General features: G+C 32.9%; 56 protein-coding genes and 1 pseudogene (1 of these 57 running past the window's edge). 52 read left to right on the top strand and 5 right to left on the bottom strand.

Translation table 11 applies throughout. The annotated features are described in order from the left end of the window. Positions 1-154 precede the first annotated feature (154 nt). From ETI37_RS04470 to ETI37_RS04430, 9 genes are all read left to right on the top strand, one after another. On the top strand, positions 155-628 hold the full coding sequence (locus ETI37_RS04470; protein WP_006586661.1) for an acyltransferase: 474 nt from the start codon (positions 155-157) through the stop codon (positions 626-628). 16 nt (positions 629-644) lie between these two features. After that, positions 645-1,796, top strand: coding sequence for a glycosyltransferase family 4 protein (locus ETI37_RS04465; protein WP_006586660.1), 1,152 nt, complete (start codon positions 645-647; stop codon positions 1,794-1,796). Positions 1,797-1,824: 28 nt separating this feature from the next. Next, entirely contained in the window at positions 1,825-2,823 is a 999-nt protein-coding gene (locus ETI37_RS04460; protein WP_006586659.1) for a Stealth CR1 domain-containing protein, read from the top strand. Positions 2,824-2,864: 41 nt separating this feature from the next. Next, a complete protein-coding gene (locus tag ETI37_RS04455; RefSeq protein WP_034535757.1) occupies positions 2,865-3,824 on the top strand; it encodes a glycosyltransferase in 960 nt (319 codons plus the stop codon). A 33-nt stretch (positions 3,825-3,857) separates the two neighbouring features. Continuing rightward, positions 3,858-4,970, top strand: a complete 1,113-nt coding sequence (gene glf / locus ETI37_RS04450) for a UDP-galactopyranose mutase (RefSeq protein ID WP_006586657.1) — start codon at positions 3,858-3,860, stop codon at positions 4,968-4,970. A gap of 7 nt (positions 4,971-4,977) precedes the next feature. Next, positions 4,978-6,132, top strand: coding sequence for a glycosyltransferase family 4 protein (locus ETI37_RS04445; RefSeq protein ID WP_034535756.1), 1,155 nt, complete (start codon positions 4,978-4,980; stop codon positions 6,130-6,132). A 6-nt stretch (positions 6,133-6,138) separates the two neighbouring features. Beyond that, positions 6,139-7,560 (top strand): flippase, encoded by a 1,422-nt coding sequence (locus tag ETI37_RS04440; RefSeq protein WP_143458393.1) that lies wholly within the window; start codon positions 6,139-6,141, stop codon positions 7,558-7,560. Between the two features lie 192 nt (positions 7,561-7,752). After that, on the top strand, positions 7,753-8,565 hold the full coding sequence (locus ETI37_RS04435; protein ID WP_143458394.1) for an Rpn family recombination-promoting nuclease/putative transposase: 813 nt from the start codon (positions 7,753-7,755) through the stop codon (positions 8,563-8,565). A gap of 20 nt (positions 8,566-8,585) precedes the next feature. After that, positions 8,586-8,801 carry a hypothetical protein gene (locus ETI37_RS04430; RefSeq protein WP_006586664.1) on the top strand — a complete coding sequence of 72 codons (216 nt, stop codon included), beginning with the start codon at positions 8,586-8,588 and terminating at the stop codon, positions 8,799-8,801. 139 nt (positions 8,802-8,940) lie between these two features. Here ETI37_RS04430 and ETI37_RS04425 read toward each other — a convergent pair whose 3' ends face one another. Next, positions 8,941-9,384, bottom strand: coding sequence for a MerR family transcriptional regulator (locus tag ETI37_RS04425; RefSeq protein WP_006586665.1), 444 nt, complete (start codon positions 9,382-9,384; stop codon positions 8,941-8,943). 103 nt (positions 9,385-9,487) lie between these two features. On the opposite strand from ETI37_RS04425, the gene ETI37_RS04420 reads away from it, so the two are divergent. From ETI37_RS04420 to ETI37_RS07895, 11 genes are all read left to right on the top strand, one after another. Further along, complete coding sequence (locus tag ETI37_RS04420; protein WP_006586666.1) at positions 9,488-10,522, top strand: zinc-binding dehydrogenase; 1,035 nt, start codon at positions 9,488-9,490, stop codon at positions 10,520-10,522. 224 nt (positions 10,523-10,746) lie between these two features. Next, positions 10,747-10,890, top strand: a complete 144-nt coding sequence (locus ETI37_RS07805; protein WP_155103754.1) for a hypothetical protein — start codon at positions 10,747-10,749, stop codon at positions 10,888-10,890. Positions 10,891-11,508: 618 nt separating this feature from the next. After that, positions 11,509-12,684, top strand: coding sequence for a pyridoxal phosphate-dependent aminotransferase (locus ETI37_RS04415; protein ID WP_034535758.1), 1,176 nt, complete (start codon positions 11,509-11,511; stop codon positions 12,682-12,684). Positions 12,685-12,892: 208 nt separating this feature from the next. Then, the gene (locus ETI37_RS07865; protein WP_006586669.1) at positions 12,893-14,491 is read left to right on the top strand and encodes a bacterial Ig-like domain-containing protein; all 1,599 of its coding nucleotides are present in this window, start codon (positions 12,893-12,895) and stop codon (positions 14,489-14,491) included. A 405-nt stretch (positions 14,492-14,896) separates the two neighbouring features. Continuing rightward, the gene (locus ETI37_RS04395) at positions 14,897-15,775 is read left to right on the top strand and encodes a LysR family transcriptional regulator (RefSeq protein ID WP_006586670.1); all 879 of its coding nucleotides are present in this window, start codon (positions 14,897-14,899) and stop codon (positions 15,773-15,775) included. A gap of 101 nt (positions 15,776-15,876) precedes the next feature. Beyond that, positions 15,877-16,056, top strand: a complete 180-nt coding sequence (locus ETI37_RS04390) for a CsbD family protein (protein ID WP_006586671.1) — start codon at positions 15,877-15,879, stop codon at positions 16,054-16,056. Positions 16,057-16,505: 449 nt separating this feature from the next. After that, positions 16,506-17,960, top strand: coding sequence for a DASS family sodium-coupled anion symporter (locus ETI37_RS04385; RefSeq protein WP_006586672.1), 1,455 nt, complete (start codon positions 16,506-16,508; stop codon positions 17,958-17,960). 195 nt (positions 17,961-18,155) lie between these two features. Next, positions 18,156-19,229 carry an AEC family transporter gene (locus ETI37_RS04380; RefSeq protein WP_143458395.1) on the top strand — a complete coding sequence of 358 codons (1,074 nt, stop codon included), beginning with the start codon at positions 18,156-18,158 and terminating at the stop codon, positions 19,227-19,229. A 19-nt stretch (positions 19,230-19,248) separates the two neighbouring features. Beyond that, positions 19,249-20,244, top strand: coding sequence for an NAD(P)-dependent oxidoreductase (locus ETI37_RS04375; protein WP_143458396.1), 996 nt, complete (start codon positions 19,249-19,251; stop codon positions 20,242-20,244). A 12-nt stretch (positions 20,245-20,256) separates the two neighbouring features. Beyond that, entirely contained in the window at positions 20,257-20,445 is a 189-nt protein-coding gene (locus ETI37_RS07900; RefSeq protein WP_224783256.1) for a GntR family transcriptional regulator, read from the top strand. A 68-nt stretch (positions 20,446-20,513) separates the two neighbouring features. Continuing rightward, on the top strand, positions 20,514-20,882 hold the full coding sequence (locus tag ETI37_RS07895; RefSeq protein ID WP_244285213.1) for a GntR family transcriptional regulator: 369 nt from the start codon (positions 20,514-20,516) through the stop codon (positions 20,880-20,882). 427 nt (positions 20,883-21,309) lie between these two features. Here the strand turns inward: ETI37_RS07895 and ETI37_RS04365 are convergent, their stop codons facing one another. Beyond that, a complete protein-coding gene (locus ETI37_RS04365; RefSeq protein ID WP_143458397.1) occupies positions 21,310-22,263 on the bottom strand; it encodes a 1-phosphofructokinase family hexose kinase in 954 nt (317 codons plus the stop codon). Between the two features lie 21 nt (positions 22,264-22,284). Beyond that, on the bottom strand, positions 22,285-23,046 hold the full coding sequence (locus tag ETI37_RS04360; protein WP_167494284.1) for a DeoR/GlpR family DNA-binding transcription regulator: 762 nt from the start codon (positions 23,044-23,046) through the stop codon (positions 22,285-22,287). Positions 23,047-23,219: 173 nt separating this feature from the next. Between ETI37_RS04360 and ETI37_RS04355 the strand changes: the two genes are divergently transcribed. Genes ETI37_RS04355 through ETI37_RS04335 form a run of 5 tightly spaced genes read left to right on the top strand, consistent with a single transcriptional unit; the run spans position 23,220 to position 26,482 of the window. Beyond that, on the top strand, positions 23,220-23,675 hold the full coding sequence (locus ETI37_RS04355; RefSeq protein ID WP_143458399.1) for a PTS sugar transporter subunit IIA: 456 nt from the start codon (positions 23,220-23,222) through the stop codon (positions 23,673-23,675). A gap of 26 nt (positions 23,676-23,701) precedes the next feature. Then, a complete protein-coding gene (locus ETI37_RS04350) occupies positions 23,702-24,022 on the top strand; it encodes a PTS sugar transporter subunit IIB (protein WP_143458400.1) in 321 nt (106 codons plus the stop codon). Between the two features lie 29 nt (positions 24,023-24,051). Next, positions 24,052-25,416: a PTS galactitol transporter subunit IIC gene (locus tag ETI37_RS04345; protein WP_143458401.1), complete on the top strand. Its 1,365-nt coding sequence runs from the start codon at positions 24,052-24,054 to the stop codon at positions 25,414-25,416. A gap of 6 nt (positions 25,417-25,422) precedes the next feature. Next, complete coding sequence (locus tag ETI37_RS04340) at positions 25,423-25,689, top strand: hypothetical protein (protein WP_143458402.1); 267 nt, start codon at positions 25,423-25,425, stop codon at positions 25,687-25,689. 19 nt (positions 25,690-25,708) lie between these two features. Beyond that, on the top strand, positions 25,709-26,482 hold the full coding sequence (locus tag ETI37_RS04335; protein ID WP_143458403.1) for a class II aldolase/adducin family protein: 774 nt from the start codon (positions 25,709-25,711) through the stop codon (positions 26,480-26,482). 80 nt (positions 26,483-26,562) lie between these two features. Here ETI37_RS04335 and ETI37_RS07955 read toward each other — a convergent pair whose 3' ends face one another. After that, entirely contained in the window at positions 26,563-26,754 is a 192-nt protein-coding gene (locus ETI37_RS07955; protein WP_162501148.1) for an IS3 family transposase, read from the bottom strand. Between the two features lie 279 nt (positions 26,755-27,033). On the opposite strand from ETI37_RS07955, the gene yhfZ reads away from it, so the two are divergent. The 27 genes and pseudogenes from yhfZ to ETI37_RS04195 all read left to right on the top strand — a co-directional run bounded on the left by yhfZ (position 27,034) and on the right by ETI37_RS04195 (position 53,097). Beyond that, positions 27,034-27,951 carry a GntR family transcriptional regulator YhfZ gene (gene yhfZ, locus ETI37_RS04325; protein WP_143458404.1) on the top strand — a complete coding sequence of 306 codons (918 nt, stop codon included), beginning with the start codon at positions 27,034-27,036 and terminating at the stop codon, positions 27,949-27,951. A gap of 10 nt (positions 27,952-27,961) precedes the next feature. Then, positions 27,962-28,324 (top strand): PRD domain-containing protein, encoded by a 363-nt coding sequence (locus tag ETI37_RS04320; RefSeq protein WP_143458405.1) that lies wholly within the window; start codon positions 27,962-27,964, stop codon positions 28,322-28,324. Position 28,325: 1 nt separating this feature from the next. Further along, a complete protein-coding gene (locus tag ETI37_RS04315) occupies positions 28,326-28,688 on the top strand; it encodes a DUF2620 domain-containing protein (protein ID WP_143458406.1) in 363 nt (120 codons plus the stop codon). Positions 28,689-28,740: 52 nt separating this feature from the next. Next, positions 28,741-30,030: a YhfT family protein gene (locus tag ETI37_RS04310; protein WP_370511144.1), complete on the top strand. Its 1,290-nt coding sequence runs from the start codon at positions 28,741-28,743 to the stop codon at positions 30,028-30,030. Positions 30,031-30,041: 11 nt separating this feature from the next. Beyond that, positions 30,042-30,938 (top strand): phosphotriesterase family protein, encoded by an 897-nt coding sequence (locus ETI37_RS04305; RefSeq protein ID WP_143458408.1) that lies wholly within the window; start codon positions 30,042-30,044, stop codon positions 30,936-30,938. After that, positions 30,934-32,028 (top strand): aminotransferase class V-fold PLP-dependent enzyme, encoded by a 1,095-nt coding sequence (locus ETI37_RS04300; RefSeq protein ID WP_143458461.1) that lies wholly within the window; start codon positions 30,934-30,936, stop codon positions 32,026-32,028. The genes ETI37_RS04305 and ETI37_RS04300 overlap by 5 nt, the downstream gene beginning before the upstream one ends. Next, entirely contained in the window at positions 32,029-33,195 is a 1,167-nt protein-coding gene (locus ETI37_RS04295) for an alanine racemase (RefSeq protein ID WP_143458409.1), read from the top strand. It begins immediately after the preceding gene. After that, positions 33,195-34,421, top strand: coding sequence for a phosphopentomutase (locus ETI37_RS04290; protein WP_143458410.1), 1,227 nt, complete (start codon positions 33,195-33,197; stop codon positions 34,419-34,421). Before ETI37_RS04295 ends, ETI37_RS04290 begins: the two co-directional genes overlap by 1 nt. A gap of 118 nt (positions 34,422-34,539) precedes the next feature. Further along, the gene (locus ETI37_RS04285; protein ID WP_143458411.1) at positions 34,540-34,941 is read left to right on the top strand and encodes a helix-turn-helix domain-containing protein; all 402 of its coding nucleotides are present in this window, start codon (positions 34,540-34,542) and stop codon (positions 34,939-34,941) included. Further along, a pseudogene (locus ETI37_RS04280) lies at positions 34,934-35,131 on the top strand (YjbQ family protein); the annotation flags it as partial. The gene ETI37_RS04285 and the pseudogene ETI37_RS04280, both read left to right, overlap by 8 nt. A gap of 718 nt (positions 35,132-35,849) precedes the next feature. Further along, complete coding sequence (locus ETI37_RS04275) at positions 35,850-36,656, top strand: MurR/RpiR family transcriptional regulator (RefSeq protein ID WP_143458412.1); 807 nt, start codon at positions 35,850-35,852, stop codon at positions 36,654-36,656. 1 nt (position 36,657) lies between these two features. After that, positions 36,658-37,365, top strand: a complete 708-nt coding sequence (locus ETI37_RS04270) for an N-acetylmannosamine-6-phosphate 2-epimerase (protein ID WP_143458413.1) — start codon at positions 36,658-36,660, stop codon at positions 37,363-37,365. A 13-nt stretch (positions 37,366-37,378) separates the two neighbouring features. Beyond that, the gene (locus ETI37_RS04265; protein WP_143458414.1) at positions 37,379-38,296 is read left to right on the top strand and encodes a dihydrodipicolinate synthase family protein; all 918 of its coding nucleotides are present in this window, start codon (positions 37,379-37,381) and stop codon (positions 38,294-38,296) included. Between the two features lie 27 nt (positions 38,297-38,323). Continuing rightward, positions 38,324-39,862: a sodium:solute symporter family protein gene (locus tag ETI37_RS04260; protein ID WP_143458415.1), complete on the top strand. Its 1,539-nt coding sequence runs from the start codon at positions 38,324-38,326 to the stop codon at positions 39,860-39,862. 23 nt (positions 39,863-39,885) lie between these two features. After that, a complete protein-coding gene (locus ETI37_RS04255; protein ID WP_143458416.1) occupies positions 39,886-40,338 on the top strand; it encodes a NanQ anomerase/TabA/YiaL family protein in 453 nt (150 codons plus the stop codon). Between the two features lie 14 nt (positions 40,339-40,352). Continuing rightward, a complete protein-coding gene (locus tag ETI37_RS04250) occupies positions 40,353-42,455 on the top strand; it encodes a sialidase family protein (RefSeq protein ID WP_224783249.1) in 2,103 nt (700 codons plus the stop codon). Between the two features lie 20 nt (positions 42,456-42,475). Beyond that, positions 42,476-43,585, top strand: a complete 1,110-nt coding sequence (locus ETI37_RS04245) for a Gfo/Idh/MocA family protein (protein ID WP_143458418.1) — start codon at positions 42,476-42,478, stop codon at positions 43,583-43,585. Positions 43,586-43,651: 66 nt separating this feature from the next. Beyond that, positions 43,652-44,539, top strand: coding sequence for an ROK family protein (locus ETI37_RS04240; RefSeq protein ID WP_143458419.1), 888 nt, complete (start codon positions 43,652-43,654; stop codon positions 44,537-44,539). Between the two features lie 11 nt (positions 44,540-44,550). After that, complete coding sequence (locus ETI37_RS04235) at positions 44,551-44,874, top strand: hypothetical protein (RefSeq protein WP_143458420.1); 324 nt, start codon at positions 44,551-44,553, stop codon at positions 44,872-44,874. Then, positions 44,864-46,858: a V-type ATP synthase subunit I gene (locus ETI37_RS04230; protein ID WP_143458421.1), complete on the top strand. Its 1,995-nt coding sequence runs from the start codon at positions 44,864-44,866 to the stop codon at positions 46,856-46,858. Before ETI37_RS04235 ends, ETI37_RS04230 begins: the two co-directional genes overlap by 11 nt. Continuing rightward, entirely contained in the window at positions 46,859-47,335 is a 477-nt protein-coding gene (locus ETI37_RS04225) for a V-type ATP synthase subunit K (protein ID WP_143458422.1), read from the top strand. A gap of 24 nt (positions 47,336-47,359) precedes the next feature. Next, positions 47,360-47,938 carry a hypothetical protein gene (locus ETI37_RS04220; protein ID WP_143458423.1) on the top strand — a complete coding sequence of 193 codons (579 nt, stop codon included), beginning with the start codon at positions 47,360-47,362 and terminating at the stop codon, positions 47,936-47,938. 24 nt (positions 47,939-47,962) lie between these two features. Next, positions 47,963-48,967 carry a V-type ATPase subunit gene (locus ETI37_RS04215; protein ID WP_143458424.1) on the top strand — a complete coding sequence of 335 codons (1,005 nt, stop codon included), beginning with the start codon at positions 47,963-47,965 and terminating at the stop codon, positions 48,965-48,967. Next, the gene (locus tag ETI37_RS04210; protein WP_143458425.1) at positions 48,957-49,277 is read left to right on the top strand and encodes a V-type ATP synthase subunit F; all 321 of its coding nucleotides are present in this window, start codon (positions 48,957-48,959) and stop codon (positions 49,275-49,277) included. Before ETI37_RS04215 ends, ETI37_RS04210 begins: the two co-directional genes overlap by 11 nt. Positions 49,278-49,279: 2 nt before the next feature. Then, a complete protein-coding gene (locus tag ETI37_RS04205; RefSeq protein WP_143458426.1) occupies positions 49,280-51,073 on the top strand; it encodes a V-type ATP synthase subunit A in 1,794 nt (597 codons plus the stop codon). After that, on the top strand, positions 51,073-52,467 hold the full coding sequence (locus ETI37_RS04200) for a V-type ATP synthase subunit B (RefSeq protein ID WP_143458427.1): 1,395 nt from the start codon (positions 51,073-51,075) through the stop codon (positions 52,465-52,467). Before ETI37_RS04205 ends, ETI37_RS04200 begins: the two co-directional genes overlap by 1 nt. Before the next feature lie 12 nt (positions 52,468-52,479). Beyond that, entirely contained in the window at positions 52,480-53,097 is a 618-nt protein-coding gene (locus ETI37_RS04195; protein ID WP_143458428.1) for a V-type ATP synthase subunit D, read from the top strand. A gap of 74 nt (positions 53,098-53,171) precedes the next feature. Here the strand turns inward: ETI37_RS04195 and ETI37_RS04190 are convergent, their stop codons facing one another. After that, positions 53,172-53,284 carry the 3' end of a MurR/RpiR family transcriptional regulator gene (locus ETI37_RS04190; RefSeq protein WP_143458429.1) on the bottom strand. Its footprint extends 643 nt past the window's final position, so 113 of the gene's 756 nt are visible here — the last part of the coding sequence; its start codon lies off the right edge, out of view; it ends in the stop codon at positions 53,172-53,174.

Raw genomic sequence — 53,284 nt, 5'->3', positions numbered from 1 at the left:
TCCTACTTTGATTAAATAAAAGATTAAAAAATCAATCTACGAGAAAAATCTATTTACACAAAAAATTTGACAGTTTCGAAAATCGCATGGTTTATTATTTATAGGTAAAAAAGTAAGCATAACTCATAAAAAAAACATATTTTGCGGAAAAAATGTGAAATTCGAAGATTATTCTGAAATACAGGCCCTTTCTACAAATGGAATACATTTGGGAGATAATGTAACAATTGGCCGTTTTACAAGCATTAGACCATCAAGTTATTACGGAGTTGGTAAGATTGGTTATGGCTTAGAAATGGGAGATAATTCTTCAATTGGTCCACTAGGTTATGTAGGCTGTGCGGGAAAAATTAAAATCGGCAAGAATGTGATGATTGGACCAAGAGTATCTTTTTTTGCTGAAAATCATAACTTTAATGAGAAAGGAATTTCCATTAAAGAACAAGGTGTGAACAATAAAGGAATAACTGTTGAAGATAATTGTTGGATTGGTAGTGGAGTCATTATACTTGATGGGGTTACGATTGGTTCAGGTTCAGTAATTGGGGCTGGAACTTTAGTGACCAAAGATATTGCTAAAAATTCTGTTGTTTATGATAAAAGAGATAAAGTTATAAAGAAGAGATAAGGTTGGTAAAGAATAAATGAAAAACATCCTTTATTTACATGCTGGTGCTGAAATGTACGGCGCAGATAAGATTTTACTAGAATTAGTTTCTGGTCTTGATAAAGAACGTTTTCGTCCAATCGTTGTTTTACCAACTGATGGTCCACTTGTTTCAAAATTAAAAAGTGCTGGAATTTCAACTTTTGTTATTAAATACCCTATTTTGAGAAGAAAATATTTTAATCCTCGAGGTATTTATAACTATGTGTCATCTTATCAAAAAGCGTGCAAACAAATAATTGAACTACTTGATGAACAAAGAATTGCAATTGATTTAATCCATGTAAATACATTAGCTGTTCTAGAGGGAATTATGCTAAAGAAAAAACTAAATGCAAGGTTAATTTGGCATGTTCATGAAATTTTAGAACGTCCAACTCCAATAGCCAAATTACTTGCATGTTTAGTTAATAAATATGCTGATAAAGTTGTAGCAGTTTCTCAGGCTGTAAAAAAACACTTAGTAAGTTTTGGAAAAGTAGATTCTAGTAAAATAGCGGTTGTATATAATGGGGTTGATACAAATCAATTTTCGCCCACGATAAATACTGATTCATTAAGGAAAGAATGGAATATACCTTCAGATTCAATTAATGTGGGTGTAATAGGTCGTATTAATGCCTGGAAAGGCCAGAATGATTTCCTTGAAGCTTTAACGCCTCTTCTAAACGAATATTCCAATTTGTATTTATTTGTGGTTGGAAGTGCTTTCTCAGGTCAGGAATGGCGAGTAAAAGAATTAAAAGAAAAAATAAAAAATTATAATTCTAAAAGAATTATATATTCTGAATTTAGAACAGATAATAATGCTGTTCAAAGTTTGATGGATATATTGGTTTTGCCGAGTACTAATCCAGATCCATTACCAACAGTTGTATTAGAAGCGATGGCTTCAGGTAATCCAGTAGTTTCTTATAAACATGGTGGTGCGGTGGAAATGATTAAAGATGGAGAGACAGGATTGTTAGCAAAAGTTTGTGATACCTCTGATTTGCAAAGTAAAGTTAAGATATTACTTGAAAATCAGCATTACATTAACTTTGGCAAAGCCGCACGACTTAGAGTTGAAAAAGAATTTTCTTTAGATGCCTTTTGGAGTAATTTTGAAAACATATATACTCAAATATAATTAATTAAGTATAGAAGGGACCTTTTTGATGAGCAATATTGATTTTGTAGTTACATGGGTTGATGGTGGAGATCCCAAATGGTTGGCAAAGAAAAAGCTATTTGATAAAAGTATACAAATTGATGAATCAATGAATGCTAGTAAAAATTATCGACCAGGAAATAATTTTAAATACTGGTTTAGAGCCGTTGAAAAAAATGCTCCTTGGGTTCATAAAATTTACCTGGTAACCGATGATCAAGTTCCAGAGTGGCTAAATTTAGCTCATCCAAAAATAGAAGTTATTGATCATAAGCAAATATTTCCACAGGATGCTTTGCCCACATTTAACAGTAATGCAATTGATATTAACTTATATAAAATTCCAGGTTTATCAGAACAATTCGTATATTTTAATGATGATATCTATATTACAAATTCTACAACATCAGAGGATTTTTTTAAAAATAATCTTCCGTGTGATATAGCGCAACTAAATCCGATTGTTGCTGTACGAGGTGGAACAGGCAATTTTCAAGTTAATGATATGATGGTAATTAATGAGCACTTTACCAAAAAAGAGTTGTTGAAAAATGGAAAAATGCTTTCACTCAAAAATGGTTTAAAAGCAGTTATTAGAACAGGATTACAACTGCCTTCAAAATTCACTTGTGGTTTTTTCGATCCGCATTTACCTTTAAGTTTTTTAAAATCAACTTTTGAAGAAATTCAAAATATTTCTCAGGATGAATTAAAGGCAACTACATATTCGAGATTCCGAGATGCTCGAAATGTTTCTGTTTGGCTTATGAGATATTGGCAATTAGCTACGGGGAAATTCTTCATTAGAAATAATGAAAAATTAGGAAAATTTTATTCATTAGCGGATGATAAGCAGGCGGAGGTATGGGCAACTTTTGAAAGTAAATTACCCAAAGTAATGTGTATCAATGATAGTGCAAACATTAGTAATCCAGACGCAACTGATAAAAAATTAAGTGAATATTTAGATAATATTTTTCCTGAAAAATCATCGTATGAAAAATAATGTTTTCATACGCTAATCAAATAATTATGGGAGTGAACAGAATGGAAAATGTGAAAGTAGATGTTATTTTAGTAACGTATAATCGTCTGGAATGCTTAAAAAAGGCTTTAGATGCACTACAAAAACAAAATTATCCAATTCATAAAATTTTTGTTTATAACAATGCAAGTATTGATGGTACTGATAAGTATTTAGAAAATTCAGGCTTTACAACTGTAAAAAGTGAAATGGAGCTAAAAGATGTTTATCCTAACCAAAAATTGATAACGTTTTTATCATCTGAAAATTTAGGAGGAGCTGGCGGCTTTTCAGCTTCATTTAAATACTTAAGTCAATTCGATAGTGATTATATTTGGATTATGGATGATGATGTTGCTCCGACAAGTAATTGCTTAGAAGAACTTCTTAAATATTTAAAAAAGGAAAAAGTCAAAGCTGTCATTCCGAGACGAGTTGGTCCAGGTTATACTGACTCTATTTGTACTAATATAGATATGAAGAATTGGAGAAAGTTTTGGACGTGGTGGCGTAAAGATACTATATCTAATCCTACAGAAAAAGAAACATATTCTGTAGTAGATATGGCATTTGAAGGACCTTTGTTCGATACTAACTTAGTAAGACAAGTTGGGACACCAGATGCTGAATTCTTCATATTATATGATGATACTGATTACTCACAAAGAATTTTAAAGTATACTAAGATTTTATATGTGACAAATGCCATTTTAAATAGACAATTACCTCCTAAAGCAGGAGATTTAGGTAATAAGCCATATAATTGGAGAATGTATTATCGTTTAAGAAATAATATTGTTTTTGATAGAAAATATGGTGAAAATTGGTGTGTTAAGCATATAAGCCCAAGGTTATTATGTTTGCAAACGATGCTTCTTGCTGTACGTGATCATCATGTAAAGAGTAATGTGCCACTTATTTGGAAGGCATATAGGGATGGAATGAAACATCGGATGGGAAAAAGAGTTGACCCTAATTATTGATTAGAATATCTTAGGTTTTAATAAAGGAATAAAATGAAAAATTATCTTATAGTAGGCGCTGGCCTTTTTGGTGCAGTTTTCGCACGTGAAGCTGCTAATCGTGGAAATAAAGTTACAATTATTGAAAGACGCAATCATATTGCAGGTAATATCTACACTAAAAAAGTAGATGAAATTCAGGTTCACCAATATGGTGCTCACATTTTCCATACTTCAAATAAAAAAGTTTGGAACTATGTTCATCAATTTGCTGAATTTAACCGTTATACTAATTGCCCTGTGGCTAATTACAAGGGACATATGTATAACTTACCATTCAATATGAATACTTTTAGTGAAATGTGGGGAGTAAGAACTCCACAAGAAGCTATGGACAAGATTAATGAACAACGTCAAGAAATGGCTGGAAAAGAACCTAAGAATCTTGAAGAGCAAGCTATTTCATTAATTGGTAGAGATATTTATGAAAAGCTAATCAAAGGTTACACTGAAAAGCAATGGGGCAGAAAAGCAACAGAACTTCCGGCTTTCATTATTAAACGTCTTCCAGTGCGTTTAACTTATGATAACAACTATTTCAATGATGATTATCAAGGTATTCCAATTGGTGGATACACCAAGATGGTTGAAAAGATGATTGATCATCCAAATATTACTGTTGAATTAAATACTGACTTCTTTGACAAAAAGGAAGAATACTTAAATAACTTTGACAAAGTTGTATATACTGGCATGATTGATAAGTTCTTTGATTATAAGTTGGGTGAACTTGAATATCGTTCACTTCGATTTGAAACTGAAGAAAAGAATGTCGGTAACTATCAAGGTAATGCCGTAATTAACTATACTGAAGCCGAAATTCCTTATACTAGAATTATTGAACATAAGCACTTTGAATTCGGTAAAGGGGATGAAAATAAGACTATCATTACCCGTGAATATCCTGCTGATTGGAAGCGCGGGGATGAACCTTATTACCCAGTAAACAATGACCGTAACAACGATTTATACAAGCAATATGCTGAACTTGCTGGTAAGCAAGACAAGGTTATCTTTGGTGGTCGTTTAGGTCAATACAAGTACTACAACATGGATCAAGTAATTGCAGCTGCACTTGAAGCAGTGAAGAATGAGTTTGAGGAATAATTTAAGTATGAAGAAAATTAAGGTTGGCTATATTTCTCCAGTAAATCCTAAAAAAGATAGAATGGCATGGTCAGGAACTTATTATAATACCTTCCATGCGATTAGAGATGCTGGTGCAGAGGTTGAGTGGGTTTCTTATAATACTCAAAGTATTATTTATAAACTAGCTACAAAATGTGCTAGTTTTTTATACAAAATTGCTAAGGGAAAAGGGTCATCTACTCATTCAAGAGTTATGTCAAAGGTGCATAGCTTTTTTGTCAATAATCAAAACTTAGATAAATATGACTTATTGTTTATTCCCGGACAAATTGATATCGTTGCAGGGTTAAAGGCAAGAGTGCCAGCAATTTATTATACTGATGGAACTTTTAATATCATGGTAGATTATTATTGGTTCGGTTACAGTAAAAAGGCAATTGATGAAGGCAATAAGCTTGAGAGAAAAGCGGTGAAGAAATCTAAATTTAATTTTAGATCTTCTCACTGGGCTGCCGAATCAACTGTTAATGATTATGGTGCCAATTCTAAACAAACGTATATTTTCCCTTTTGGTGCTGATGTACCTCAAGACTGTTTACTTGCTCAGATACCAGATTATAAAAGTAGAACTTTAAAATTACTGTTTTCTGGTAAAGAATGGGATCGTAAAGGTGGAAGAATAGCTGTTGCTGCTGCTGAATATTTAAATAAAGCAGGCATTAATACAGAATTGTATATTGTTGGTCCAACTGTAAAACCTGAGTATATCGAAGGTAAAGATTTTGTTAAGTTCATTGGCTATTTAGATAAAAATTCAGCTAGTGAGTATGAAAAATATTTGAGTTTATATCATGAATGTAGTGCTTTCATTCTTCCAACGAGAGCAGAATGCGCAGGTTTAGTATTTTCTGAAGCTAACGCGTTTGGAATGCCCATCTTTTCTAGTGAAACTGGGGGGGTAGGCGACTATGTTATTAACGGCGTTAATGGATATCGACTACCTTTATCAGCAACTGGAGAAGATTTTGGAAAAAAGATTGAAGAAGTATATAAAGAAAAAGCTTTTGACCAGTTATCTAATGGAGCACAAGAAACTTACAAAAATTCAACTAGCTGGAATGCTTGGTCAAAGCATTTTAAGGAATTTATTGAAGAAAATTTTGAGCAAAATGGTGAGTAGTATTCTATGAAAGTGGTTAAAAATTATCTCTATAATGTTGGCTACCAAGTTTTAGCAATTATCGTGCCTTTGATTACATCTGCTTATGTAAGTAGAGTGCTTCGCCCTGAAGGTGTTGGTGCTAATGCTTTTACTAATTCGATTATTCAATATTTTGTTCTTCTTGCAAGTATGGGGATAGGATATTATGGGAATCGCCAAATTGCTTATGTAAGAGAGAATAAATATAAAAAATCGCAAACATTTTGGGAAATTCAAATAGTTAAAACTATTATGACCTTAATTGCCTGGATTGCTTTTTGTGTGTTTATGCTATTTTACACTCGACAACCACAATATATGTGGGCGCAATCTCTTAATCTGATTGCCGTTGCATTTGACATATCGTGGTTTTATGAAGGTATTGAAAATTTTAAAGTAACGGTATTAAAAAATTCTTTCGTAAAAATTCTCTCTATGATAGCAATTTTTCTTTTGATTAAAGGTCCAAATGATGTAACTTTATATATAATTGTTTTAGCAGTTTCTACATTAGTAGGAAACTTAACTTTGTGGCCTAATTTGAAAGAAAATATAATAAAAGTAAATTTAAGAGAAATGAATCCATGGCCACATTTCTTGCCAATGATTGAATTATTTATACCACAAATAGCTACTCAAATTTATGTGCAATTGAATAAAACTATGCTTGGTGCAATGGTTGCAGAGAAAGCTTCTGGATACTATCAATATTCTGATAATTTAGTAAAACTGATTTTAGCTTTAGTAACAGCAACTGGAACAGTAATGCTACCTCACGTGGCAAATGCTGTTTCAAAAGGAGATATGCATATAGTAAATAAGATGTTGTATAAATCCTTTAATTTTGTATCCGCAATTTCATATCCAATGTTTTTTGGCTTAGCTGCAGTTTCTACTACTTTAGCTACGAAATATTATGGTCCTGGATATGAACCTGTTGGTCCAGCAATGATGATTGAATCTATTGTAATTTTAATGATAGCTTGGAGTAATGTTTTAGGAGTTCAATATCTAATTCCTTTAAAGAAGGTCCATCAATTTACTGCTTCAGTAACTTGTGGAGCGATTGTTAATATTATTTTGAATGTACCATTAATTCATTTTTGGGGACTAAATGGAGCAATGTGGTCAACAGTTATTTCTGAAATAGCTGTTACAGTATATCAATTATGGGTTGTTAAAGATTTCCTTAATCTGAATAAATTATTTCATGGGTCTGGAAAGTATTTAATTTCCTCTTTTGTAATGTTTGTGGCTGTCTATGGTATGAATAGAAATTTAAAAGATTCTTGGTTAATGTTAGGAATTGAAATTTTTGTTGGTATTGTTATTTATGCCATATGTATTGTGCTTTTAAAAGCAGAAATTCTGTTAGATATTAAAGAATTTATAAATAAAAAAAGATAGAGTTTTTTATTGGGGAATTGAAAGAATTTAAATAATCAGCTCTTTGTTGATGAGGAGATTTAAAGTAACAAGCAATGTATAAGTTGCTTGTTTTTTATTAAACTTATTTTTAAATAACTGTTCAAATTACCACAGAGAAATAGTAATTTTTACTGTATTTATATTTGTAAATAAAATTCTCTGGAGGTAATTATGTCATATCATGATGACAAGTTTTATGGTTTCACAAACGATGAAATCTTTGGTAGTATTATGCAAAACAAGAGATTTTGCAAAGCTATTATTCAGGCAGTGCTACCTGATGTGAATGTGGTTTCGGTAAAAAATATTGATGCCCAAAAAGAATTGGGGACTAAGAGTGACAAGCAAAGTAAGTCAGTTCGTTTAGACATTGCAGTTAAGGATCAAGCGGGTAACTTATATGATCTTGAAATGCAAGTTAATAACAATCATGACATTGGGCCACGAATGCGGTATTATCAATCCTCGATGGATCGGGACACTTTAGATCGCGGAGAACCGTATACTTCGCTGTCTAGAACCTATCTAATTTTTCTTTGTGCTTTTGATCCCTTTGGTAAAGGAAAGTTGCGGTATAGTTTTCACTTGTACGATGATGAAGACAAGAACATTCAGCTGAAGAACAATACAGAGAACATTATCATTAATTCAAAAGGGAAAGGCACTAACGATGTTGATTTGTTAAATCTCCAAAAGCTGATGAACGATGATAAAATAGAGGTAGCAGGAGTTTTTAAAGAAATCCAGAATAAAATCCAAGAATATAATGATGATCCAAAAAGGAGAAACCTTATGAGAACAGCAGAATTACGAATGAAGGAAGAAACGGCAGTAGCAAGAAGAGAAGAGCAAAAGAACACGGTGAGGGTATTCAAAGCCTTAAAACCGGATGCAACAGTATCAGAGGGACTAACTTGGATAAGAGCTAATACCAATGTCTCACTTTCTGATGAAGAAATAAAATCTCTTTTGAAAGAAAAGTAAACTGCTAAAGGAGAAACCTTATGAGAACAGCAGAATTACGTATGAAGGAAGAAACAGCAGTAGCAAGAAGAGAAGAGCAAAAGAACACGGTGAAGGCTCTAACAGCTACAATCAAAGAAATGAGACCAGAGGTTAATGAGTCAGATTTGTTTAGACAAATCAAGAAGTCTGTTGGTTCAAAGTTTAGCTTAAGCGATGCGGAAATTATGGATATAATCCGTCAAAATTTGAAATAAGCTTGTTAATGAGAAACCATATAAGAATAGCAGAAGTGATAGTGATTAATTTTGCTACAATAGTTATTGATGACATTAACGATTTGTTTGGAAAAACAAAAATATAAACAAAAATTCCTGAGATTTTCTCAGGAATTTTTTAATGACTTAATTCATAAGCTTTCTTGACTGGTGTTGGCATATCTTTTTGAGCAATTTTAGTTTGCAATTCAGCTTCGTCTTTGACTTTTTGATCAATGAGTTGGTCGTAATACCAGCATTTAAAATCAAGCATGGCTTTAGTTGCTTGAAGTTTTTTTATTTCATCTTCAATTTCACTGCGTTGCTTGAGGAATAATTCTTGTCTTAATTTATATGTTGAACTTCCTTCACGGCACCAGTCAAAATATTGCTTGATATCCTTAATTTCTAAGCCGGATTTTTTCATGCAAGCAATTACCCGTAAACATTCTAATTCAGCTTCAGTGAAAATACGTTGATTGCCCTTTCTTTGCATGTCTGGAAAAAGGCCTTCTTTATCATAATAACGCAAGGTAGAAATTGGCAAATCAAACATTTTTGCTACTTGACCGATAGAGTACATTAAAAACCTCCAAAAAATAAATACTTTTACTTGACCTAAAGTTAGGTTTAGGTACTAAAATAATAACAACAAATCAGAAAAAAAGCAAATAGGAGGCTTACTTATGAAAGCAGCAATTTTTAAAGAAAAAGGCAAGATGGAAGTTGTCGAAAAAGCAATGCCAGAATTAAGTTTTGAAGATAGTGCAATTATTAGAACAGTTAGAGCGAGTGTTTGTGGCAGTGACTTATGGTTCTTTAGAGGAATTGATCAAGTAGAAGCTGGTAATGTTACAGGTCACGAAGCAATTGGAATTGTTGAAAAAGTAGGCCCTGCTGTCAAGAATATTAAACCAGGTGACTTTGTAATTGCACCATTTGTTCATGGATGTGGACATTGTGCAGCATGTTTAGCTGGATTTGAAGGAGAATGTCAAAATAATCCAGCACCATTTAACAATCATTTTCAAGCTGAATATTTTGAATACAATAATGCAAATTGGGGATTGGTTAAAATTCCAGGCAAGCCGGAAGATTATTCTGATGAAGAACTTGCTAGCTTCCAAACTTTGGCCGATGTAATGCCAACTGGTTTTCATGCTGCGAAAATGGCAAGGGTCAAGAAAGGCGACACCGTAGTTGTTCTTGGTGATGGTGCAGTTGGCTTGTGTGCAATTTTAAGTGCTAAGTTTTTAGGTGCTAAGAAAATTATTTCAACTAGCCGACATGCAGATAGAGAGGCATTAGCTCGTGAATTTGGTGCAACAGATAATGTTGCCGTTCGAGGCGATGAAGGCGTTAAGCAAATTCGTAAATTAACTAATGGTGCAGGAGCTGATGCTGTTTTAGAATGTGTTGGTAGTGAATTATCAATGGATACTGCTGTTAAAGTTGCTCGAGCTGGGGCAATGATTGGTCGAGTTGGAGTGCCACATGATGAAAAATTAGATTCTAATCAATTATTCTTTGGCAATTTAGGAATTCAAGGCGGCCCTGCTTCAGTTACCACTTGGGATAGAAAATACTTGCTTGATGCAGTTTTAAAGCATGAAATTAATCCAGGTCGTGTCTTTACTGCACAATTTAAACTTGATGATATCCAAAAAGCTTATGAAGTTATGGATCAAAGAAAAGCAATTAAATCTCTTTTAGTATTTTAGTGAATTAACAAACAACGACGCTTGGTATTCCTGATGAGTGTCGTTATTTTTTTGTATCAAAAACACTTGTTCGCAATCTCTATATCCTGTAAAATCATATATTGGAGCTTAGTTAAGGCGTCTTCTTCTGACTGTTTTATTTTTGACAGGTGGTAGAAAGTAGATGATGCAAATGATTCCAATCGTTGCATTAACGAAATCTATTGAGAGGAGGAAGTGTTTTTTTGATAGAATGGCTAATGCTGCTGGTTGCAGCGAGTCAGTTTGCCTTGAATTGGTACATCTTTTATGACCAAAAGAGGACACAAAAAAACAACCGTCTTAGCTCTGGCAAGCTGATGGTTGTTTTGATTGTAATTAAAAAATAAAACAGCCGGAAGTGACGCTTAAGCTCTAGAGGTATCATCGCAAGTGATACCTCTTTTTTTCACTTTCGATAATTCAATTGTAAAGTGTAGAAAATTATAAGTCAATGATTTTTATCGAAAACACTTGTTCGCAGCGTCTATATCCTGTAAAATCATACATTGGAGCTTAGTTAAGGCGTCTTCTTCTGACTGTTTTATTTTTGACAGGTCGTAGAAAGTAGGTGATGCAAATGATTCCAATCGTTGCATTAACGAAATCTATTGAGAGGAGGAAGTGTTTTTTGATAGAATGGCTAACGCTACTAGTTGCGGTGAGTCAGTTTGCCTTGAATTGGTACATCTTTTATGACCAAAAGAGGACACAAAAAAACAACCGTCTTAGCTCGGCAAAGCTGATGGTTGTTTTTATTGTAATAAATACTAAAAAATAAAACAGCCGGAAGTGACGCATAAGCTCCAGAGGCATCATGGCAAGTGGTGCCTCTTTTTTCACTTTCGATACCTTAATTTTAAAATGGCAGAAATGATTAGTCAATTAAAACCTAATTTTTTCTCCCAGAAATAAAGCTATGATATAATTTAGCAAATAAAGTTAATTAGATTAGTGTGGGAATAAAAATGAAATTATCAAAAAGAATTCAAACAGTTACTCCATCAGCTACGATGGCTTTATCAAGTCGTGCTAAAGAATTGGCAATGCAAGGTAAAGATGTAATTAATCTTTCAATTGGTGAGCCTGATTTTAATACTCCGAGTTTTATCGGCCAAGCGGCTATTAAGGCAATTAGCGAGAACCTGACAGATTCATATACGCCAGCAGGTGGATTACCAGAACTTAAACAAAAAATTGCTGAAAGAATTAATTCTGAACACAAGACTAAGTTTTCAAGTCAAAATATTGCAGTAACTACTGGAGCCAAGTATGCATTATATGCCTTGGCCCAAGTTTTACTTAATCCAGGGGATGAAGTTTTGATTCCTTTGCCATACTGGGTTTCATATGGTGAACAAGTAAAGTTAGCGGGAGCTAAGCCAATTTTTGTTAAGCCAGAAAAAGGTTTAAAAGTAACTCCAGCTGACTTACAAAAATATACGCACAATGCTACCAAGATGTTGATTATTAACTCACCTAATAATCCTTCAGGACAGGTTTATACCAAAGCTGAATTGATTGCAATTGGGAAATGGGCTGCTGAGCGACAAATAACAATTATCGCTGATGATATTTATGGCAAACTCATTTATAATCAGACCCAATTTACTTCACTTCTTGATTTAGATGATGATATTAGACAGAATGTTATTTTAGTAGATGGATTAAGCAAAACGTACGCAATGACTGGTTGGCGAGTCGGTTATATTGCTGGTGATAGTAATTTAATCACTGCTCTTAATTCCTTTCTTAGTCATTCAACCAGCAACTTGTCGGCGGTTAGTCAGTATGCAGCCCTTGCAGCTTTAACAGGTGAGCAAGCTTGCGTAGAAAATATGCGTCAAGAATATGAAAAACGGTTAAATATTTTAGCTCCATTACTAGATGGGGTAGAAGGTTTTAAGCTAATTGAAAAACCACAAGGAGCTTTTTACTTTTTCCCAGATATTAGTGAAGCTTTGAAGTTAACTGGTTACAAAACTGCAAATGATTTTGCCTTAGCTTTACTTGAAAAAGAAGGAGTAGCTACAGTTCCAGGGGAAGCCTTTGGTTATCCAGAACATCTCCGAATTAGTTATGCAGCTGACTTAGATAGAATTAAAGAAGCAATTAATCGCATGAAGAAGTTTGTTAATAAATAAGCAAAAAGCCAACCTTTTAGGTTGGCTTTTATAATTAATAAATCTTTTATTATAAGTAAATCAAATCATTATCTACTATTTTCTTGGATATCCTAGTTGTATATATCATTTATAGGGGAGAGAAGTAGATTATGAAAAATAACTTGTTTAGACGAAATACTGCAATGGTGTTAACTAGCTTAGTTTTATCAGCGGGAGTTGTTACAGCATGCCTAAGCAAGCTTTAGCAGAAAGTAATGAAAGTGCAACAAGTACAGAAAAACAAGGAGCAAGCCTGGTTAATAATACAGGGGTAGGTGTATATTCTGAAGAGCATGCAGGCTTAAAACATGGTACAGCAATTCAGACCAATCAAAATCCCGAGCTGCAATCAACTAGTTCATCAATCCTTGATTTAGATAAATCACAAGGGAAATTTTATGCACTAGCTAATGTCGAGAATACTACAGATCAAGAACAGCATTTTGTGCAAGCTATTGTCTTACCAAGGTTTTACAAGGGAAGTAATTCAGATATTAATAAAGTCGATGTTGTTTTAGATGCTAATCAAGTGTCAGAGAACGGCTTAAGTTTTGGACTAAAAAATGAAAAAGTGCAATATGCTATTAAACCTGGCAAATATAGAAATTTAGATAGATTAGCAAGAGAAAATCCCGGTTTTACCTGGGATCAAATAATTGGAATAAAAATTGATGCATATTTAGCTCCAAAGCAGAATTTTTCAGGTAAAATTCCGCTTACTGTAGCTAACTATAATCAGATGCAAGATCAATTGTCAGCTTTAGCAAATAATAGTGCTGAAAATAGTATTATTTCTAATATTAATCTTCGTCAATTTTCTGTTGGTCAATCGTTTTATTACTATACAAATGGGGAAATTCAGACAACTTATGATGGTCATTTAACTGCTAGAGTTGGTAAAGAAGTGACCAAATTAGAAAAGATAATTTCACAAGCAAATCTAAAAAAATATCAAGCTAAAACTTTAGATTTTTCTGCTGATGGAACTAGAATTTACAGCTCTGTTCCTGCCAATATTCAAAGCTTACTACCTCCAATTACAGCTGAAGATTTCATTTATTATAATTTTGGTTCCAGTTATCCAGCAAGTGTAGCTTTGTATACTGATGGCATTTATGCTATAAAGATTAGGCCAATTTTTGATGCAATTAAAAACGCAGGCTATAGTGTAAATATTAAGCCTAATGGACATGAAATTTGGGAACAATACAAATATTCTGTTGCAAGTGATAGTAATTGGATTATTGATTATAGTGGTAGTGATGTTACGCCTGAAGAAAATCCTTTTTATGTTCAAGTCCAACAAATTTTTGATACCAAGGATATTACTATTCATGTTGGTGAAAATTGGACTAATAAAGATAATTTGCTAAAAGCAGAAGTCGTTACTTATGATCCAGCTACAATGGCTTTAACGTCAAAGCATGTTTTGACAGAAGCGGAATATGCGGTTGAAGATAATGTTAACACGAATAAGGCAGGTGTATATTCTGTAAAGTATAGCTATAAAATCAATGATAATGATATAGTAACTAAAACTGCAAAAGTTACTGTACTTGATAAAGAAACGAAAGCAGAAGATTCAAGTTCATCATCAAGTAGCAGCTCAGAAAGTGTAAACTCATCGTCAGGAAGCAGTTCATCTAGTTATATAACAGATAAAACAGTATCACAAAAATCTGCTAAGCGATTGCCGGAAACAGGTACTACAACGGCATTAGCAATAGTAACTGGTACGATTGCAATAATTTGTTCAATTCTTCTCATTAAGAAAAATAAAAAGTAAAAAAATAGAGGATAGCTCGTGGGAGCTATCCTCTTTATATTTAGGGCCGTATCGTGGGAGTGATACGGGTTGGAGTGTAATCAATTATTGTAAGAAACTTGAATATGTGTATTAGGGTTCATTCGAGTAGGAAAATTTTATACCTGAAGGGATATAAACTATAAATGAATAAAAATACTTTCTAAATTGATTACACTATTATCATAAATGCTAAAAGGTGACTTCTTTATAAAAACAATGTATATATGCCAATTTTTTACTTATGAAAAAATGCACAAGCATATTAGTATGTATATAATACAAAATTCGATATAATTATAAATAATTAGGGGATACAATAAGAAAATAAATATTTCAAGAGCAGAGTTTTTAAGATAATTGATGTAAAGAAGGGAGAAAACCAGTGTGGGTTTGACATCATTGTTTGATTATCGCTTAAAAACGCTCGTTGTCTTAGTAAGAACTAAGTCTTTTACTTTAACGGCTAAGGAATTATTTATTTCTCAGCCGGCAGTTTCACAGCAAATTCATAGTTTAGAGAAAGATTTAGGTTTTAGATTATTTTATCGTTCAGGAAAAAGTATTGAATTAACAGCAAAGGCAAGAGAACTTGTTGCATATGTTCAGCGAATTAATTCTGATAGTTCTCGTGTTTTAGCTGAAATTCAGAAAGATGACAAAAAAAGATTATCGATTGGGGCTTCTTTATCATTAAGTAGCTTTTTATTACCCAATCTTCTTGCCAAAACAATTAATGACGAGAAAACACCTAAGGTGGATATTGCAAACACGAAACAGCTATTGGAAAAAATAAAGTTAGGAGAATTGGATTTTGCATTAATTGAAGGCAATTTTGATAAATCGGAGTTTGATTTTTTTAAACTTAGTGATTATCCGATGACTTTAGTAACTAATCCACGCACCTATCCTGTTGCACAATGGTCAGATATTTTAAAGCAGCCTTTATTTATCGGGATGGAGGGATGTGGTACTCGTGATATTTTTGAAAAGCTCTTGGCAGCACATAACTTTGCCTTATCAGATTTCAAAAACGTGATTGAAGTTGATAATCCAGTCACAGTTATTGAGATGTTAAAGCAAGGCGAAGGAGTTTCATTTTTGTATCGACAGTTAATTTGTGATGAATTGAAACGGAATGAGTTGTTAGAAATTACTGCAATTCCAGAATTTAACGTCGAGCATTCAATTAATTTAGTTTTTGCAAAGGGGAGTAGTTACAAAGAACGCTATCAGCAAATTGCAACTTTAGTGAAGCATCTATAAGAAACAATTATAGTTGAATAATTAACTTAAAAGATTAATCTTAACTTGGGGATGCATGATAGCACTATAAGTACTTATAAATAGGTTTAGGAGGTGGACATATGTCAGATAAGTTAACAGGCAAGGCTAAGGAAGTTGAAGGTAAGTTAACTGGTGATAAAGCAAGAGAAGCTCAAGGAAAAGCTGAAGGCTTGCTTGGTAAAGCCAAAGAAAAAATTAACGATGTAAAAGAAGATGTAAAGGATAAGGCTAAAGAAATCAAGGAAAAACTTGATGATTAAAGTTTAGCTAGTGCTCTGTTTAAAAATATTGACTCAATAACATCAATATAGCGGATTTTATTGGGTTATCTTTTCTTAATAAAAATCCACTTATTAAACAAAGGCTTTCTTTAAAAGAAAGTCTTTTATTTTTGCCTAAAAGATAGAATAATATAAGCAAAAGGCAAATATGTATAAATATATCTTATTAATAAATTAGCAAAGTAATGATAGAGTATTGTTAAGGTTAATATTTTAGAGACTCTCAGACTGAAATATAACCTTATTGTATTTCCAAAAGTCCACGTTGCATAATAATACCCCTACGTGGCATAAAATTGGCTCCTATCTATATTAGATAGGGGCTTTTTTATTATTTGCTAGCATTTTTATTAAGAGCGTTTTCATTTTAGGCCTTTTTTTGTTAAATTATAGATATATCTTTATTAGTATAAGTGGAGGATTTATGTATGGAAACATTTGAAAAAGTCAAATGGAAGCAATTTATTTTGCCAGTTGTAATTGGTTTGCTAATCTGGTTTATTGCGCCAGTTCGACCAGCTGGCATTAGTATTGATGCTTGGCATATGTTGGCAATTTTTATTGCAACAATTGTAGCTTGCATTACTCAACCAATGGCAATTGCGGGTGTAACTTTGATTGGTTTTACGATGACTGTTTGCTTGGGACTAGCGCCAATTGCTGATGTAATGAAAGATGGTAAAGTGATTCAAAAAGGGGCTTTAAGTGCTTTTTCCAATTCTTCAGCTTGGCTGATTGTCATGGCCTTTATGATCTCACGTGGAATTATTAAAACAGGTCTGGGCAGACGAATAGCCTTGTATTTTATCAAATGGTTTGGCAAAAAATCATTGGGCTTAGGTTATGCAATTGGAGCAATTGATTTGATTACATCGCCTGCGACTCCATCTAATGGAGCACGGGCAGGTGGAATTGTGTATCCGTTAATTAACTCTTTAGCTAATACTTTTGATTCACACCCTAATAATGATTCACGTAAAAAAATGGGTGCTTATTTGGTTTTTACTGAGTTTCAAACTAATGTAATAACTTCTTCAATGTTTATGACAGCTTGCGCCCCTAACTTAATTGCAGTTTCCTTAGCAAGTAAGGCTGGAATTAATTTAAACTGGATGGGCTGGCTTGCAGCTAGTGTTGTTCCAGCTGTGATTTGTTTATTAATTGTTCCATATTTAGTCTATAAGCTTTTTCCTCCACGAGTAAAAGAGACTCCAAATGCTAAAGAGTGGGCTAATGAACATTTGCAAGAGATGGGGAAGATGACTGCTCCAGAAAAAGTGATGGCCCTTATTTTTGCTGTTACATTGATTTTATGGATGCTATCAAGTTCAATTAAGCTTGATGCAACGGTAGTGGCCTTTATTTCCCTAACTTTGCTACTTTTATTTGGAATATTGAGTCCCAAAGATATCCTTAAAGAAACTGGAGCTTGGAATCTTTTAATTTGGTTATCAATTTTAGTCTTTATGGCAGGGAAATTAACCCAATTCGGCTTTATTGCCTGGTTATCAAAAGAGATTGAAGTAAGCGTTAAAGGGATGAATTGGCTTTTAGTCTTAGTGATTTTAGCTTTGATTTTATTTTACACGCACTACTTGTTTGCAAGTGCAACTGCTCATAATACGGCCATGTACTTGCCGCTTCTGATAGTTGCCGTTTCAGCAGGGGCGCCTAAAGTGTTAGCAGCACAATTCTTAGCAATGTTTTCTGCAATAATGGGTTCAACAACTCACTATTCAAGTCCTGCTTCATCGGTATTATCTGCTTCTGGTTATGTAACTCAAAAAGAGTGGTGGAACCTAAGCTTCATCTTCGGACTACTCTATATTTTAGTTTATGGCATAATTGGCTTACTTTGGATGAAGTTGATTGGTATGTGGTAGAAGTGGAATGTTTTAAATTGCTGATATGTTTCGTTTATTGGAACGGGATGTATTGGCTTTTTTGTTGCTGAGTTGACAGAAATTATAATCGTAAGATTGTGAATGTGATAATAATCACTATTAATTTTTGATAAAAAAAGACTAGAATACAAGTTGTATACAAGCAAAATATGCTAAAAAGAAGGTTTATATATTATGGATATTTTTTCAGCAATTGAGAAGACTTTCACTAACATGCCAATTGTTAGTGCTATAACTTCTACCATTTTTATTGTTTTACTAGGATATTATTTGCGTAGAAAGGGCGTTTTTGGTGAAAATTTCAATAAAGTTTTAACTAAAGTTGTTTTATCAGTGTCTGTTCCAGCCCTAGCTTTTAACTCTTTTATGCAACCCATCGATCAGAAATCAATGCATCAAGGGATGGGTGTCTTGGTTTGGGGGATTTTAATTTATATTATCTTTATCTTCTTAACTCCTTTACTCTACATAAATGAAAAGAAAGATCGGCGTGATACTATGGCAATTTTAACCACTTTCGGTTCAACTACTTTCTTTGGAATTCCGATTGTTGGTGCTATTTTAGGCCCTGAAGGGGTTATTTATAGTTCATTATTTAATATTGGCTATCGAATATTTTTATATTCATATGCTTATATTAAAATGAGTGGCTTGAAGATGACTGTTAAAAATATCGAAAAGATGTTCAAAAATACAATTGTTATTGCTACTTTCTTAGGTTTATTTATGTGGCTTTTCCAAAGCTATGTACCACAAGTCACAGTGCCAGCAATGAAGAATGGATTTGCGATTGGTGGAATGGCTCATGTAGCTTTTTATCGGATTGATCAAACCGCTGTCTGGTTATGGAAGCCACTTAATTACTTGGCTGGACTTGCTTCACCACTTGCGTGGCTGGCAATAGGGTGTACTTTGGGATCAATTCCATTTAAGGAAGTTGCTTCTAATAAGTTAAGTTGGTATTACTCATTTAATAAAGTTTTGCTTGTACCATTATTTAACTTGATTGTGCTACTTTTACTTGAAAGTGTTCATATCTTGAGTCTTAACTACGTTGCAATTGCTACAATTGTTATTATGATGGCAACACCAACCGCTGCTGTCGCATCAGCTTATGCGATTAACTACAACCGTAATGCGGTGCTTTCATCTAACGCTTCATTTTTATCGACTATTGTGGCAGTTGTTATGATGCCAGTCTGGATTGCTATTTTGTCAATTCTTAACCAAGTTGGTTTGTTTCATTAAATAGAAAGTGTACTATATTATGAAAATTGTTTGTTACGGTGTTCGTCCAATTGAAAAGCCTTATTTTGAAAAGTTAAACAAATATAACTATGACTTGAAATTAGTAGAAGAGTTTTTAACGCATGATAATGCTGATGAAGCTGAAGGCTGCGATGCGGTTTTGACTAGAGGAAACTGTGTTTGTGATCGAAAAAACCTTGAACAGTTCAAGAGTTATGGTATTAACTGGGTCTTCACGCGTTCAGTTGGCTATAATCACTATGATTTAGCTGCTGCGAAAGACTTAGGTATTACTATTGCGCGCGTGCCAAACTATTCACCATATGCAGTTGCTAACTTAGCTTTTGATTTAGGTGCAAGTATGGTACGGCATACCGTTGAAGCAATTCAAAGTGTTCATGGTGGCGATTTTACTATGCATCCAAGATTCTTTAGTAATGAATATCAAAAGTTAACAGTTGGTATTTATGGTGCTGGCAAGATTGGTGCAATTGAAGGTAAGCTTTGGAAGGCTATGGGAGCTAAGGTGTTGGCTTATGACCCATATCCAAGTGATTTTGCTAAGCAATATGTTGAATTCGTAAGCTCAGATGAACTTTTGAAAAAGTCAGACGTTGTTTCAATTCACGTACCATATTTCCCATGTAAGAATGAGAACTTAGTCAATGCAGATTTTTTGAAGAAGATGAAAAAGACAGCCTTCTTAGTAAATACTGCTCGTGGTGAATTAGGTGACACTAAGGCAATTAAAGCAGCAGTTGAAAGCGAAGAAATCGCTGGCTATGCCGCAGACGTTGTAATTGATGAAACAGAAATTATGGCGCACAAGTTTGCTAGCTTGGATGAGATTCCTAATGAAGATGTAAAAGAGCTCATGAAGCTATATCCAAGAGTGTTGCTTACACCTCATATGGGATCATTTACTGAACCAGCACTTGAAGATATGATTTCAATTAGTTTTGATAATTTCCACGAAATGAGTGAAAATGGGACTTGTAAAAACTTGGTGAAATAATGAGATGATTCGATGAGCTTGAAAGAACAGGCTTACTCATATATTAAAGAAAAAATCTTAAAAAATGATTTTGCTGCAGGCACTAGCTTATCAGAAAATAGCTTAACTAGTGAAATTGGTGTTAGTCGGACGCCGATTCGCGAAGCACTGGTCAGCTTGATGGGTGAAGGTTTAGTTAAGCAAGTTGGGGGGTATATTTAGTGACGCCATTAACTCATGAAAATGTGCAAGAAATCTATGAACTGCGGACGATGCTGGAGACATATTCTTTGCAAAAAACTATCAATTCAATTCCTACCGAAGAGTTGAATCAGTTGCTGGATGACTTTGACAAAGCTTTTGCTGATGGCGACTGGGATGAATATTTGCAGGTTGATATCCACTTGCACCGCTTAATTACTCATGTGGCTAATCGGCCAGTGTTAGCGCAGTTTCAACATATTATTCGTAGTCAGGTTGATCGCACTCGCTATATTAACGCTAATAGTCAGACACGGATGGCTCGTTCAATTGTTGAACACAAAGAAATTATCAAATGGATAAAAGAACGCAATTATCCAGAAGCAAAAAAGGCGCTAGAGTATCACTTGCAGCAAGTCTATCAAGAAGTAAAACTCAATTTGAATAACTTAAGATAAAGAAAAAAGTCGATTCATCTGATATAGCGCTATGAAAAAGCACTTATCAGAAAATAGATTCCATAAAAGATATAAATGCGCTATAATAAAAGCAACTAAGTTGAACATGCAAAAAGGGTACCTGCTACAACAGGTACCCTTTTTGCACTTTGAATAGTTTTTCATCTTTTCCTTTAGATATTGCCAGTTGGGATTATATTGTACTTGTCTTGGCTAGTTCTTTAGCTAGCTGAAATTCATATGTTTTGCATAATTTAAATTGAAAATTACATCTATATTTTTGCTTTTTATACTTTTTGAACTTGACGTGAAAACCTTGTCAATCAATGCAATAGTTATCTTCTTCATTATAAAAGCAATTAACCAATTTGGTTTTATCGTTTTTATATTTTTTGCTTATCATTTATTTTTTCCAGAAGCATCTAGTTTACTTCAATTTAGAAATATTAATTTCATTTTTGACTTTATTAAAAGTTTCCACATTAATGTAACCTGTCTTTATGTTTAGTGCGTTAGCTGTACCAGCAGCACAAGCATTCTTGATAACTCTTTCAATATCAAACTTTTTATCAATACCTGATAAGATGCCTCCTACCATTGAATCACCTGATCCCTCTGTATTAATTGGAGTTATCGGCTTATTGGAGGCAAAATAATATTCCTTATTATGCTTAATTAATGCGCCTTTTGAACCTAAAGAGATAAAAATTAATGGTATTTTTTCTAGCTTTTTATCATTGCACAAATGACTCAATAATATATCAATATTCGTTGTTACTGGAATATTCAAATATTCAGCAATTTCATGTTCATTTGGCTTTATTATGTCAGGTATGCAATTTTGTGACAATAATGAATTGATTATATTACCAGAACTATCAACTAAAACTTTGCAATTAGAATTAGCAGTACGTATGGCATTGATTAATTCAATGTAAAAATTATAATCTAGCCCCTCTGGTAAGCTGCCATTTATTGATATTGCAGAAATATCGCATTCCTTTATAGTCTTTATTATTTTGTCTTTAAGTTTCTGATAATAAGTAGGAGAAAGGGGTAGCCCATTTTCATTTATTTCAGTTTTTTTATCGCACTCATCTACAATTGTTAAGCAATTTCTAGTTTCTTTATTTGTTTCTATAAAACCAGATAAGTATTTGTCATTATCGGCTTCCTTTAAAATAAAGTTACCATTTTGACCACCAATAAAACCAGTTGCAACTGTTGGGGTTCCAAGTAATGAAGCAACTCTAGCAGCATTTATTCCTTTTCCACCAACCATTTTCTTTTCGACTTTAACTCTATTAAGACTGTTAGGTATTAACTTAGTTATTTTATATAATTTATCAACCGAAGGATTTACTGTAATTGTAACTATCATGATAAGCCTCATTCATATGTATTAAACAATCTTTGTGTACTTTGAATACTTATTTTTTAATTGGGGTTGAATTTCATTATCGGTAACTAACATATCGAAATTTGTTAAGCTTCTGAATGTAATAAGATCTGACCTATCTAATTTCGTATGATCAGCTACAATAATAGTTTTTTTGGAATGCAAAATGGCTTTATTTTGCAATGCACCTTCTGTATCAATGCTAGTTGTAACATTGTCATCTAAAATTCCGTTAGTTGAACATAATGCATAATCAATATTCAAGCCATCAAAAGTTCTTTCAGCTAAAAGCCCCAGAAATTCACCTGTGTTTTTATGTAGTTCTCCACCTGTAGATAATACTCGACTAGTTGTTGAAGCTAATCTTTCAAAAGCTGGAACACTATTAGTAATAAAGCTGATATTTTTATCTAATAAATATTCGATGGAATAAAGCAAAGTAGTACCTGCCCCTAAGAATATCGTTGAATTATTTGGGATTATCTCCGCCAGTTTTTTACCAATTTGCTTTTTTAGTGGTACATTAACATTTATTTTCTGTTGGGTAGAAAACTCAATATTTAAGTGCTTTTCATTAGGCTTAGCACCACCGAATGTTTTTTGTACTTCGTTTTTTTTAGCTAATTCAGTTAAGTCTCTTCTAATAGTTACTTCCGTAACTCCAATTTTTTGTGCCAAACTCTTAGTTGTAAGAAAGCCTGATTTAGCAAGTAAAAGAATGATTTTTTCTTGCCGCTCTTTTTTATGTAATACCAAGTAACTCATCTCGTTTCCATAATTTTGATTTCAAGTTTATTTTATCTCACGAACAAAAAATGTTCAAACTAAAACATTTTTTGTCCTTTTTAGCAAAAATATATTGACATCTTTTTTTTTTTTTTTTTTATTATGTAAGCGTAAACAAAGAACAAATTGAAACAAAGAGAGGGGGAGCAGAAATGAATTCAATGTTTAATACTGATTTGATTGATTTGGAGGTTGACGTACAAGATGAACAAGAGTTATTTGATTTGATTGGTGGTCGTGTAATTAAAAAAGAATATGCAACTTTAGGATATATTTCGGGTCTTGAGAAAAGAGAATTATCGTATCCAACTGGATTAAAATTTTCGAAAATATCAATCGCATTGCCACATGTTGATCCTAAGTACATAAAGAAAGCTTTTATCTATGTAGTTAAAACTAGAAAGCTACTAGATGTAAAGCAAATGGGTGACAGTAGTCAAATGTCATCAAGATACTTTTTGTTTTTGGGTCTTAAAAATGGTGCAGAGCAGCCTAAACTTCTTGCTAAAATAATGGCTGCTTTTCAAAATGACACCTTTGTAAACGCTTTCCAAGAAGCCGACAAAGAGAAGATGTATAAACTTCTAGTACACGAATTTGAAGAATAGGTTATATGAAAGATGAGGTATGTATTATGAAAACTATTTTAGTATGTTGTGGTTCAGGTGTTGCAACTAGTCCTCAAGTTTCTCAAAAGATTAACGATTTTCTAACGGACCAAGGACTTGATGGTGTAGCCAAAGCTACGCCAAAGCCAATTGAAACTGCTAAATCAACAGTTGAAAATGATCCAAGCATTATCGCATATATTGGTATTGCTCCAGCAGATGAAGAATTGCAGGAAGTACTTGATGAACATGATGTTTATTCAACAGTTGGTCTACCATGGTTGACAGGAATGGGTCAAGATGATGCAAATGAAAAGATTAAAGAAGTAGTTGAGAACAATCAATAACTCGTTGCTTTTAAAGGAGATGAGATTTCATGGATTGGAATAGCGTTGTTCAAGGTATATTGGGAGTTGGCTCACAAGTATTAATTCCGATTTTTATTATTATTCTTGGCTTAATTTTCGGAATGAAGCCAAGTAAAGCGATTCTCTCAGGACTTTATTTAGCCACTGTTTTTATTGGAATGTCAATGGCTATTACTCAATTAACTACCGCTGTTAGTCCAGCAGCTAAGTCTTTGGCAAAATATACTAGTATTAATCTTCCATCAGTTGACTTTGGCTGGCCTGGTGCTGCTGCGATAACTTGGGCGTGGCCAATGGCGTTTATATTTTTTGCCGTTGAAATTATTATTAACCTAGTGATGCTTCTTGCTAAATGGACTAAGACATTAAATGCAGATATGTGGAATGTTTGGGGGATAGCACTAACTGCTTACATGGTTTATTCAGTTTCAGGTTCAATGGTTTGGGCATTTATCTGTGCAGGCATTCAAATTGTTATTATGCTAAAACTTGGTGACATGTGGATTGACGAAATTAAAAACGACTTTGGCTTACCAGGTGTCACTACTACTCATATTGAAGCATTTACAGCAACTATCATGTTCCCTATTAACTGGCTGATGAACTACATCCCTATATTTAATAGAAAATGGGATGCACGTGATTTAAAAAAGAAGATTGGTATTCTTTCAGAACCAGTTGTAATGGGTGCTATTATCGGGTTGATTCTAGCATTAGCAGGTCGCTACAGTATTGGTGATGCACTAAACTTAGCTGTTACAGTTGGTGCAGTAATGGCAATCTTCCCACCAATGGCTAAATTCTTTATGGATGCTTTAACCCCATTTGGTACCCAAATGAGTAATTTCATGAAGAAGCATGTTAAAGGTTGTGAAGTTGTTATAGGTTTGGATTGGCCTATTTTGGGACAATCTACAGAACTTTGGGTAACAATGGTATTGATGATTCCAGTTTCAATTATCTATGCTGCTATTTTACCAGGTAATACCGTTTTACCTATTGCAGGTGTGATTAATTATTGTATAGGTGTAGGTGGATTGCTTCTTACAGGTGGTAATTTACTTAGAATGATTGTCTTAGGTATTATTTATGAACCTATGTTTCTATATGGTGCTAGTTACTTTTCAAATATATTTACTAAGCTTGCCACTGAAACTAAAGCAGCAAAGGTTCCAGCTGGCTCACATGTCACTTGGAGTTCAATTGAAGCACCTGATTTAAGATTTTTATTTGCACAAGCTGGTAAATTTAATATTATTGCAATTATTGGGTTAGTAACACTACTTGCATTATTTATTCTTCTATATAGATACATGAAAAAGAATCCATTACCTGCCAAGCGCTATGAATCTTTTGAAAAAGAAGCAAAGTAAAACATTATGAAAAAGATAATTAATACAAAATACTTTTGGACGTTTGTGTGTTTTGTGGCTTTTGCAATTTTCACTACATCATTAATTACTGGAATATGGTGGATAAATATATTTACCATGATACTTGGATTAATCTTTAAGTATCATGGAGATAATATCGTATTTCCTCAATATGCTAGAGTGCACAAAGAGCGTAAAGAAAAGTTGCAGGAAATGTTAGAAAAGCGTCAAGAAAAAAATTGTAATTATCTACGTAATAAACGCAAAAAGTAAGTTAGGGGGTAAAGGTTATATGATGATTCCAAAAGGTAGAATCCCATTTGAATTTGAACGTGAAGATTTAGCTAAAGTAGTTAGAACAGTCATGGAAAGACGAGATACTAACATTGCTGGTGGTAATATTAGTATTCGTGTTCATGATGAAAATGGAAAAGAATACTATGTAATGACACCTACTATGATGTCGGAAGCTTATTTGGGGCATTTGACTGCTGATCAGATTTTAGTAATAGAACCACATACTAGAAAAATTGTTTCAGGTACTGGTAATCTTACACGAGAAATTAATATGCATGAAGCTATTTACGATTTAAGCCCAGATATTAAGTGCGTATTTCATGCACACAGTGATCAATCAATGTTCTGGGCAACAACTGGATTAAGTATGCCCAATATCACTGAAGCTACTCAGAAGCTTAAAGAAATCAAGACGTTAAAGTGGCATCCAGCATGTACTGAAGATTTAGCTCAATATATGTCAGGTATTATTAAAGAACGAGTTCAAGCAGGCCAATTAAGAAATGGATTCTTGTTAAACTCACATGGCATACTTTTCACTAATGGTGGAAAAGAAATGGACCCATTAACGGCATTACATGCTTCACTTGCGGATGCAGATACTACAGAATGGAATGCTAAAATTGCGTATAAGCAAACTGTTCTTATTTCTAAAGGCTTGTTAGATGGCTATTATGGTGAAGATACAAAAATTGGCACTTGGGATGAAGTAAAAGCGGGGCAAGCCCTTTACAACAAGCAAATGATTGCAAATGAAAATGGAGATTAATAATAAGGCATTCTTTATTTTTGCATTGAAACACTTAATCTATAAAAATGAAGTTAACCCCTGAAACTGGACGTTAATTTCTAACAATATTTCTTTAGGGCTTGATTTCGATATTCAATCGGAGTCAGGCCTTTTAATGTATGCCGAATTCTTTCACAATTATAATACCTAATCCATTTATTCATAGCTTTAATTAGTTCTCTTTTGGTTTTAAAGTGCTGAGTATTGTATGCTATAATAGTAAAGAAGAGTGATTTTTTGCATGTTCTCACAAGGGCATGAGAAGAAAAAGAAGGCAGACTAATGTTTGTCTTCTTTTTTCTATAATAATATGTTTTATCGAAAGCATTGACTTGTATATACGAAAATATAAACTTTATTTAATTATCTTAAAAAGTGTTGATAATCCTGGTCGTGTAAACCTTATCATATCAGGCCTTTTTTATTTTTAATTTAGGTAGGATTTTTATGATTGACAATTAAGTTAAATTATACGATAATGTAAGCGTATTCAATATACGGTATTTTGAATATTTAAAGGAGGCTTATTTGTGATCTCACAACAAATGAGAATGTTGGGACTAGCCTTGATGTTTTTAGCAAAGAAATATTTCATAATGAGGCCTCATGATAGGGTGCCAACAGTTCAAGAATTAAGCAAAGAAGCTGGTATATCTTTGGGTACTATGCAGACTGCCAGAGATATTCTAAAAAAAGAAGGAGCTGTTTTAACAGTTTCAAAAGGACATTTAGGTACATATATTGAAAAGATAAATCATAAAAAATTACTACTTTACTTAAAAAATTCGGATATTGTCGGATCTTTGCCATTACCATATACAAAGAAATATGAAGGATTAGCTACGGCTATTTATCAATCCTTTTTGAATAGTGATATGCCTGTAAATCTCTTTTATATGAATGGTAGCAAGCATCGTTTATCAGGGCTTAAAGAGGGAAGAAGTGACTTTATTATTACATCTGGATTGACTGCTAATTATTTAGTAAAACACAATCCAAATCTTGAAATATATTTAAAGTTACCCAAAGGAACTTATGTAAGTACTCACGTCTTAATTTTTAAAAAGGGTAAAAAACCTGAAATTAAGGATGGAGCCAAAATCGGAGTCGATGAAAATTCGATTGATTATGTCCTATTGACTAAAAGCATTCTAGAGCAGCATAAAATTCATCTTGTTCCAATGCCATATAACCAAATTGTGAAGAATATTATTAATGGTGTCATAGATTATGCAATTTGGAATAAAGATGAAATTATTGAGCAAAATTATCCAGTTAGCTATCAAGAATTATCTGATGTTGCAACTGTTGAAGCTTCTGAAGCTGCTATTGTAGGAAAGCAAAATAATGTCTTTGTTAAAACAATTCTAAGAAAGACACTCTCAACTAAGCACTTAGTACTGACACAGAATAAAGTTATTTCTGGAGAAGTATTACCAGTTTATTAGGTTTAAGGGGATGATAGGTTTGCTAACCGAGACAAAAGAAAAAATTGAAGTTTTGAAAAAAGCAGAAAAGGCGGATGATAAAGGAATTCGGTTTATTCAAGAGATAGAGAAAGATTTTAAAAATTCTAATCCATATAAAGTTGAAATGCTTTTAATTCACTTATTAATGGTTTTTGAAAGAGCAAAAAACAATGAAACTGTTGATACAATGCCCGAAGAACTTTGGCAACAAATAACTCATAAAAAGAGTTTTTCTAAAGCTAATAAATATTGGAAGTCCATTCAAGATAGAGTACCTTACAAAATAAATGAATCAGAAAAGCAGTATGTAATCATGCATTTAGTAAATGTTATTTCGGAAGGAAATGATTAATATGATTAAAGTCGTAATTGGTGGCCAAATGGGTAAAGATGAGATACACAAGGATTTATTAAACTTGCTAAGTAAAAAAGATATTGAAGTGAAAATCTTAAGTGATCTTGATGCTGCAATGGCGATTCAAAATAATGAAGCTGATTTTTATATTGGTGCTTGTGAAACGGGGGCTGGGGGAGCTTTGGCAATGGCAACCGCTTTATTAGGTAGTGATAAAACTTTGACAGTTGCATCCCCAACTAATGTATTGTCTCAAAAAGAAATCGAACAAGGGGTAAAAGAAGGAAAAGTTGCATTTGGATTTACTTTTAATTCTAAGGATAGAGTATTGCCTATGATTGTAAAGGCTTTGTCTTTATAATTTTTAAATTCAATATTCAATATTTAGAATATTTAAGAAAGGGCTTATAAATATGGTTACGATAATAAATTATATCCTTATCGCATTAGTTGGTGGGGTAGGATCAGTATTAGCAAATAAAGGGATAGCAGTATTTAATGATGGTCTTCGACCCATTTTACCTGAATATTTTGAAAATAAAATTAATCGTAAGGAATTAGCCGTAACATCATTTGGACTTAGTTTTGGTTTAATTATTGGATTCGGTATACCAGTATCAATTGGATCAACAATTTTAGTAGCACACAGTGTTTTGCTGGCCTGTGATATTTTTGGGACTTGGACACCACATAATAAATGGGGGTCAGTAATTGCGTTTGGTGCAGGTGCAGCTTATGGTGCAGGTTTACTCCTGGGCTTATCTTGGATTGTTAAGTTATTCGCAATGCTTCCATTTAATTTCTTTGGTGCTTTATCATTACTTGGTAGTCCAATTCTATTAGCATTTTGTGCATTTCCTGCAATTGCAGTAGCAAGTCAACATAATTACAAAAAAGGAATTATTACTTTCCTTTGGACATTTGCTACTTATATTTTAATTAATAAGTTTGGGACTTTTGTCTTTAGTAAAAATATCAAAATAACTTTAAATGCAATTGGTATGGCCTTGTTAGTAGCGATGATTTGTATGATTTATTATGCTGCAAAGATACAAGGACAACAGGGTGCTAATGCAAATCTTGTAAATATTTTTTCAAACAGAGTAAAAAGAATTAAAAGTAACTGGATTTGGTTATCACTTATGGGTGGTTTAATTACTGCAGCATCAAGTGAATTGATTTTAGCTGTTGATGTTTTACCTCAACAACTATTAGTAAAAGGACAAGTTGGAGAAGCTGCAATTGCAACTTTTGCTAGAGCGATTGGATTTATCCCATTAGTATTTTCAACTGCTATTGTTACAGGTGTATATGGCATGGCAGGTACGACAATAATTTTTGCACTTGGCTTGCTTCTTAAAGGACAACCAATTGTTGCCTTTATTGCTGGTGCAGTTTGGATGTGGATAGAAGTTCAGGCATTAGGAGCAACTGCTAAGGGGATGGATAAATTCCCTGGTTTGAGAGATATGGGGGAACATATTCGTACTTCATTGGTTGAAACTATATCTATTTCACTTTTGATTGGAGCAGCTATAGCCTGCAACAAAATGGCTCCAAATTTAGGATTCTTTTGGGTTATTGGAATTTGGATTTTAAATAAAAAACTTCCGAAGCCACTTGTTAATATGGCAGTTGGACCAGTTGCAACTATTTTATTTGGTTTATTGTTAAATATTTTAAGAGTGATGCAACTCTTTTAGGACTGAAAAAAATGAGTAAATTAGTACCAGGCATAGTTTATGCACATGAACATATACCAATTGACCGCTCTGAGGTTATTGAAAATGAAGATACGCTGTTAGATTCAAAAGATTTAATTATTGAAGAATTTAAGGATTTATATGCAAAAGGAGTTAGAAATGTAATCGAAGCCACTTGTAGAGGAATAGGTAGAAATGTTGCGTACGCAGAAGATGTTGCTAAAAAGACAGGGATTAATATAGTCCAAACAACTGGCTGGTATCAATCCGCCTTCCTTCCAATTGAAGTTTATAGATTATCTGTTACACAATTAGTGGAAATGATGATTAATGATATTGAAGTAGGAATAAAAGGAACAGATATCAAGGCAGGTGTAATTGGGGAAATAGCAACGTCAAAAAACAAATGGACTGAACAAGAAGAAAAAGTTTTTAAAGCATCAGTAATTGCAAGTAAAGAAACCCATACTCCAATAATGACCCATACTTCAATAGGTACTTTAGGTCATGAACAAGTTAGATTCTTTGAAAGGGAAAAGGCTTATTTGCCCAAAATAATTATTGGACATGTTGATTTAACTGGAGACCCACAATATATATTAGATATGCTTAAAACAGGTATTAATGTTGAAATTGATACTATTGGTAAAAATAATTATATGCCAGATCAGACCCGTGTAAATATTATTAAAGCAATTGAAAAAGCTGGTTATGTTGACCAAGTTGTAATGTCTATGGATATTACTCGAAAATCACATTTAAAAGCAAATGGTGGTAATGGATATGCATACTTATTGGATACTTTTGTTCCTATGCTAAGAAAATCCGGGGTTTCAGATGCTTTTATTCATAAGATGCTTATTGAAAATCCTCAAAGGATTTATGGAGAAGGTAACTGGAATGATTAAAAAATTTAAAACTTATCCATTAGAAAGTATTTCTCCTGGTGATGCTTTAAAAAAACAGTGGAAATTAGTAGATTGTTTGACGAAAGAATTCTCAGGCAAAGAGATAATTACTAGAGGTGATTTAGGTGTAGTACCGGACTTTAATGAGCCATTAACCACACGAAAAGCTGAAAAAAGCATAGCATCTTTTTTTGGCACAGAAGATGCCATTTTAGTCAGAGGCTCTGGAACTGGTGCAATTAGAAGTGCATTGCATGTTGTAATAAATTCTGGGGAAAAGATATTAATTCATAAAGCGCCCATTTATCCAACAACCAAAGTTTCATTTGATATGTTGGGAATAGAGACTTTAAGTGTAAATTTTAACGAACTAAAAACGGAAAAGCTTCCAGAAAACATACAGGCTATCTTAATACAATTCACTAGGCAAAAACCAGATGACAGTTATTCAATGGCCGAAGTTATTAGTGCATTAAAAAGTAAGTATCATGATGTACCTATCATAACTGATGATAATTATGCTGTAATGAAAGTCCCAAAGATTGGGGTTGAATTAGGAGCTGATTTGAGTTGCTTTTCTACATTCAAATTATTAGGTCCGGAAGGTGTTGGATGCATTGTAGGTAAAAGAAAATATATTGAAATAATCAGAAAGGAAAACTACTCAGGTGGGTCACAAGTTCAGGGACATGAAGCTTTGGATGTCTTAAGAGGTTTGGTGTATGCTCCTGTTGCTTTAGCTAATCAAGCTAAAGTGGTAGTTGAATTAAAAAAAAGACTTAATAATGGTGAAGTCCCATATGTGAAAAAAGCTTATATTGCAAATGCACAATCTAAAGTTTTACTAGTTGAGTTTGAACATCCCATTGCACAAAAATTATTAAAGCATGTTGTTAAATATGGAGCAGCCCCTAATCCTATTGGAGCTGAATCCAAATATGAAATTGTACCAATGATTTATCGTGTTTCCGGCACCTTTAAGGAATTTGATGCAGACTTACTTAATACAACTATTAGGATAAATCCTTACAGAACAGGCCCTGATACTATAATTAGAATTCTTAAGCAAAGTATTAAAGAGGTGATATAAATGTTTTTAAGTTCATTAGAACAATACAATCCTTCTTTGATTTCTGTGGCCGTAAACTTACATAAAACTGGCCAAATTCTACCTGATACTTATGTAATTGATTTAGAAGCACTAAAAAATAATACTAAAAAGATTGTTAATGTTGCTAAAAAAAATAATATCGAATTGCTGTATATGACTAAGCAATTAGGAAGAAATCCTGTAATTGCTAAAACTATAGAAGAAGCTGGTATTCCTTATTCTGTAGCAGTTGATTTTAGAGAAGCTGAAATGTATATGGAAAATCATCTACATATTGGCAACGTGGGCAATTTGGTTCAATGCCCAAGATTATTAGTTGAAAAGATTTTAAATTATGGGACTAAGTATGTAACTGTATATTCAATTTCTAATCTTAAATATATAAATGATGTCGCTAGAAAATTAGGGATTATTCAAAAAGTCCTTTTAAAGGTTATAGGTGAAAACGATGAACTATATCCTGGTCAAGTTGGAGGCTTAACATTAAAAGAATTAGATAATAATTTTGATGAAATTGTTTCTTTAAAATACATTCAGCTGTCAGGAATTACTGTATTTCCTGCATTACTCTATAATCATAAAGTTAATAAAATAGAGCCAACTTCTAGTTTAAAAACTGTAAATGACGTTAAATTAATATTTAAGAAGCATAACTATCCAATGAATGTTCTTAGCCTCCCTTCAGCAACTTGTTGTGATTCAATTCCACTTATTAAAAAATTAGGTGGAACTGAAGGAGAACCAGGTCATGGACTTACAGGGACTACCCCTATGCACGCTTTCAACAAGGAACCTGAAATTCCTGCTTATTGCTATGTTAGCGAAATATCACACAATTTTAAAAAACATTCTTACTTTTATGCAGGAGGATTTTATAGACGGGGACATTTGAAAAACGCATTAGTATTTGAAAATGACAAAGAAAAGACAGCCAGTGTTTTACCATTCGATGATGAAAGTATTGATTACTATTTGGAATTGAATCAACCATTTAAGGAAGGGTCTACTGTTATTACAGCATTTAGGACACAAATCTTTGTTACAAGAAGTTCAGTTGCATTAGTTGATGGAATTACATCTGGTAAACCAAATTTAATAGGGATTTTTGATAGTCAAGGTAGACCTTTACCAGAGGGGATGAAATAATGAGCAAATTTGGAATAATTGTTTTAGATGGGGTTGGAGTTGGAGCAATGAAAGACGTTGCTCAAGTTCGACCTAATGATGTAGGTGCGAATACAGCATTAAATATAGTAAAAGCAGAGCCCAATATTGATATTCCTAACCTTGAAAGACTAGGCCTAATGAATGCAATTGGAGTAGAGCGAGGGCATCATCTTTTTTCACCAGATGCCAATTGGGGTACTGCAAACCTAATACATCAGGGTGCTGATTCTTATTTAGGACATCAAGAAATAATGGGGTCGAAACCTCCACTACCTTTATTGCAACCTTTTAATGAAGTTATAGATCAGGTGGAAGCTCAGTTAAAAAAAGATAAATTTAAAGTTGAAAGATATGGAGAATTAGGATTACAAATATTGGTTGTAAATGATTCAGCAACCGTAGCAGATAATTTAGAAGCTGATCCAGGACAAGTTTATAATATTACTGCAACTTTAGATAAAATGCCTTTTTCTGAAATCACAAGATTAGGAGAGTCCGTAAGAAAAGTAGTAAAAGTTTCAAGAGTTATAGCTTTTGGAGGAAGAGATGTAAAGATTCAAGATATTTTAAATGCCCGTCATATTAAGAATGGTAAATATGTAGGAATTTCAGCCCCTGAATCAGGGGTCTATAAAAAAGATTATCATGTTGTTCATTTGGGCTATGGGATAAATCCTAACGTACAATTATCGAGTATTTTAATAAAACATGATATTGATGTTGCATTAATAGGTAAAGCTTCGGATATTATCAGATGTAATACACAAAGACGTTTTCCAGGTGTTGATACTAATTATTTATTTGATAGATTTATTGAACAAGCAAATGATATAAAAGATGGTCTTATTTTTATGAATATTCAGGAAACAGATTTAGCTGGGCATTCACAAGATACAGAAACATATACTAAAGTTCTTGAAACAGTCGATCGTTGTTTGTTGAAAGCAGAAAAGGAGTTTACCGGTGAAGATATCTTAATCATTATGGCTGATCATGGAGATGATCCAACAATAGGTCATTCACAACACACTAGAGAAAAAGTACCTTTACTTATTTATAAAGAAAATGTATTTCACAAATATGTTGGCGAACGCTTAACACTTTCTGATGTAGGTGCTACTGGAGCAGACTTCTTTGGAGTAGAAAAGCTAGAAAATGGTAATAGTTTCTTAAATAGAATAAATGGTGGTTCAAAAATATCATAATGTTAATAAAAATCCTCTTCCTAGTAAGGTAAAAGATAGTTTTGAATAAGATTTTTAAAAAGGTAAAATTCCAATATCCTAATGTGAAGTGCCTCATAATTGTTAGACATAAAGTCTAATGATTGTGAGGTTTTTTGTGTCAAAATATTCTTTTGATTTTAAAGTTAAAGTTGTTTCAGAATATTTAGAAAATCATGATTCGATGAATGGATTATCGAAGAAATATAAGATTAATATATCTATTATTCGCAAATGGATTCATCAAGCTGAACAAAATGGTTTAAGTTCTCTTCAGGTTAAGCATTCTAAAAGAGTTTATTCGCCAGATTTTAAGATAGATGTGGTACGCTACTACTTGAATAATCCAAATTTAGGAGAACTTCCAGTAGCTACCAAGTTTAACATTCATTCTTCTAAAGTTTTTTCGTGGGTGAAAAAGTTCAAACATGAAGGAATTGCTGGTCTTCTGCCTAAACAGAAAGGACGTCCATCTAGAATGAGTAAGAAGATAAAATACTAATTATCGTTATCCAGAGACAATATTAAATGGTGATGCTCATATTCGTGGTTCGTTATTTGGTGGAAATTTAACTTTTATAGTTAAAGATGGAGTATTGAACACTGGTTCCGTTGGATATCTCTATTTCGTAGATTGGGATCAAAATAGAGATAGAAATAGAAAATGTACTGTTATGGTAATCGGAGAGTAAGGAATTAATGATGAAAAGGCTGATGTAAGTCAGCTTTTTTATTTTCGCAAGCAAGTTAATTTCCACTTTTGTTGGAAATTGGAACTACTTATAAGTCGGAATAAAAATGTAAATATAAGCGTATAAAGGCTTACAAAAATGTGTATTTAGATGTGGACTTACCAGATAGAGCAACATTACTACAATATATTTCAAAAAAGCGGAGAAATTAGAAATTACAAATACCGTCCACTGATTGCTAACTAATACTAAATTAAGAAAAATAATCGATTCGTGTGAAGACTCTGAACAAGTAAAGCAAGTAATTTCACTGGTGATATAAAGGAATATTAATAGAGACTAGAAAAATATATAGTTTAAAAGAAGTATATGAATTTGTAATAGAAGAAATGCAGAGGACGTAGTCCTCTTTTTTATTTATGAAACATGGAATCAAATTATATCATTTCTTGTAAATGTAATTCACAATGTGAAGCTAATATTTAAATATAATGATTTTACTTATTTGAAGTTTCAAAGCCTTTTTTTAAAAAATAAACTAACATTTATCCAAAATTTGAACGATATTTGTGAATATCTCCAAATTAAAGCTAAATAACTTTTTAATTTTTGTCTATTAATAGAAACAAATTTCTAAATGTTCATTCTATTTGAAATAGAGTTCCATAGATGATACTATAATTTATGTAAACGTTTACAACAAAAGTGGAGGCCCCCAATGCTATTAAATTCTGAACCAATTACTAGCATTGAATCCAATCTAGAAAAAATGACAAATACAGAAAAAGAAATTGCATATCATTTTCTTAAAAATAGAGAAATTACAAGTATAAAAGCAAATTTCTTTTGTAAAGAACTTCATGTTTCAAAGGCGAGTTTAACTAGATTTTCGAAAAAATGCGGCTTTAAAGGATTTAGAGATTTTTTGTATCAATACCAGATTATGGTTGAGAATCAAAAGAGAAGTTCTGGTTATAAAGATTGGACTCAAAATGTATTGTCCGATTATGAGGAAATGTTGCAAAAAAATTATTCAGTTTTAGATGAAAAGAAATTAGATCGTATTAAAAAGATGATTGAATCTGCTTCTAAAATTTACTTCTATGGTAAAGGTAGTTCTGCTTTAGCATTAAGTGAACTTAAAATGCGTTTTATGCGATTAGGTATTATGGGTGAAATGATTGATGATGATGACATGATAATTTGGAATAGTTTGTTAGTAGATGATTCCAGTTTAATTATCGGAGCATCAATTTCTGGTAAAACAAAATGCGTTATTAAAGGATTAGCTTCAGCCAAAGAAAAGGGAGCCAAGACAATCCTTATGACAACGAGAAATTTTGATAAGCATGATTTTTGTGATGAACTGGTATTGTTACCTTCTACAGAAAATTTGTCTTATGGAAATAAAATCTCACCTCAGTTTCCGATTTTATTGATGACTGATTGTTTATTCTCATTTTTCCTCGACGATGATGAAAGAAGATTTTATTATGATCGAACTATAATTCACAAGGAGGGATAGTATGGGACGAAGTTGGACTAAGAAAGAATTCACTTCTCAAGTTGGAGGTGGAGTAATTATATCTTGTCAAGCTTTACCTAATGAACCTTTATATGAAGAAAAATTCAGTTTAATGCCTTATATGGCTAAAGCAGCTGAAGAAGCTGGTGCAGTTGGTATTCGAGCAAATTCTGTTAGAGATATTAAAGCGATTCAACAAATAACTGAATTGCCAATTATTGGAATTATTAAGAGAGATTATCCACCTGAAAAACCATATATAACCGCTACTATGAATGAAGTAGATGAATTAGTAGCTTGTCATACTCCTGTTATTGCATTTGATGCCACTTTAAGACCTAGACATGATGGATTAACAATTCATGAATTCGTTAGTCAAATTAAAGAAAAGTATCCTAATCAATTATTAATGGCAGATACGAGCAATTTTGAAGAGGGAAAAAACGCTTTTGATGCAGGAGTCGATTTTGTAGGAACTACATTATCAGGGTATACAGACGAAAGTCCTAAGTTAGATGGACCCGATTTTGATTTAATAAAGAAATTAGTTGATGCTCAATTACCTGTAATTGCAGAAGGAAGAATCCACACACCAGAACAATTACAAAAGGTGTATTCAGAAGGTGTACTTAGTGTTGTTATTGGTGGAGCAATTACCAGACCTAAAGAAATTGCTCAACGTTTTATAAAAGTCGTTAAAAAAGATTAAAGGAGAATAGATCATGAGAAATTTATCAAAATATGAAGGTGTTATTCCAGCATTTTACGCTTGTTATGATGACAATGGTGAAGTAAGTTCTGAAAGAGTAAAAGAACTGGTAAAGTACTTTATTGAAAAAGGTGTTCAAGGTATTTATGTTAATGGATCTTCTGGTGAATGTATTTATCAAAGCGTAGAAGATCGTAAAAAAATAATTGAAGCTGTTATGGAAGTAGCAAAGGGAAAATTAACTGTAATTAACCATGTTGCCTGCAATAATACCAAGGACAGTGTTGAATTGGCAAGACATTCAGAAGAAGTTGGTGTAGATGCAATTGCCGCAATACCGCCAATTTACTTTAAACTTCCAGAATATTCAATTGCTAAGTATTGGAATGATATCAGTGCGGCTGCACCAAATACTGATTTTATTATTTACAATATTCCTCAATTAGCTGGTGTTGCATTAACAGGTAACTTATACGCTGAAATGAGAAAGAATCCAAGAGTTATTGGTGTTAAAAATTCTTCAATGCCTGTACAAGATATTCAAATGTTTGTTGCGGCAGGTGGAGATGACTATATTGTATTCAATGGTCCAGATGAACAATTCCTTGGTGGACGCGTAATGGGGGCAAAAGCTGGTATTGGTGGTACTTATGCAGTTATGCCAGATTTATTCTTGAAGCTTAATGAACTTATTCATGAAAAGAAGCTTGAAGATGCAAGAAAGCTCCAATATGCTATTGATTCAATTATTTACAAAATGGTATCTGGTAAAGCAAATATGTATGCTGTTGCCAAAGAGATACTTCGAATTAATGAAGATTTAGACATTGGATCTGTTCGTGCACCATTAGAGCCATTATCAGAACCAGATAAGATGATTGCTAAGGAAGCTGCTGAAATGATTGGAGAAGCAAGAAAAGCATTTCTTTAGTTCGTAGCTAGAAAATGGAGAATTACTATGAGTAAAACAGGTTTTACCGGTATAGATTTAGCGGTTTTAATTGTCTATTTGCTAATAGTATTATTGGCTGGATTATATTTTTCAAAAAAGGAAATGCAAGGTAAAGAATTCTTCAAAGGTGATGGATCAGTTCCTTGGTATGTTACTTCAGTTTCCTTGTTCGCTACAATGCTTAGTCCTATTTCATTCTTAGGATTAGCAGGTAACTCTTATGCTGGGAGTTGGATTTTATGGTTTGCACAATTAGGAATGCTTATTGCAATTCCATTAGCAATTAAATATGTTCTTCCGATTTTTGCCCGAATGGATATTGATACAGCTTATGATTATTTAGCTAGAAGGTTTGATTCAAAAGCTCTTAGAATTATTTCTGCTGCGCTTTTCATCATTTATCAATTAGGTAGAATGTCTATTATTATGTATCTACCATCATTTGGATTGGCAGCACTTACTGGAATTGATATTAATATCTTAATTATTTTAATGGGTATTATTGCGATTATCTATTCATATACTGGTGGATTAAAATCAGTTTTATGGACAGACTTTATTCAAGGAATAATCTTAATTGGTGGCGTTGTTATTGCATTATTTGTTTTGATTAAAGATATCAATGGTGGCTTTGGTGCAATCGCAACGCAATTAGCTCACGGAAAATTTTTATCTTCTAGTGAAAAGCTATTTGATCCAAATCTTCTATCTGGTTCAGTATTCTTGATTGTTATGGGTTCAGGTTTGACCATTTTCTCATCATATGCATCATCACAAGACTTAGTACAACGTTTTACTACTACTCAAAACATTAAGAAATTAAACAAGATGTTATTTACTAACGGTGTATTATCTTTAGGTGTTGCAACCGTCTTTTACTTAATCGGAACAGGTTTATATGTTTTTTATAAAGTACAACATGCAACAAGTTCAATCGGCAACGTGGCTCAAGACCAAATCTTCATGTACTTTATCGCTTATGAACTCCCTGTAGGGGTAACTGGTATTATCCTAGCTGCTATTTATGCAGCAGCTCAATCTACTATTTCGACTGGTCTTAATTCAGTTGCAACTTCTTGGACTTTGGATGTTCAGGATGTTCTTTCAAAAGGTATGGATGATAAGCGCCGGACTAAGATTGGACAATGGGTTTCATTAATTGTTGGTATTTTTTCAATTGTTGTAGCTATAATTATGGCCCATTCACAAATTAAATCTGCTTATGAATGGTTTAACAGCTTCATGGGCTTAGTTCTTGGATTGCTTGGTGGCGTCTTTGTATTAGGCTTTGCTTCAAAGAGAGCTAATAAATATGGAGCATATGGAGCATTAATTGTTTCAGGAATCATCATGGTCTGGATTAAGTATTTCTTACCACCAACTGCAGTTAACTACTGGGCATACTCAATTATTTCAATTGTTGTTTCATTCATCAGCGGTTATGTGATTTCAGTTTTAACTGGGAAAGAAAAAGCACCAAAATATACTACCATTTATGATATTCCTGAAATCTTGGCAGATCAGAGTTGGGAAAAGCGTCACTAAAGAAAGTTAAAGAGGTATTAATTATGATAGTTACTGAAAGATCAAAATTTAGAAAATATGCATCTTTAAATCCTTACTTTTCAAAAGTTTGTGATTTCTTAGAAAATACAGACTTAAATACTTTAAAAGAAGGTCGTAATGAAATTGATGGCGATAATGTTTTTGCAATGTGTTTCAATTATGTCGCAGACAACGAACCAGGAATTAAATTTGAAGCACACAAGGATTATTTAGATATCCATCTTGTTGTCAAAAATACTGAAAAAATTGCAGTTACATCTTTACCATATGCAACTCAAGTAGATCCATATAGTGAAAAAGATGATGTTCTATTTTATAAGAGTGATTTATATCAAACAATTACTTTAACTGAAAGTAATATGGTAGTTGCATTTGCTGATGATTTCCATCAACCAAAAGTAAGAATTAATGACAATCCAGTTAAGAAGGTGGTTATTAAAGTCCGTAATTATTAATGGGGGGGATAGCTATGAAATATAAAGGGAGTATCACTAGTAGTTTAACTGCTTTAGCTGTTTCTTGCAGTTTGATAACTACCCCTGTGCAAGCTAATACGATTAGTGATAATAATAAAATAACTAACGTATCAAAAGAAACACTTAAGCCAATTTATGAAGCGAATAATATTAAGCTAAATAGAACTGGCTATAATATAACGAATGAGCTTAATAGCAAGTTGATAAATAATCATAGTTTTTCAATTGTCCTATCTTTTGAACAGTATAGTAATACGGGTTTACAGGCTTTATTTGGATTTTCTAATTCAAAACCAGGCAATAATAATAGTTATCTTGATGTTTTTGTTAGAGATAACGGTGAGCTAGGAATGGAAGCGAGAGATACTTCTAAAAAAATTAATAATTTAGTATCTAGACCAGCTTCCTTGTGGGGAAAATACAACAAAAAATCTGTAGAAAATACTATCGCCCTTTCTGTTGACGCCAAAACAAAAACATATAGTCTGTATGCTAATGGAACTAAGGTAGCTGAAGAATATATGACTAACTTTTTAGGAATCAAGGATATCCAAGGTATTGACACCTATATGTTAGGTGGGGTTAATAGAGCTGGAAAGTTAGATTTTGGATTTGATGGTAAAGTAAATCAATTTAAAGTTTTTGGTAATGCTTTATCTCAAAACCAATTAGAAGAGCTTACATCTAATTCAATTTCTAATCATTTAATATATAAAGCAAATGATGAAACAGGGTCTAATTATTTTAGAATTCCAGTACTATATACCTTTTCTAATGGTAGAGTCTTTTCAAGTATAGATGCAAGATATGGTGGAACTCATGATTTCTTGAACAAAATAAATATCGCCACTTCTTATAGTGATGATTCAGGAATGACCTGGAGGGAACCCAAATTAACATTAGCTTTTGATGATTTTGCTAACGTACCATTAGATTGGCCAAGATCCCCTCAAATGAGAGATTTGCAAATTAGTGGTGGAGCTACTTATATTGATTCAGTTATTGTAGAAAAAGATAAGAAAGTATTTCTGTTTGCAGATGTGATGCCTGCTGGTGTTAGTTTTAGGGATGCTACGAGATCTGATTCTGGATATAAGGATATTAATGGCCACACTTATTTGAAACTTAAGAAACAAGGAGAATCTGGCTATAACTACACTGTTCGTGAAGGTGGAATAATTTACGATGATCGTACTAATAGCCCTACTGATTTTAGAGTAAATAGTGATTTTTCTTTATCGAAAAATGGAAGCGCTTTAAGAACTGAACAATACTCAGTATCTTTTGAAAATAATAAGAAAACAGAATATAAAAACGGCAAAATGGTGAATATGAATATCTTCTATAAAGATGCATTATTCAAAGTCGTTCCAACTAATTATATTGCTTATATTACTAGTTCCAATTTTGGAGATACTTGGACGCCTCCAAAACTGTTACCTCCACTTATGGGCTTAAATAGAAATGCACCATATTTAGGACCAGGACGTGGAATTGTTGATTCTAAAACTGGAAGAATCTTAATTAGTAGTTATACTGGCAAAGAATCAGTATTTATCTATAGTGACGATAATGGTTTGACATGGAATCAAAAGACTATCCCGCTTCCATCTAGTTGGTCAGCTGAAGGTCAAATTGTTGAATTAAGTCCAGGTGTTCTTCAAACATATATGAGAACCAATAATGGAAAAATAGCATATATTACCAGCTATGATTCTGGTAATACCTGGAGTAAGCCACAGTATTTGAGTTTTATCAGTAATCCATCGTATGGAACAGAATTATCAATTATTAATTACAGTCAAAAAATTGATGGAAAGAATGCAGTTATCTTGAGTACTCCTAATTCAACTGCTGGTAGAAGACATGGTCAGATTTGGATTGGATTGATTAATTCAAATAACACAATTGATTGGAAGTATCATCATGACATTGATAACAGTCAGTATGGATATTCCTATTCAACACTGACAGAACTTCCAAATCACAAAATAGGTGTAATGTTTGAAAAATTCGATTCTTGGTCTAGAAATGAACTACATATGAAGAATGTTGTACCTTATATTAGTTTCGATATTAAAGATTTAATGAGTTAAAGAGAAAGAAGATAGTAATTATGATTAAGTATGGAATTGTTGGAGCAGGATATTTTGGTGCCGATTTAGCTAGATCAATGAATAGAATTGAAGATGCAGCAGTAGTTGCAGTGTATGATCCAAATCATGGTAAAGAAATTGCTGCTGAATTAGGTGCTGACAATTGTGCAAGTTTAGATGAATTAGTATCACGTGATGATATTGATTGTGTAATGGTTGCTTCACCAAGTTACTTACACCGTGATCCAGTTATCAAAGCTGCTGAACACGGAAAGCATGTTTTCTGTGAAAAACCAATCGCATTAAAATATGAAGACTGTAAAGCTATGGTTGATGCATGTAAGGAAAATCACGTTGTATTTATGGCTGGACACATTATGAATTTCTTTAATGGTGTACACCATGCTAAAGAATTAATCAATGAAGGTAAGATTGGCAAAGTCTTATTCTGCCACGCTGCTAGAACTGGTTGGGAAGAACAACAGCCAACAGTTTCTTGGAAGAAGATTCGTTCTAAGTCAGGTGGTCACCTTTACCACCATATTCATGAATTGGATTGTATCCAATTCATTATGGGAGGTATGCCTAAGGAAGTAACTATGACTGGTGGAAATGTTTACCACAAAGGTGAGCACTTCGGAGATGAGGATGATATGTTACTTATCAATATGGAATATCCAGATGATCGTTATGCCATCCTTGAATATGGAAATGCCTTCCGTTGGGGTGAACACTACTTATTAATTGAAGGTACTAAAGGTGCAATTAAGCTTGATATGTATAACACTGGTGGCACTCTTCGGGTTAAAGGTGAAGGCGAATCTCACTTCTTAATTCATGAAACACAAGAAGAAGACGATGATCGTACAGCAATTTATACAGGTCGTGGAATGGATGGAGCTATTGCTTATGGTAAACCAGGTGTAAGATCACCATTATGGCTTCAAACATGCATTGACAAAGAAATGGCATATCTTCAATACATTATGAAAGGCGGTAAAGGCACAAAAGAATTTGAAAAATTACTTAATGGTGTAGCTGCCCTTGAATCAATTGCAACTGCGGATGCATGTACTCGTTCACTTGCTGAAGATCGTAAGGTAAAACTTTTAGAAATTACTGGGGAATAAGGTAATAAATGGGTTTGGGGCGCTCCCAATCCCATTTTTTGCTTTTAAAGTAGAAAGGATTAGATTATGAAGAAAATTATCGGAATAGATATTGGTGGCACCTGTATTAAAGCAGATTTATATTCCACAGAAGGGCAAAGTCTTAATAATTATAAAGAAGTTTCTACTCATATTGATTATGAAAATAAAACCAATGATATTTTAGAACAAGTGTGTAATTTGATTAGAAGTTATACAAGGGAAAACGAAATAAGTGGTGTTGCTATTTCAAGTGCCGGAGTTGTTAATAGCAATACCGGAGAAATAATTTATGCTGGCTACACAATACCTGGATATATAGGGACAGACTTTACTACTGAAATTAATAAGCAGTTTAAATTACCTGTTTCTGTTGAAAATGATGTTAACTGCGCAGCACTTGGAGAAGCATGGCTAGGTAAAGCTAAAGGCATTAAAACTGCAGCAATGATTACAGTAGGTACAGGAATAGGTGGAAGCATAATCATTAATGGAAAAATATTTAATGGAAGTAGTTATACTGCTGGTGAAGTTGGATATTTACCAATAAAAGGCCAAGATTGGCAAAATATTGCTTCCACTACATCATTGGTTAAAAACTTTGAAAAGAAAACCGGTAAAGAAAATCAAGACGGTCGTAGCTTTTTTAAAGAATTAGCAGATGGAAATACCATTGCCAAGGAAGTTTTAGATGAATTTATTGACAACTTAACAGATGGTATTTTAACTATTTCATATTTAATAAATCCAGAAGTGTTTATCATTGGTGGAGGAATTTTTTCAAATCCAGATATGTTGTTAACTAAAATTCAAGTTGCTTTAAATAAAAAAGTTCAGGATAAACGATTTCTACCTAAAAAAGTTGTAGCGGCTTCATTAGGTAATGAAGCGGGAAGAATAGGAGCGGTTAAACATTTTCTTAATCAGCACACATAGGAGGAATAAAAATGACGGATTCACTATATGACAAGATGCTGAAGATTGAAAATGAAGCTCAATCTATCAGTGATGACTATGACCAAAAAGTGAAAGATGCAAAAGAAAAAGCAAAGCTTGAATTAGAAGAATTAAGTGAATCACTAGATAAAGAAAATAGCCAAAAATTGGCAGATTTGAAAGCAGAATTGGAACAGAAAAAAGCAAATTTAGAAAAGGAAGTGAAGCAAAATATTGAAGAAAATCAAGAGAAAATAAGACAAGTATCATTACAGAAAAAAGATAAATTTATTATCAAAATTGTGAATAGGGTGATTGATAATTATGGCAGTTAGTAAAATGACAAAAATAGCTGTTCTACTTCCCTATAAATATTTGGATTCTATTATTGAGCTTTTACAGAGTACTAAATATGTTCAAATTCAAGACTTAAAAGAACAGTCTAATTGGAAAGAAGCCTTTGCTAGTAAAAAGATCTCAACTCCCCGCATTAAGATTAGCAAAGATTTGAAAAGCGCGGATTATTTGATAGAAGATGATGCAATTCAATATTTAACTAATCAAGAAGATCAATTTGAACAATTAATAGAACAGTTAAAAAAGTACTTACCAACTCTTGGAACCATTAAGAAACTTCGAACCCCTCCAAAAACCATGACGTTTAATGAACTAATGGTTTTTGGCAAAAGTGGTAAAGCAAATCAATTACAAGAAAGTATCACTGATAAGATTACTAGGCTTAAACAAATTAATCAGGAACTATTAAAGGATGATTCGGTACTTAAAAATCTTGCTAAATGGGAAAAGTTAGACTTTCTACCGAAAGATTTGGGAAAATTTCAACATTTTCATGCACAAATAGGAACTATTCCTAAAACAGATGATAATCGCAAGATAAATTTACTAAATCAGAATCCAGAAATAAAGTATCAAATAATTTTTGAGTCAAGCAAAGAATATGGGGTAATTTGTTTTTATCAGAAGAATCAAAAATATTTTTTGGAAAAAATAGATTTTTCGAAGTTTGATTATCAAGATGAGATTTTACCAAAAGATAAAATTCAGAAAATAAAAACTAAAGATGAGCAACTTAAGACTGAAAAGCAAGCAATTATTTCTAAACTAGAAAAATATAATATAGAGCTACAAATGTTTTGTAAACAAATTGATTTTTTGTTGGCAAAGCAAACTAGAGAGCAAGCAAAAAAATCTATGGTAAGTACACCGCATCTAGCAGGTTTGGAAGGGTGGATTGAGTCTGATAATTTATCAAGACTTAAAACGATAATAGCATCTAAATATAAGTATTCAGTTGAAGTTATTGAAGTGAAAGATAATAGCAGCCAGGAAGAAATACCAGTTAAATTGCGTAACAAATCTCTAATAAAGCCTTTTGAGCTTGTTACAGAAATGTATGCTTTGCCAAAATATAACGAAAAAGATCCAACACCTTACTTAGCCCCGTTTTATTTCACTTTTTTTGGAATGATGGTTGCAGATTTAGGTTATGGACTATTATTGTTTTTATTAACATTATTTGCACAAAAATTGTTCTACTTACCTAAGAAGACAGCAAGATTTTTCAAGTTTTTCAATATTTTAGCAATTTCAGTTTGTATATGGGGACTAATTTATGGATCATTCTTTGGTTATGAATTACCTTTCCATGTTTTATCTACTAGTACTGATGTTATGTCGATTTTGATTTTATCGGTGATTTTTGGATTTATTACTGTGATTAGTGGTCTATTTTTGGGTGGTTTACAGAAAGTTAGTGAAAAAAACTATGCTGATGCTTATAATTCTGGATTTGCTTGGTGTTTGATTTTGATTGGTTTGTTTTTATTGGCAATCGGCTCAATATTTAAGCAGTATGCAATACTAACGGAAATAGGTAAATGGCTTGCGATAAGTAATGGTATTGCAATTATTATTGTTTCAGTAATACAAACTAAGAGTATAGCAGGATTGGGTAAAGGTCTATTCAACTTGTATGATATTTCCTCATTTGTTGGAGATTTAGTAAGTTTTACTAGATTAATGGCTTTAGGCTTATCTGGTGCAAGTATCGGTTCAGCTTTTAATTTGATTGTTGGACTATTTCCTGGAATATCGAAATTTACAATTGGTGTAGTGATTTTTGTTTTGCTACATGCAATCAATCTGTTCTTATCACTATTATCAGGCTATGTACATGGTGCAAGGTTAATTTTTGTGGAATTTTTTGGCAAGTTTTATGAAGGAGGAGGTCAACCATTTACTCCTTTAAAGCCAACAGAAAAATATATCAATATTAAGAATCAAACGGAGGATAAATAAATGGAACAGTTAGCTCGTTACTTTTCAACATATGGTGGTGCATTTTTTGCATCATTAGGAATTTTTATGGCAGTTGGATTTAGTGGAATGGGATCAGCTTTGGGAGTTGGACGTGCTGGACAAGCAGCAGCGGCATTGTTAAAAGAACAACCTGAAAAATTTGCTTCAGCTTTAATCTTACAATTGCTACCTGGTACTCAAGGCCTTTATGGCTTTGTAATTGGAATCTTAATCTGGCTTCAACTTACACCAGGGATGGCAGTTGAAAAAGGGGTAGGATACTTCTTTGCGGCATTGCCAATTGCTTTAGTAGGATATTTTTCAGCCAAACACCAAGGTAATGTTTCTGTTGCTGGGATGCAAATCTTAGACAAAAGACCTAAAGAATTCATGAAAGGTGCTATCTTAGCTGCAATGGTTGAAACCTATGCGATTTTAGCATTCGTTATTTCATTCATTTTAACCTTAAAGGTTTAGTTACAACTTATGGGAGGAAGCCCCATGACAGAAATTAAGGATTTAAAAGACTCAATTTTAAGTCAAGTAGAAGAAGAAAACAAGCAACAATTATTCACTTCGTTGCAAAAAATAGAGTCAGATTTAGAAGCAGAAAAGAAAAAATTGATAACTCGTAAACAAGATTTTTTGCTTCAAAAAAGTAAAGAACTTAATCAAAGTTATCAAGCGGAATATCAACAAATAATTAATAAAAAAAGGCAATCTACTTTATTAGCTAAACAAACAATTTTAAAAGAACTTTTTGAAGATGCATTTAAAAAAATGTGTAATTGGACAGTTGATGAAGAGAAGAATTTTATATGCGAAATCTTGAAAAAATATCAAGGGCCTTACTCTGTTATTTTCGGTGAAAAAACACTGCATAAATTAGGCAAAGAAAACATAGCTGAGTTACAAAATAAATTTGAAACATTGATTTTTTCTAAAAAGATACTTTCAAATGAATATGGCTTAGTAATTTCTAAAGATAATATAGATGATAATTACTTATATCGAGACTTGATTAATGCAATTTTTAAGGCAGAAAGTTCTCAAATTGCTAATAAAATCTTTGCTAGCTAACCTATTGGGTAGAAAGGGAAGATTATGGGAGAAAAAAGTTTTGCTTTAATCAATACGACTATAGCAGTTAAAGAACAAAAGCTGATATCAAATGAGCTTTTTAATAAGTTAATATATGCTAAAACTAATGAACAAATATTTACATTACTTACCAATACTTCATATGGATTTGAGTTTAAGGACTTTAGTAATTTAGAAAAGCTTGATAGTAAGTTGCTTTTTCATTTGATAAATGAATATAATTGGGCCTTTAAAGAAAGTCCAAGTAAAGCTGTTGTATCACTATTTTCCGCAAGATACTTATTTCATAATTTTAAAGTTTTGATGATGGCAAAAGCTTTAAATAAAGATTTTAGTAATTCATTAATCAAGTTAGAGTCAGATGTATTAGATGAGTCCAATTATTTAGTTAATACATTACAATCTGATTATTTTTCAAAAGATATTACTAGTGAAATTTCTTCAATTTGGGAAGAGTATCAAACTTATAAAAAATTACCTATTATCGAAATAGGTGTCGATTTAGCCTATTTCAAACATTTAAAAAAAATATCGGAAGATATGGATGTAATTTATCAAAAGTATGTAAATTTGATAATTGATTTTTATAATGTCTGTACTATTAAAAGAGGATTGGCTTTAAATAAAAGTGAAAATGCAATATATCAATATTTATCTGATGAAGGGACTATGCCAGCTAAAGAATTAATAAATTTAGTTAAAAATAATCGACTTATTGATTGGTTGGGTCATGTAAATCAAGATATTGGTTCAGAAGTCTTAGCTTATGAGGAGAAAATACGTTCCAATACTATTACCATTTCAGAATTAGAATATTTGATTGACTTATTGAAATTTAAACTATTTGAAACTGCAAATACAGATATTGATAGTTCAATTCAGCTGGCTCGCTATCTTTTACGGTGCAATTTTGAAGGTGAAAATTTGAGAATTATTATTTCAGGTATTCAGAACCATCTACCTGAGAAAGAAATACAAGAAAGATTGAGGCCAATTTATGGAAAATAGAAAATATAAAGTAGGCGTAATTGGCAAACAAGATGTTATTTTACCATTTAGAATAATTGGCTTTGATACTTATCCTATTTCTTTACCTAATGAAGCGCCTAACTTAATTAGAAAGCTAGCTCATGAAAACTATGGAATTATCTATATCACAGAAGATATAGCTGAGATAATTCCTGAAACAATAGCTTATTATGATAAAAAAATAGTCCCAGCGCTGATTTTGATTCCGACTCAAGATGGTAGTAAGCAAATAGCATTGAAGCAAGTTGAAGAAAATGTCGAAAAAGCTGTAGGACAAAATATTCTTTAAAAGTGAGGTGGAGCAAGTTTAAGGAAGGAACAATTATAAAAATCTCAGGGCCATTAGTAGTTGCAACAGGGATGGAAGATGCAAATATTCAAGATATTTGTCATGTTGGACATCTGGGCTTAATTGGTGAAATTATTGAAATGAAGAATGATCAAGCTTCAATTCAAGTTTATGAAGAAACCTCAGGGTTAGCTCCTGGTGAACCGGTAGTAACTACTGGACATCCATTATCTGTTGAATTAGGTCCTGGTTTGTTGTCAGAAATGTTTGATGGGATTCAAAGACCCTTGGATAGATTTAAACAACAGACTAAGAGTGATTTCTTATTAAGAGGAGTTAATGTTCTTAGTTTGGATCGAAATAAGAAATGGACTTTTGTATCTCAAGTTAAAGTAGGTGAAACAGTTCATCCTGGTGATATCTTAGGCAGTGTGCAAGAAACCAAAATTATTAATCATAAGATAATGGTTCCTAATGGAATTGATGGAGTTCTTGAGCAAATTAGTGATGGAGAATTTACAGTGGATGAACCTCTATACACTATTAGAAAAACTGACGGTGAAATTTATAATGGTAAATTAATGCAAAAATGGCCAGTACGTAAACCTAGACCCATTGCAAAAAGATTAGTTCCTGTTGAACCACTTATTACTGGACAAAGAGTAATTGATACATTTTTCCCTGTAACTAAAGGTGGAGCAGCAGCTGTACCAGGACCATTTGGAGCCGGGAAAACTGTAGTACAACATCAGATTGCCAAGTATGCAAATGTAGATATTGTTATCTATGTAGGTTGTGGTGAACGTGGTAATGAGATGACAAATGTATTGAATGAATTTCCTGAACTAAAAGATCCCTCAACTGGTGAATCTATTATGGAAAGAACGGTACTTATTGCCAATACTTCTAATATGCCTGTGGCAGCGAGAGAAGCTTCAATTTATACCGGTATTACTATTGCTGAATACTTTAGAGATATGGGATATTCAGTTGCAATTATGGCGGATTCGACTTCACGTTGGGCTGAAGCTTTAAGAGAAATGTCAGGACGCCTTGAAGAAATGCCAGGGGATGAAGGTTATCCAGCATATCTTGGAAGCAGAATTGCACAATATTATGAACGAGCAGGTAGAGCAGAAGTATTAGGATCTCCGGGTAGAGAAGGTACAATAACAGCTATAGGTGCTGTTTCGCCACCGGGTGGAGATATTTCTGAACCTGTTACTCAAAATACTTTGCGGATAGTAAAGGTGTTTTGGGGATTAGATGCTCCGTTAGCACAAAAGCGACACTTCCCAGCCATTAATTGGTTGACCTCTTATTCACTTTATATGGATGCAGTTGGAAAATTCATTGATAAAAAACAAAAAGAAAATTGGGCTCATAAAGTAACTTTAGCTATGACATATTTGCAAAAAGAAGCAAATTTGGAAGAAATAGTTAGATTAGTTGGCTTTGATTCTCTTTCTGAAAAAGAACAACTGACTTTGGAAGTTGCTAAGCAAATTAGAGAAGACTATTTACAACAAAATGCATTTGATGAGGTTGATACATACTCTTCATTTGATAAGCAAGAAGCTATGATGAACAATATTTTAACTTTTGCTAAAGAGGGAAATCGAGCATTAGAATTAGGAGCTTATTTCAATGAAATAATGCAAGGGACCACTGTAATTAGAGATAAAATTGCAAGAAGTAAATTTGTTTCTGAAGAGAACTTAAAAGAAATAAAAGCGTTGGCTCCTAAAATCAAAACTAGAATTCAAGAAATTATAGAGAAGGGGGGACTTTCATAATGAGTGTAATTAGAGAGTATCGCACTGCTAATGAAGTTGTAGGCCCCTTGATGATTGTCGATAAGGTAAAAGACGTACATTATAATGAGTTAGTTGAAATAGAGCTACACAATGGTGATATTCGTAGAGGCCAAGTACTAGAAGTAGATGGCGATAAAGCAATTGTTCAATTATTTGAAGGATCTAGTGGTATTAATTTAAAGAAGGCAAAAATCAGATTTGCTGGACACCCATTAGAAGTTGGTGTATCTGAAGATATGATTGGCCGAATATTTAATGGTATGGGAAAACCGATTGATGGTGGACCTGATTTACTTGCCGAAAAATATTTAGATATAGATGGTCAAGCAATCAATCCTGTTTCCCGTGATTATCCTGATGAATTTATTCAAACTGGAATTTCTGCAATAGACCATTTGAATACTTTGGTTCGTGGACAAAAATTACCAGTATTTTCAGGTTCTGGATTGCCACATAATGAACTTGCAGCCCAAATCGCAAGACAAGCTACTGTTTTAAATTCCGATGAAAACTTTGCAGTGGTTTTTGCGGCAATGGGGATAACGTTTGAAGAAGCAGAATTCTTTATGAATGATTTACGTAAAACAGGGGCGATTGAAAGGTCCGTTTTATTTATAAATCTTGCAAATGACCCTGCAATTGAAAGAATAGCAACACCTAGAATTGCTTTGACAACAGCAGAATACTTAGCATTTGAAAAAGATATGCATGTTTTGGTAATTATGACTGACATGACGAACTATTGTGAGGCCTTGCGTGAAGTATCTGCTGCACGACGGGAAGTTCCAGGAAGAAGAGGGTATCCTGGATATCTGTATACTAATCTGTCTACTTTATATGAGCGTGCAGGTAGAATTGTAGGTAAAAAAGGGTCAGTAACTCAAATCCCTATCTTAACTATGCCTGAAGATGATATAACGCACCCTATTCCTGACTTGACAGGATATATTACAGAAGGACAAATAATCTTATCTCACGAATTATATAAGAAAGGTTTTTGCCCGCCAATTGATGTTTTGTCTTCATTATCAAGATTAAAAGATAAAGGTTCCGGTAAGGGTAAAACTAGAGAAGACCATGCTGCAACTATGAATCAATTGTTTGCTGCATATGCACAAGGTAAAAAAGTTGAAGAATTAGCTGTGGTTTTGGGAGAATCTGCTTTATCTGAGACTGATAAACTGTATATCAAATTTACTAAAGAGTTCGAAGAACAATATATTAATCAGGGATTCAACACTAATCGAAGTATTGAAGAAACTCTAAATTTAGGTTGGAAACTCTTATCAATTTTACCAAGAACAGAGTTGAAGAGAATTAAAGATGATATGTTAGATAAATATTTGCCGTCATTGGCTCAAGATAATGAATAGAAGGATAAGACTATGGCACGATTGAATGTTAAACCAACTAGAATGGAGCTAAATCAGTTAAAGATAAGATTAACTACTGCCAAGCGTGGCCATAAATTATTGAAAGACAAGCGAGATGAACTAATGAGGCAGTTCATTAGTCTCATAAAAGAAAATTATCGTTTGCGCAAAGAGGTAGAAAAATCACTATCTAATAATTTAAAAGATTTTGTTTCTGCTAAAGCATTAATAAATACTTCATTAGTAAATGAATTGTTTTTAGCTCCTAGTAAAGAGATAAGTTTAATAATTGAAGAAGAAAACGTAATGAGTGTAACAGTCCCTAAAATGATTATTGATATTTCTGATAATAAACAAAGTTTAGATTTAAATTATAGTTATTTAGCTTCCAATAGCGATATGGATAAAACTTTTACTGAGTTGAATTTAATCGCTGATAAAATGTTACACTTAGCAGAAGTTGAAAAAAAATGCCAGCTAATGGCTGATGAAATTGAAAAAACAAGACGTAGAGTTAATGGACTAGAATATTTAACAATTCCAAATTTGGAAGAAACGATTCATTATATTGAATTAAAGCTTGAAGAAGCAGATAGGTCCAACATAATTAGGATTATGAAAGTAAAGTAGTTAATTAGATATATTATTAATAAATATAATCAAATCTTATTGAAAAATACCAACCATAAGGCTGGTATTTTTTTCTATTTTAAATTACTTATCCTAACAGCATATGCATCACAAAATATACGAGTCATTATTTGAAGTGGCAAGCGAGATCTGACCTCATAATCAGGAAAATAATTTATTTCAGATT

The organism is Lactobacillus mulieris (assembly GCF_007095465.1).
GTDB classification, from domain to species: Bacteria; Bacillota; Bacilli; order Lactobacillales; family Lactobacillaceae; genus Lactobacillus; species Lactobacillus mulieris.
This window is presented reverse-complemented; position numbering and strand designations above follow the sequence as displayed.

What these genes read in the sequence shown, in the direction of transcription:
- ETI37_RS04465 (WP_006586660.1), top strand. Translation starts at nt 645, where the DNA reads ATGAAAAACATCCTTTATTTACATGCTGGTGCTGAAATGTACGGCGCA.
- ETI37_RS04460 (WP_006586659.1), top strand. Translation starts at nt 1,825, where the DNA reads ATGAGCAATATTGATTTTGTAGTTACATGGGTTGATGGTGGAGATCCC.
- ETI37_RS04455 (WP_034535757.1), top strand. Translation starts at nt 2,865, where the DNA reads ATGGAAAATGTGAAAGTAGATGTTATTTTAGTAACGTATAATCGTCTG.
- glf (WP_006586657.1), top strand. Translation starts at nt 3,858, where the DNA reads ATGAAAAATTATCTTATAGTAGGCGCTGGCCTTTTTGGTGCAGTTTTC.
- ETI37_RS04445 (WP_034535756.1), top strand. Translation starts at nt 4,978, where the DNA reads ATGAAGAAAATTAAGGTTGGCTATATTTCTCCAGTAAATCCTAAAAAA.
- ETI37_RS04440 (WP_143458393.1), top strand. Translation starts at nt 6,139, where the DNA reads ATGAAAGTGGTTAAAAATTATCTCTATAATGTTGGCTACCAAGTTTTA.
- ETI37_RS04435 (WP_143458394.1), top strand. Translation starts at nt 7,753, where the DNA reads ATGTCATATCATGATGACAAGTTTTATGGTTTCACAAACGATGAAATC.
- ETI37_RS04430 (WP_006586664.1), top strand. Translation starts at nt 8,586, where the DNA reads ATGAGAACAGCAGAATTACGTATGAAGGAAGAAACAGCAGTAGCAAGA.
- ETI37_RS04425 (WP_006586665.1), bottom strand. Translation starts at nt 9,384, where the DNA reads ATGTACTCTATCGGTCAAGTAGCAAAAATGTTTGATTTGCCAATTTCT.
- ETI37_RS04420 (WP_006586666.1), top strand. Translation starts at nt 9,488, where the DNA reads ATGAAAGCAGCAATTTTTAAAGAAAAAGGCAAGATGGAAGTTGTCGAA.
- ETI37_RS04415 (WP_034535758.1), top strand. Translation starts at nt 11,509, where the DNA reads ATGAAATTATCAAAAAGAATTCAAACAGTTACTCCATCAGCTACGATG.
- ETI37_RS07865 (WP_006586669.1), top strand. Translation starts at nt 12,893, where the DNA reads ATGCCTAAGCAAGCTTTAGCAGAAAGTAATGAAAGTGCAACAAGTACA.
- ETI37_RS04390 (WP_006586671.1), top strand. Translation starts at nt 15,877, where the DNA reads ATGTCAGATAAGTTAACAGGCAAGGCTAAGGAAGTTGAAGGTAAGTTA.
- ETI37_RS04385 (WP_006586672.1), top strand. Translation starts at nt 16,506, where the DNA reads ATGGAAACATTTGAAAAAGTCAAATGGAAGCAATTTATTTTGCCAGTT.
- ETI37_RS04380 (WP_143458395.1), top strand. Translation starts at nt 18,156, where the DNA reads ATGGATATTTTTTCAGCAATTGAGAAGACTTTCACTAACATGCCAATT.
- ETI37_RS04375 (WP_143458396.1), top strand. Translation starts at nt 19,249, where the DNA reads ATGAAAATTGTTTGTTACGGTGTTCGTCCAATTGAAAAGCCTTATTTT.
- ETI37_RS07900 (WP_224783256.1), top strand. Translation starts at nt 20,257, where the DNA reads ATGAGCTTGAAAGAACAGGCTTACTCATATATTAAAGAAAAAATCTTA.
- ETI37_RS04365 (WP_143458397.1), bottom strand. Translation starts at nt 22,263, where the DNA reads ATGATAGTTACAATTACAGTAAATCCTTCGGTTGATAAATTATATAAA.
- ETI37_RS04360 (WP_167494284.1), bottom strand. Translation starts at nt 23,046, where the DNA reads ATGAGTTACTTGGTATTACATAAAAAAGAGCGGCAAGAAAAAATCATT.
- ETI37_RS04355 (WP_143458399.1), top strand. Translation starts at nt 23,220, where the DNA reads ATGAATTCAATGTTTAATACTGATTTGATTGATTTGGAGGTTGACGTA.
- ETI37_RS04350 (WP_143458400.1), top strand. Translation starts at nt 23,702, where the DNA reads ATGAAAACTATTTTAGTATGTTGTGGTTCAGGTGTTGCAACTAGTCCT.
- ETI37_RS04345 (WP_143458401.1), top strand. Translation starts at nt 24,052, where the DNA reads ATGGATTGGAATAGCGTTGTTCAAGGTATATTGGGAGTTGGCTCACAA.
- ETI37_RS04340 (WP_143458402.1), top strand. Translation starts at nt 25,423, where the DNA reads ATGAAAAAGATAATTAATACAAAATACTTTTGGACGTTTGTGTGTTTT.
- ETI37_RS04335 (WP_143458403.1), top strand. Translation starts at nt 25,709, where the DNA reads ATGATGATTCCAAAAGGTAGAATCCCATTTGAATTTGAACGTGAAGAT.
- ETI37_RS04320 (WP_143458405.1), top strand. Translation starts at nt 27,962, where the DNA reads ATGATAGGTTTGCTAACCGAGACAAAAGAAAAAATTGAAGTTTTGAAA.
- ETI37_RS04315 (WP_143458406.1), top strand. Translation starts at nt 28,326, where the DNA reads ATGATTAAAGTCGTAATTGGTGGCCAAATGGGTAAAGATGAGATACAC.
- ETI37_RS04310 (WP_370511144.1), top strand. Translation starts at nt 28,741, where the DNA reads ATGGTTACGATAATAAATTATATCCTTATCGCATTAGTTGGTGGGGTA.
- ETI37_RS04305 (WP_143458408.1), top strand. Translation starts at nt 30,042, where the DNA reads ATGAGTAAATTAGTACCAGGCATAGTTTATGCACATGAACATATACCA.
- ETI37_RS04295 (WP_143458409.1), top strand. Translation starts at nt 32,029, where the DNA reads ATGTTTTTAAGTTCATTAGAACAATACAATCCTTCTTTGATTTCTGTG.
- ETI37_RS04290 (WP_143458410.1), top strand. Translation starts at nt 33,195, where the DNA reads ATGAGCAAATTTGGAATAATTGTTTTAGATGGGGTTGGAGTTGGAGCA.
- ETI37_RS04285 (WP_143458411.1), top strand. Translation starts at nt 34,540, where the DNA reads ATGATTGTGAGGTTTTTTGTGTCAAAATATTCTTTTGATTTTAAAGTT.
- ETI37_RS04275 (WP_143458412.1), top strand. Translation starts at nt 35,850, where the DNA reads ATGCTATTAAATTCTGAACCAATTACTAGCATTGAATCCAATCTAGAA.
- ETI37_RS04270 (WP_143458413.1), top strand. Translation starts at nt 36,658, where the DNA reads ATGGGACGAAGTTGGACTAAGAAAGAATTCACTTCTCAAGTTGGAGGT.
- ETI37_RS04265 (WP_143458414.1), top strand. Translation starts at nt 37,379, where the DNA reads ATGAGAAATTTATCAAAATATGAAGGTGTTATTCCAGCATTTTACGCT.
- ETI37_RS04260 (WP_143458415.1), top strand. Translation starts at nt 38,324, where the DNA reads ATGAGTAAAACAGGTTTTACCGGTATAGATTTAGCGGTTTTAATTGTC.
- ETI37_RS04255 (WP_143458416.1), top strand. Translation starts at nt 39,886, where the DNA reads ATGATAGTTACTGAAAGATCAAAATTTAGAAAATATGCATCTTTAAAT.
- ETI37_RS04250 (WP_224783249.1), top strand. Translation starts at nt 40,353, where the DNA reads ATGAAATATAAAGGGAGTATCACTAGTAGTTTAACTGCTTTAGCTGTT.
- ETI37_RS04245 (WP_143458418.1), top strand. Translation starts at nt 42,476, where the DNA reads ATGATTAAGTATGGAATTGTTGGAGCAGGATATTTTGGTGCCGATTTA.
- ETI37_RS04240 (WP_143458419.1), top strand. Translation starts at nt 43,652, where the DNA reads ATGAAGAAAATTATCGGAATAGATATTGGTGGCACCTGTATTAAAGCA.
- ETI37_RS04235 (WP_143458420.1), top strand. Translation starts at nt 44,551, where the DNA reads ATGACGGATTCACTATATGACAAGATGCTGAAGATTGAAAATGAAGCT.
- ETI37_RS04230 (WP_143458421.1), top strand. Translation starts at nt 44,864, where the DNA reads ATGGCAGTTAGTAAAATGACAAAAATAGCTGTTCTACTTCCCTATAAA.
- ETI37_RS04225 (WP_143458422.1), top strand. Translation starts at nt 46,859, where the DNA reads ATGGAACAGTTAGCTCGTTACTTTTCAACATATGGTGGTGCATTTTTT.
- ETI37_RS04220 (WP_143458423.1), top strand. Translation starts at nt 47,360, where the DNA reads ATGACAGAAATTAAGGATTTAAAAGACTCAATTTTAAGTCAAGTAGAA.
- ETI37_RS04215 (WP_143458424.1), top strand. Translation starts at nt 47,963, where the DNA reads ATGGGAGAAAAAAGTTTTGCTTTAATCAATACGACTATAGCAGTTAAA.
- ETI37_RS04210 (WP_143458425.1), top strand. Translation starts at nt 48,957, where the DNA reads ATGGAAAATAGAAAATATAAAGTAGGCGTAATTGGCAAACAAGATGTT.
- ETI37_RS04200 (WP_143458427.1), top strand. Translation starts at nt 51,073, where the DNA reads ATGAGTGTAATTAGAGAGTATCGCACTGCTAATGAAGTTGTAGGCCCC.
- ETI37_RS04195 (WP_143458428.1), top strand. Translation starts at nt 52,480, where the DNA reads ATGGCACGATTGAATGTTAAACCAACTAGAATGGAGCTAAATCAGTTA.